This window comes from Phormidesmis sp. 146-20 (assembly GCF_052939475.1).
In genome coordinates, this window is record NZ_JBJPHT010000052.1 from 1 (window position 1) to 50,542 (window position 50,542).

Annotated in this window: 52 protein-coding genes; 31 read left to right on the forward strand and 21 right to left on the reverse strand. The window is 48.2% G+C overall.

The genetic code is table 11. The features are described from left to right. A partial coding sequence (locus tag ACKFKH_RS27395; RefSeq protein ID WP_446861523.1) for a hypothetical protein occupies positions 1-225 on the forward strand: 225 nt, incomplete at its 5' end. Here ACKFKH_RS27395 and ACKFKH_RS27400 read toward each other — a convergent pair. Then, positions 220-573, reverse strand: coding sequence for a hypothetical protein (locus ACKFKH_RS27400; RefSeq protein ID WP_446861524.1), 354 nt, complete (start codon positions 571-573; stop codon positions 220-222). The two genes, ACKFKH_RS27395 and ACKFKH_RS27400, sit on opposite strands and share 6 nt — an antisense overlap. A 436-nt stretch (positions 574-1,009) precedes the next feature. On the opposite strand from ACKFKH_RS27400, the gene ACKFKH_RS27405 reads away from it, so the two are divergent. From ACKFKH_RS27405 to ACKFKH_RS27420, 4 genes are all read left to right on the forward strand, one after another. After that, entirely contained in the window at positions 1,010-2,632 is a 1,623-nt protein-coding gene (locus ACKFKH_RS27405; RefSeq protein ID WP_446861525.1) for a cyclic peptide export ABC transporter, read from the forward strand. An 83-nt stretch (positions 2,633-2,715) separates the two neighbouring features. Further along, on the forward strand, positions 2,716-2,922 hold the full coding sequence (locus ACKFKH_RS27410) for a hypothetical protein (protein ID WP_446861526.1): 207 nt from the start codon (positions 2,716-2,718) through the stop codon (positions 2,920-2,922). A gap of 13 nt (positions 2,923-2,935) precedes the next feature. Continuing rightward, on the forward strand, positions 2,936-3,196 hold the full coding sequence (locus tag ACKFKH_RS27415) for a hypothetical protein (RefSeq protein WP_446861527.1): 261 nt from the start codon (positions 2,936-2,938) through the stop codon (positions 3,194-3,196). A gap of 475 nt (positions 3,197-3,671) precedes the next feature. Beyond that, complete coding sequence (locus ACKFKH_RS27420; RefSeq protein WP_446861528.1) at positions 3,672-4,097, forward strand: hypothetical protein; 426 nt, start codon at positions 3,672-3,674, stop codon at positions 4,095-4,097. 113 nt (positions 4,098-4,210) lie between these two features. Here the strand turns inward: ACKFKH_RS27420 and ACKFKH_RS27425 are convergent, their stop codons facing one another. Further along, complete coding sequence (locus ACKFKH_RS27425; protein ID WP_446861529.1) at positions 4,211-4,384, reverse strand: hypothetical protein; 174 nt, start codon at positions 4,382-4,384, stop codon at positions 4,211-4,213. 329 nt (positions 4,385-4,713) lie between these two features. On the opposite strand from ACKFKH_RS27425, the gene bchL reads away from it, so the two are divergent. The 5 genes from bchL to ACKFKH_RS27450 all read left to right on the forward strand — a co-directional run bounded on the left by bchL (position 4,714) and on the right by ACKFKH_RS27450 (position 10,035). Next, the gene (gene bchL, locus ACKFKH_RS27430; RefSeq protein ID WP_446861530.1) at positions 4,714-5,574 is read left to right on the forward strand and encodes a ferredoxin:protochlorophyllide reductase (ATP-dependent) iron-sulfur ATP-binding protein; all 861 of its coding nucleotides are present in this window, start codon (positions 4,714-4,716) and stop codon (positions 5,572-5,574) included. Positions 5,575-5,659: 85 nt separating this feature from the next. Then, entirely contained in the window at positions 5,660-6,058 is a 399-nt protein-coding gene (locus tag ACKFKH_RS27435; RefSeq protein ID WP_446861531.1) for a DUF5331 domain-containing protein, read from the forward strand. A 218-nt stretch (positions 6,059-6,276) separates the two neighbouring features. Further along, on the forward strand, positions 6,277-7,683 hold the full coding sequence (locus ACKFKH_RS27440) for a ferredoxin:protochlorophyllide reductase (ATP-dependent) subunit N (RefSeq protein WP_446861532.1): 1,407 nt from the start codon (positions 6,277-6,279) through the stop codon (positions 7,681-7,683). A gap of 113 nt (positions 7,684-7,796) precedes the next feature. Beyond that, positions 7,797-9,674 carry a WD40 domain-containing protein gene (locus tag ACKFKH_RS27445; RefSeq protein ID WP_446861533.1) on the forward strand — a complete coding sequence of 626 codons (1,878 nt, stop codon included), beginning with the start codon at positions 7,797-7,799 and terminating at the stop codon, positions 9,672-9,674. Positions 9,675-9,831: 157 nt separating this feature from the next. Then, entirely contained in the window at positions 9,832-10,035 is a 204-nt protein-coding gene (locus ACKFKH_RS27450; protein ID WP_446861534.1) for a hypothetical protein, read from the forward strand. A gap of 35 nt (positions 10,036-10,070) precedes the next feature. Here ACKFKH_RS27450 and ACKFKH_RS27455 read toward each other — a convergent pair whose 3' ends face one another. After that, positions 10,071-10,313, reverse strand: a complete 243-nt coding sequence (locus ACKFKH_RS27455; RefSeq protein ID WP_446861535.1) for a hypothetical protein — start codon at positions 10,311-10,313, stop codon at positions 10,071-10,073. Positions 10,314-10,416: 103 nt separating this feature from the next. Then, positions 10,417-11,505, reverse strand: coding sequence for a hypothetical protein (locus tag ACKFKH_RS27460; RefSeq protein ID WP_446861536.1), 1,089 nt, complete (start codon positions 11,503-11,505; stop codon positions 10,417-10,419). 330 nt (positions 11,506-11,835) lie between these two features. Here ACKFKH_RS27460 and ACKFKH_RS27465 point away from each other — a divergent pair, with 330 nt between their 5' ends. Next, positions 11,836-12,876, forward strand: a complete 1,041-nt coding sequence (locus ACKFKH_RS27465) for an RRXRR domain-containing protein (protein WP_446861537.1) — start codon at positions 11,836-11,838, stop codon at positions 12,874-12,876. Between the two features lie 112 nt (positions 12,877-12,988). Then, a complete protein-coding gene (locus ACKFKH_RS27470; protein WP_446861538.1) occupies positions 12,989-13,918 on the forward strand; it encodes a metallophosphoesterase family protein in 930 nt (309 codons plus the stop codon). Positions 13,919-13,922: 4 nt separating this feature from the next. On the opposite strand, the gene ACKFKH_RS27475 is transcribed toward ACKFKH_RS27470, so the two are convergent. Beyond that, the gene (locus ACKFKH_RS27475) at positions 13,923-14,774 is read right to left on the reverse strand and encodes a DNA adenine methylase (protein ID WP_446861539.1); all 852 of its coding nucleotides are present in this window, start codon (positions 14,772-14,774) and stop codon (positions 13,923-13,925) included. Positions 14,775-14,823: 49 nt separating this feature from the next. Between ACKFKH_RS27475 and ACKFKH_RS27480 the strand changes: the two genes are divergently transcribed. The 3 genes from ACKFKH_RS27480 (at position 14,824) to ACKFKH_RS27490 (ending at position 17,395) form a co-directional block, all read left to right on the forward strand. Then, positions 14,824-15,021 carry a DUF751 domain-containing protein gene (locus ACKFKH_RS27480; RefSeq protein ID WP_446861540.1) on the forward strand — a complete coding sequence of 66 codons (198 nt, stop codon included), beginning with the start codon at positions 14,824-14,826 and terminating at the stop codon, positions 15,019-15,021. 131 nt (positions 15,022-15,152) lie between these two features. After that, complete coding sequence (gene rbfA / locus ACKFKH_RS27485) at positions 15,153-15,563, forward strand: 30S ribosome-binding factor RbfA (protein ID WP_446861541.1); 411 nt, start codon at positions 15,153-15,155, stop codon at positions 15,561-15,563. Between the two features lie 200 nt (positions 15,564-15,763). Beyond that, positions 15,764-17,395 (forward strand): glycoside hydrolase family 3 protein, encoded by a 1,632-nt coding sequence (locus ACKFKH_RS27490; RefSeq protein ID WP_446861542.1) that lies wholly within the window; start codon positions 15,764-15,766, stop codon positions 17,393-17,395. Positions 17,396-17,521: 126 nt separating this feature from the next. Here ACKFKH_RS27490 and ACKFKH_RS27495 read toward each other — a convergent pair whose 3' ends face one another. Continuing rightward, a complete protein-coding gene (locus tag ACKFKH_RS27495) occupies positions 17,522-17,836 on the reverse strand; it encodes a hypothetical protein (protein ID WP_446861543.1) in 315 nt (104 codons plus the stop codon). A 32-nt stretch (positions 17,837-17,868) separates the two neighbouring features. Beyond that, on the reverse strand, positions 17,869-18,096 hold the full coding sequence (locus tag ACKFKH_RS27500; protein WP_446861544.1) for a hypothetical protein: 228 nt from the start codon (positions 18,094-18,096) through the stop codon (positions 17,869-17,871). An 85-nt stretch (positions 18,097-18,181) separates the two neighbouring features. Between ACKFKH_RS27500 and ACKFKH_RS27505 the strand changes: the two genes are divergently transcribed. Next, the gene (locus ACKFKH_RS27505; protein ID WP_446861545.1) at positions 18,182-18,544 is read left to right on the forward strand and encodes a DUF4864 domain-containing protein; all 363 of its coding nucleotides are present in this window, start codon (positions 18,182-18,184) and stop codon (positions 18,542-18,544) included. A gap of 294 nt (positions 18,545-18,838) precedes the next feature. Here ACKFKH_RS27505 and ACKFKH_RS27510 read toward each other — a convergent pair whose 3' ends face one another. The 5 genes from ACKFKH_RS27510 to ACKFKH_RS27530 form a co-directional block, all read right to left on the reverse strand. Then, complete coding sequence (locus ACKFKH_RS27510) at positions 18,839-18,976, reverse strand: photosystem II reaction center protein K (protein WP_036531950.1); 138 nt, start codon at positions 18,974-18,976, stop codon at positions 18,839-18,841. A 58-nt stretch (positions 18,977-19,034) separates the two neighbouring features. Further along, positions 19,035-20,144, reverse strand: a complete 1,110-nt coding sequence (tgt, locus tag ACKFKH_RS27515; RefSeq protein ID WP_446861546.1) for a tRNA guanosine(34) transglycosylase Tgt — start codon at positions 20,142-20,144, stop codon at positions 19,035-19,037. A gap of 171 nt (positions 20,145-20,315) precedes the next feature. Then, entirely contained in the window at positions 20,316-20,933 is a 618-nt protein-coding gene (locus ACKFKH_RS27520; RefSeq protein WP_446861547.1) for a hypothetical protein, read from the reverse strand. 23 nt (positions 20,934-20,956) lie between these two features. Continuing rightward, positions 20,957-21,256: a hypothetical protein gene (locus tag ACKFKH_RS27525; RefSeq protein ID WP_446861548.1), complete on the reverse strand. Its 300-nt coding sequence runs from the start codon at positions 21,254-21,256 to the stop codon at positions 20,957-20,959. Positions 21,257-21,268: 12 nt separating this feature from the next. Further along, on the reverse strand, positions 21,269-21,445 hold the full coding sequence (locus tag ACKFKH_RS27530; RefSeq protein WP_446861549.1) for a hypothetical protein: 177 nt from the start codon (positions 21,443-21,445) through the stop codon (positions 21,269-21,271). A 1,062-nt stretch (positions 21,446-22,507) separates the two neighbouring features. On the opposite strand from ACKFKH_RS27530, the gene ACKFKH_RS27535 reads away from it, so the two are divergent. After that, positions 22,508-22,879: a hypothetical protein gene (locus tag ACKFKH_RS27535; protein WP_446861550.1), complete on the forward strand. Its 372-nt coding sequence runs from the start codon at positions 22,508-22,510 to the stop codon at positions 22,877-22,879. Positions 22,880-23,145: 266 nt separating this feature from the next. Here the strand turns inward: ACKFKH_RS27535 and ACKFKH_RS27540 are convergent, their stop codons facing one another. Together ACKFKH_RS27540 and ACKFKH_RS27545 are read right to left on the reverse strand one after the other, a co-directional pair. After that, complete coding sequence (locus ACKFKH_RS27540; RefSeq protein WP_446861551.1) at positions 23,146-23,508, reverse strand: hypothetical protein; 363 nt, start codon at positions 23,506-23,508, stop codon at positions 23,146-23,148. A gap of 310 nt (positions 23,509-23,818) precedes the next feature. Further along, a complete protein-coding gene (locus tag ACKFKH_RS27545; protein WP_446861552.1) occupies positions 23,819-24,271 on the reverse strand; it encodes a hypothetical protein in 453 nt (150 codons plus the stop codon). A gap of 131 nt (positions 24,272-24,402) precedes the next feature. Between ACKFKH_RS27545 and cobS the strand changes: the two genes are divergently transcribed. Further along, on the forward strand, positions 24,403-25,176 hold the full coding sequence (gene cobS, locus ACKFKH_RS27550) for an adenosylcobinamide-GDP ribazoletransferase (RefSeq protein ID WP_446861553.1): 774 nt from the start codon (positions 24,403-24,405) through the stop codon (positions 25,174-25,176). On the opposite strand, the gene ACKFKH_RS27555 is transcribed toward cobS, so the two are convergent. Further along, entirely contained in the window at positions 25,150-25,968 is an 819-nt protein-coding gene (locus ACKFKH_RS27555) for an ion transporter (protein WP_446861554.1), read from the reverse strand. The two genes, cobS and ACKFKH_RS27555, sit on opposite strands and share 27 nt — an antisense overlap. Before the next feature lie 134 nt (positions 25,969-26,102). Between ACKFKH_RS27555 and ACKFKH_RS27560 the strand changes: the two genes are divergently transcribed. From ACKFKH_RS27560 to ACKFKH_RS27580, 5 genes are all read left to right on the forward strand, one after another. After that, positions 26,103-27,389, forward strand: coding sequence for an FAD-dependent hydroxylase (locus ACKFKH_RS27560; RefSeq protein ID WP_446861555.1), 1,287 nt, complete (start codon positions 26,103-26,105; stop codon positions 27,387-27,389). A gap of 541 nt (positions 27,390-27,930) precedes the next feature. Continuing rightward, positions 27,931-28,326 carry a response regulator gene (locus ACKFKH_RS27565; protein ID WP_446861556.1) on the forward strand — a complete coding sequence of 132 codons (396 nt, stop codon included), beginning with the start codon at positions 27,931-27,933 and terminating at the stop codon, positions 28,324-28,326. Between the two features lie 58 nt (positions 28,327-28,384). Continuing rightward, entirely contained in the window at positions 28,385-29,062 is a 678-nt protein-coding gene (locus ACKFKH_RS27570; RefSeq protein ID WP_446861557.1) for a polysaccharide deacetylase family protein, read from the forward strand. Between the two features lie 1,127 nt (positions 29,063-30,189). Then, the gene (gene rpoD / locus ACKFKH_RS27575; protein ID WP_446861558.1) at positions 30,190-31,323 is read left to right on the forward strand and encodes an RNA polymerase sigma factor RpoD; all 1,134 of its coding nucleotides are present in this window, start codon (positions 30,190-30,192) and stop codon (positions 31,321-31,323) included. 110 nt (positions 31,324-31,433) lie between these two features. Then, a complete protein-coding gene (locus ACKFKH_RS27580) occupies positions 31,434-31,907 on the forward strand; it encodes an ester cyclase (RefSeq protein ID WP_446861559.1) in 474 nt (157 codons plus the stop codon). Between the two features lie 140 nt (positions 31,908-32,047). Here the strand turns inward: ACKFKH_RS27580 and ACKFKH_RS27585 are convergent, their stop codons facing one another. Next, positions 32,048-32,224, reverse strand: a complete 177-nt coding sequence (locus tag ACKFKH_RS27585) for a chlorophyll a/b-binding protein (protein ID WP_446861560.1) — start codon at positions 32,222-32,224, stop codon at positions 32,048-32,050. Positions 32,225-32,418: 194 nt separating this feature from the next. Between ACKFKH_RS27585 and ACKFKH_RS27590 the strand changes: the two genes are divergently transcribed. The 3 genes from ACKFKH_RS27590 (at position 32,419) to ACKFKH_RS27600 (ending at position 36,575) form a co-directional block, all read left to right on the forward strand. After that, positions 32,419-33,882, forward strand: a complete 1,464-nt coding sequence (locus ACKFKH_RS27590) for a folate/biopterin family MFS transporter (protein WP_446861561.1) — start codon at positions 32,419-32,421, stop codon at positions 33,880-33,882. A gap of 54 nt (positions 33,883-33,936) precedes the next feature. Next, entirely contained in the window at positions 33,937-35,466 is a 1,530-nt protein-coding gene (locus ACKFKH_RS27595) for a carotenoid oxygenase family protein (RefSeq protein WP_446861562.1), read from the forward strand. A gap of 191 nt (positions 35,467-35,657) precedes the next feature. After that, positions 35,658-36,575 (forward strand): TIR domain-containing protein, encoded by a 918-nt coding sequence (locus ACKFKH_RS27600; protein ID WP_446861563.1) that lies wholly within the window; start codon positions 35,658-35,660, stop codon positions 36,573-36,575. A 690-nt stretch (positions 36,576-37,265) separates the two neighbouring features. Here the strand turns inward: ACKFKH_RS27600 and ACKFKH_RS27605 are convergent. From ACKFKH_RS27605 to ACKFKH_RS27615, 3 genes are all read right to left on the reverse strand, one after another. Beyond that, the gene (locus ACKFKH_RS27605; RefSeq protein ID WP_446861564.1) at positions 37,266-38,000 is read right to left on the reverse strand and encodes a DUF4340 domain-containing protein; all 735 of its coding nucleotides are present in this window, start codon (positions 37,998-38,000) and stop codon (positions 37,266-37,268) included. A gap of 7 nt (positions 38,001-38,007) precedes the next feature. Beyond that, the gene (locus tag ACKFKH_RS27610) at positions 38,008-38,403 is read right to left on the reverse strand and encodes a response regulator (protein WP_446861565.1); all 396 of its coding nucleotides are present in this window, start codon (positions 38,401-38,403) and stop codon (positions 38,008-38,010) included. A gap of 123 nt (positions 38,404-38,526) precedes the next feature. Continuing rightward, positions 38,527-38,925 (reverse strand): response regulator, encoded by a 399-nt coding sequence (locus tag ACKFKH_RS27615; protein WP_446861566.1) that lies wholly within the window; start codon positions 38,923-38,925, stop codon positions 38,527-38,529. A 158-nt stretch (positions 38,926-39,083) separates the two neighbouring features. Between ACKFKH_RS27615 and gyrA the strand changes: the two genes are divergently transcribed. Next, complete coding sequence (gyrA, locus tag ACKFKH_RS27620) at positions 39,084-41,660, forward strand: DNA gyrase subunit A (RefSeq protein ID WP_446861567.1); 2,577 nt, start codon at positions 39,084-39,086, stop codon at positions 41,658-41,660. 29 nt (positions 41,661-41,689) lie between these two features. Here gyrA and ACKFKH_RS27625 read toward each other — a convergent pair whose 3' ends face one another. Then, positions 41,690-41,941, reverse strand: coding sequence for a hypothetical protein (locus tag ACKFKH_RS27625; protein ID WP_446861568.1), 252 nt, complete (start codon positions 41,939-41,941; stop codon positions 41,690-41,692). Positions 41,942-42,054: 113 nt separating this feature from the next. Here ACKFKH_RS27625 and ACKFKH_RS27630 point away from each other — a divergent pair, with 113 nt between their 5' ends. Further along, complete coding sequence (locus ACKFKH_RS27630) at positions 42,055-43,305, forward strand: MFS transporter (protein WP_446861569.1); 1,251 nt, start codon at positions 42,055-42,057, stop codon at positions 43,303-43,305. Between the two features lie 105 nt (positions 43,306-43,410). Then, positions 43,411-44,622: a tellurite resistance TerB C-terminal domain-containing protein gene (locus tag ACKFKH_RS27635; RefSeq protein WP_446861570.1), complete on the forward strand. Its 1,212-nt coding sequence runs from the start codon at positions 43,411-43,413 to the stop codon at positions 44,620-44,622. A 5-nt stretch (positions 44,623-44,627) separates the two neighbouring features. Here the strand turns inward: ACKFKH_RS27635 and ACKFKH_RS27640 are convergent, their stop codons facing one another. After that, the gene (locus tag ACKFKH_RS27640; RefSeq protein ID WP_446861571.1) at positions 44,628-45,407 is read right to left on the reverse strand and encodes a hypothetical protein; all 780 of its coding nucleotides are present in this window, start codon (positions 45,405-45,407) and stop codon (positions 44,628-44,630) included. 961 nt (positions 45,408-46,368) lie between these two features. On the opposite strand from ACKFKH_RS27640, the gene ACKFKH_RS27645 reads away from it, so the two are divergent. Together ACKFKH_RS27645 and ACKFKH_RS27650 are read left to right on the forward strand one after the other, a co-directional pair. Beyond that, complete coding sequence (locus ACKFKH_RS27645) at positions 46,369-47,694, forward strand: ATP-binding protein (RefSeq protein WP_446861572.1); 1,326 nt, start codon at positions 46,369-46,371, stop codon at positions 47,692-47,694. 83 nt (positions 47,695-47,777) lie between these two features. Beyond that, complete coding sequence (locus ACKFKH_RS27650) at positions 47,778-50,426, forward strand: chloride channel protein (RefSeq protein WP_446861573.1); 2,649 nt, start codon at positions 47,778-47,780, stop codon at positions 50,424-50,426. Positions 50,427-50,542: the final 116 nt, after the last annotated feature.

Consider the following 50,542-nt stretch of genomic DNA (forward strand, 5'->3'; position numbering starts at 1 on the left):
CGGTCTGCCACACTCTTAAGATACAAGGGGGCTGAAGCTAAATTAAACGAAGCGACAAGGACTTGTGTGTACACGGCAGACAGTCTGGAGGCGGGACAGCAACGAAGCAAAGCAGCTTCTGATACGTTTCAAACGTCCTCTCAAAATTGGGGAGAACTTGAAATCAACGAAGCTAGAGAAGATCCCTTGCGGGTAACTCAAACAAGTCGCCTCAAAAACTTATGATTTGTCTAACTTTCGGCGCTGTCGGGTGAGAATGCTCATCACTTCGCCAAACGAGGGCGCAGGCAGCAAAGGACTCCAGTCTGTCGCATTCGCAAATCGTCGAACGTGGAGGTTTTGAATCGTCTCGGTCACACCGTCTGAGGAACCGATAATTAACACGCGCAATACTTCAAACTCATCAGAATGAGGAATCGCAACGTCAGGTAAAAGATCCTGAAGCGGAATGCGAAGCGAAGTAATTGTGAAACGAGGAATGGTATCGGGAAGGAAACGGCGTTGAATCAGTTCTAGAAATGCATAGGCGAAATCGCACAGCCAAAAGCCAGCGTTCAATAAGCGATCTGCCATTGTCATTACTCCAAATTTAGGTCTCCAAAGAAACCCAAAAAACTAGCCGCCCCGATAAACATCACAAGTCAGAGCGGCCAAAGGAGTGATAAAATCCTCCATTAGCCCTCGAACTGGCTACAGCAGTCTCCTGGGTTAGCTGCCCTTCGTTGGTTCCAAGCAACTTTGGGCGGCGACAGACTAGATTTTTTGGGCGACCAGACAACCTCCCGGTAAAGGAAAGGTGTCCTTGATTTGAGAGAATATCTGGAATTTTGGTTCTCGTCAAGTAGTTAATTCAGCACTTTTTAATTAAGATTTTCGACAAAATGACGGCTACTCCAGAAATCAAAAATCACAAAATTCTGCAAAAAAATAGAGATTTGAGCAGTCATTTTTGCTGAAATTTGCACCATTCAACTATAAACTTTAAGGCTTAAATCCATTTTTCACCCGCATGAAACTGCTTTCTTTTTTGTTGCGTTCTGCTCGTGGCATGATGGCGATCGCCATTCTCACAGGCTTTCTCAGTGGTGTGAGTAGTGCTGGTCTGATTGCGCTGATCAGTCGAGTCATTGGGGCGGCGGGAACGGTAGCTCCAATCGTTTTCTGGGCTTTTATTGGGCTGTCGGCAGTGGCGCTGGTGAGCAGTATTTTGTCTCAGATTTTGCTGGTGCGAATTGCTCAAAATGCCGTGTTTGAGTTGCGGGTGCGGCTGAGTCGGCAGATTCTCGCGTCAGAGTTGAGTCAGTTAGAACAGTTGGGCAATGCTCGAATTACAGCAGCCTTGACGGAGGATGTGAACGCGATCGCTCAAGCGGTTTCTTTGTTTCCTTATATTTGTATTGATCTGGCGACGATCGTCGGTTCGTTTGCTTATATTTACTGGCTCTCGTGGCAAGTGTTTCTAATGGTAATGGCGTTGTTTGTTGCCGCCACTGCAACTACTCAATACTTACTGAGCCGAGGGTACAAACTGTTACGATTTGCCCGCGAAGATCAAGATCAATTATTCAAACATTTTCGAGCAATTACTGACGGTGTTAAAGAGTTAAAGCTACACTATCATCGTCGGCAAACATTTTTATCAAATGATTTAGAAGCCTCTTCAGCAAGTTATCGACGGCACAATATTAAAGCATTCATTTTGTTTGCGATGGCGAGTAGCTGGGGTAAATTAATTTTCTTTTTTGCGATGGGCTTCGTTTTATTTGCCCTTCCTAAAATTTTTGCTATCCCCCTACAAACGATGTCTGGCTATGTTTTAATCTTCACCTATTTGATGATGCCGCTCGAAAAGATTGTGGCGAAACTACCGACATTGGGACAAGCTGATGTATCTCTACAAAAAATCGAATCACTAGGCTTATCGCTGACGACCCACTCAGAAACAAACGTCCCGCCCGCAAACATCAATCCTGATTGGCATCGATTAGAATTTCGAGGAATCACACACGAATACTTGAGGGCAGGCGAAGATAGTAACTTTACGTTGGGCCCGATCGACCTGACTTTTTACCCTGGCGAACTTGTCTTTATCGTCGGTGGCAACGGTAGCGGAAAATCAACTTTAGCAAAATTGTTGACTGGACTTTATATTCCAGATGCAGGCGAAATCTGTTTGGATAATCAACTCATTACCTCAACCAATCGAGAATGGTATCGACAACATTTATCCGCAATTTTTGCAGATTTCTATCTCTTCGATCGCCTGTTGGGTATTGATGCCGTCGATCGCGATCTTCAAGCGCAATCTTATCTAAAACAGCTTCAACTCGATCACAAAGTCCAAATCAATAACGGCAAACTTTCTACAACAGAGCTTTCTCAAGGACAACGCAAACGTCTCGCGCTCCTCACCGCTTATTTAGAAGACCGACCCATCTATTTGTTTGATGAATGGGCATCCGATCAAGATCCCGTTTTTCGAGAAGTTTTCTACACAGAATTTTTGCCCAAACTCAAGCACCAAGGTAAAACAATTTGGGTAATTAGTCACGATGATCACTACTTTCGAGTCGCCGATCGCATCATCAAACTCGACTACGGCAAAATTGAGTACGATCGCCTGAATTCATAGTCGGGTTACGAGAGAGAGATAGGTAGGGGTGTAATTCTGACTTCACCACCCGATTTTCCCTCCATTTCTAATTTAATGAGTTGATGCTGTCAATAGCGGAGTTGGCAGCGACGATTCCTCACGGACAAGTTGGTGTCACAACCGTTGGGGCAGTTCGAGAAGCAGGCGGAGATGTTATTCGTACCTCTGGAAGAAGTCCAAATCATGCCACGCTCACGGGTCTGACCCCAGAGAAGATAAGCCGCCTCTTAACCCCGACAATTGCTAATCCGTCCCAGCAAGAGTCCTAATTAGAACATTTCTATGAGCTATCCCAAAATCTTTGCAGATTTCCATAATGCCGACGCAGAAGGGCGACTACGCCTGAACTGTATTGGAACGATTGAGGACTTAGCTCGGCACAACATTGAATTGCAGCAGGGTCAGTTGTTGACGCTCTACAGTGAAGAGTTGGAAGTTGATGGAACTGTGCAATATTCTGAAGCAGAAAAGGTATGGGTCGCAGCAATTGATTGGAATCAAATCAGACCTTTTGAAGAGTGCGTCGCTCAAGCGAGGTCGTGATTGCATTGACGTATCCTTGCCCAATTCGGACAAACAAATTTGAGCATCGGGATGATAAGCCAGCAGCAGATCGGATGCAATGATGCTGTTTTTACCGACTTCAAAGGCTCCGGTTTCGATGTCGTTGCCTTCGGCTCACGCTTTGCGTGTCCGCCACAATCTTGCCGTGATTGCCTTCTTCGACCTGGAGACGCACCTGAGTTTAATAGATCTCATCGCCACGTCGAGCAAACTCTTCTTTGCTGTAGCAGGGTTGCCGAACGGTCATAGGTTCGTCGTGTCGATTGGACGCTCTCATTTTAACTCGGACTGCAATTAGCTCACTTAGAAAACTAAGTTGAACCTTTCTTGTAAAGCGACTGTCTAAGCTTGCGAAGCGACTCAAATGGGAACTGATGAATGGTGAGAAAGCGCAAATTCTGCCTTCGTCCCTGCCACTGAGTTCGTTGACTCAACTAGATAGGACACATATTCAATGAAGAAACTACTCTTTTTACTACCTGGAGCTATTGCTCTGATCCTGGCTGCAACGCCGATCGTCGCCGTTCATGCCCAAAATTCTGCGCCTGCGCCCACAGGTGAGCGAATGCAGAACAAAAACCGACTCAATCTATCGGCTGATCAAAAAGCCAAGATGAAAGCGATTCGCGAAACTACTCGCACTCAAATTGATGGCGTTCTCACTGACGCGCAGCGAACCCAACTCCAGTCTGAGCAAGGGCAAGGCATGAAGCGAGGCAGAGGGCTACGATCGCTCAATCTCTCCGCCGACCAAAAAGCCAGAATCAAAACCATCATGGAAGCAGCCCGCCGCGATCGCGAAGCCATCTTAACTCCCGCACAACTTGAGCAAATGCGCCAATTTCAGTCTCAGCGTCGCGCTAACAGACCCGCTCGCTAAATTTCTGTCATTCAAATCAGTTCGTTGAGGTATCAGCAGGGCACTCTCCGGGGTGCCTTTTTTGCGAATCAGCGGATTACTTTTAGAGAACGACTAAAGTTTCATCATTCTTATTAATTGCAGAAGATTGGAGTTGAGCGATCGCTCCATTCTTCACAAAGATTTTCGGCAGTCATCTTGATTTGGGTTACGCAAAGAGCAATTGAGGCTGAATTACCTACATTTGGGACTTCGCCAGCGAGTTGAGCGTGATTTTTGCCCGTGGAAAGCGGCGATCGCAAATTCATTTAGCAATCTTCAAGGTTTGTTTTTTGTCCCTGATTCTATAAATTAGTGACCCTAAATTTTGCTTTGACTCTATATTTAACCCTATCGTCTCTTCTGAACAGTTCATTTGACCTGGGATGATTTTCTCTCACCCTGACGCGCTCTAGATATCTTACTTATTGTTATGACGGCTTCCAATTGGCTGAAACATCATCAATAATGCTTCTACAGACCAAACGAAATTTAGACACCTGGGCTTTAAGCTCCCAGTCACCTCGCTTCACAAGAGACAGTTCACAAGAGACAGTTCACAAGAGACAGTTCACAAGAGACTAGGAGAGAAACGATCGTGAAACTCGCAGTTTACGGAAAAGGTGGAATCGGCAAATCAACGACAAGCTGCAATATCTCAGTTGCACTGGCTCGACGCGGCAAAAAAGTCCTCCAAATCGGCTGTGACCCCAAACACGACAGCACCTTCACCCTGACAGGCTTTTTGATCCCCACGATCATCGACACACTTCAAGAAAAGGACTATCACTACGAAGATGTCTGGCCCGAAGATGTGATCTATAAGGGATACGGCGGCGTGGATTGCGTAGAAGCGGGCGGCCCTCCGGCTGGGGCTGGCTGTGGCGGCTATGTGGTTGGCGAAACGGTGAAGCTGCTCAAAGAACTCAATGCTTTCGATGAATATGATGTCATCCTGTTCGATGTGTTGGGCGATGTCGTCTGTGGTGGGTTTGCGGCTCCGTTGAACTATGCCGACTACTGCATGATCGTCACCGACAATGGCTTCGACGCACTGTTTGCCGCCAATCGGATCGCCGCCTCGGTGCGCGAAAAAGCCCGGACTCATCCCCTTCGTCTAGCTGGCTTGATCGGCAACCGCACCTCCAAGCGTGATCTGATCGACAAATACATCAGCACCGTCCCCATGCCCGTGCTGGAAGTGTTGCCCCTGATCGAAGATATTCGGGTCTCGCGGGTCAAAGGCAAAACTTTGTTTGAAATGGCCGAAACTGAGCCTTCACTCAACTACGTCTGTGACTACTATCTGAACATTGCCGATCAGATTCTCGCCAATCCTGAAGGCGTGGTGCCCAACGACTCGCCCGATCGCGAACTCTTTAGCCTACTCTCTGACTTCTACCTCAATCCTGCTCCCGCTCGCTCCGAAGAAGAAAAGCTCGATCTGATGATGGTCTAAAGAGAGTTTTGAGTTTTGAGTTTTCCGTTTTGAGTTGTTAGACAATAATTCAGGACGCAAAACTCAGACTCTACTCAGGTGATTTGTGAATATCGAGCATCTCCGTCAATCTTTGCGAGAAAAGTGGCTTGGCTACTATCAAGAAAATCGATCGTGGCTGACCCGACTGGGCGTTTGGGTGAACTGTGAAGGCCAAAGACGACCGTCTTCCAGCTTTATTCTCTCTGCCCTGTCGATTTTAGAACCTGACCTGACAACACTTCTCCCACTTGTCGTAGACCTCAACAGCAACCCCGATCGCATCGTGATCGCTCTCGGACTCAACTTTAACCCCGATGAAACCTTAGACCCAACCGCCAAAGTAGAAGCCGCGATCGAGGATGTCAAACTACTTCCCGCGGGAAATAAGTCCCACCCGATCGCAACGCGCATTACGACCCGACGCGACGAAGAATGTCAAGGATCAGGACGCGATCGCAAATAGGTGAGGATGAAATGTTTGGCTGCGTTGTTGGTCACTTCTGCCCCCTAAATCCCCCATTCTGGGGGACTTCATGCCGAGATTTCCACTTCAAAGTCCCACATTGATGAGGGATTTGAGGGGCAACCCGGATTCGCAATCGTAGTGAAAAAGTTCATCAAATTCCCAATAAACCGCGTTCAACCATTAGCAAAATCCTTACTAGAGAGAACCTTCGACCCATGACTCTTGCTGACACAAAACCTCAAGCCCTAAACTTTGAGTGCGAAACAGGGAACTATCACACCTTTTGCCCGATTAGCTGCGTCGCCTGGCTCTACCAAAAAATCGAAGACAGCTTCTTTTTGGTGATCGGGACGAAAACCTGCGGCTACTTTTTGCAAAACGCAATGGGCGTAATGATCTTCGCCGAACCGCGCTACGCCATGGCCGAACTCGAAGAAGGCGACATCTCCGCCCAACTCAATGACTACGAAGAACTCAAACGGCTTTGCACACAAATTAAGCGCGATCGCAACCCCAGCGTCATTGTCTGGATCGGAACCTGCACCACGGAGATCATCAAAATGGATCTCGAAGGTCTTGCACCCAAGCTAGAAGCAGAATTGGGGATTCCGATCGTCACGGCTCGCGCCAATGGTCTCGATTACGCCTTTACTCAGGGAGAAGATACCGTTTTGGCGGCGATGGCTCAACGCTGTCCCGAAAAAGCGCCTGCGACGGAAACTGAGAAAGAAGAGCGCAACGCCATTTCTAAACTGCTCAACTTTGGCCGCAAAAAAGAAGAGGTCGCGATTACTGAATCTGAATACGTTCAACACACTCCGCTGGTGCTGTTTGGCTCTCTGCCTGATCCCGTCGTCACTCAGCTAACCCTGGAACTTAAAAAACAAGGTATCAAAGTTTCTGGTTGGCTGCCGTCTAAACGCTATACCGAACTTCCGGTGATTGAAGAAGGCTACTTTGTATCGGGGGTGAATCCGTTTTTGTCGCGCACCGCTACCACATTGATGCGTCGGCGGAAGTGTAAATTGATTGGGTCACCGTTTCCGATCGGCCCCGATGGCACCCGCGCCTGGATTGAGAAAATTTGTTCTGTGTTGGGGATCGAGCCACAGGGATTGGCTGAACGGGAAGCGCAAATCTGGGCCAGCGTCGAAGACTATCTGGAGATTGTGCGCGGCAAGTCGGTCTTTTTTATGGGCGACAATTTGCTAGAAGTCTCGCTGGCTCGTTTTTTGATTCGCTGCGGCATGACCTGCCCCGAAATTGGCATTCCTTACATGGACAAGCGCTATCAAGCTGCCGAGTTGGAACTGTTGGAAAAAACCTGTAAAGAGATGGGCGTTCCGCTGCCAACGATCGTCGAAAAGCCCGACAACTACAACCAGATTCAGCGCATCAAAGACCAGAATATTGACCTGGTGATCACAGGCATGGCCCACGCCAATCCCTTAGAGGCTCGCGGCATCAATACCAAATGGTCAGTTGAGTTCACCTTTGCTCAGATTCACGGCTTCACCAACGCCCGCGACATTTTAGAACTGGTGACTCGTCCGCTGCGTCGCAACACGTCTCTCAAAGATCTGGGCTGGGACAAGCTAGTCAAAGAAGACGCAAAAGTTTAATCAAGCTTGAGACTCTTCTTCTGGGGCGCGGCAACGTGCCCTTTTTTAGTTGATTCAAGATTAACATTAAGGAGAAATACAGCTAGGTATGATTCAGCACTGCTTCAAATAACATGAGTAAAGATAGTTGGTCGGAGATTCATGGATCGATGTCTGTGTTTAGGGCAGAACTCAAAGCACAACTAGATAACCTAATTAGTGAACTTCTCACATCATCGGATCTGCTGAAGTCTACAGAGTTAAGAGCTAAAATTTTGGAGTTTTCTTCCCAATTTGAAGACATCCTCCAAAGGCAGTTGGAAAGTTTTTCTCGAAAGACACGGCTATCTACCTTACCTGAATATGAACTAGTTTTTGATAGAGAAGGCAGTCGAAAAACTCTTGGAGAGGCGTTGTCAGAATCTAAGAAACGGCTAATTATCGTGTGTCCTTGGCTCACTCTGTGGGGAATCACAGACCAGGAGATTCAAAAATTTGAGGAGCTACTCGAAAACGGAGTTTCCATCAGTATTGGGTGGGGTCGATCAAAGGAGCTGAAAAATCCTAGAAAACAGAACTTATTCTGGTATGCTGCCTTACCAAAGCTGCTTGAACTAGAAAAAAGACATCCTCATAAATTTAAACTAAAGGCTATAGGTACACATGAAAAGTTTCTAGTTTGTGATGAGAAATTTGCTTTTCTAGGCAGTCATAATATACTCACCTCGAGTGAAAAAAGCATGACAAAAGCGGATCGCGAAGTAGGAATTTTTACTACCAGTGATCAGATTATTCAGAGTTTAGTTGAGAGATTTGATGATGCACCTAGTTTAGAAATAGCATCCATGACACAGATTGCTGTTACTAAAGAAGATCGAGATCAATTACTTCTTGAGGTTAGTAGTGAATGCGAAATTAGTGAAGAAGAATTTGATGCCTTCTTTGATAAAGTTCTAGAAATGGATGAGGAAGAAATCGATAAGCTTTTCGAGAGTAAGACTGGTCAAGCCATACTCGACAGATTGATCGAAGAAGCTGAAAATCTGCCGGACGAGGAGGCTGAAGAACTAGATGATGTTAGTGATATAGCGCCTGAATCCGAGATTCTTGAGGACGGATTTTTTTGTACAACTTTCAGTCCCAATGGTAAAGCTATAGCTAGTTGTAGCAGTAATCAAACTATCAAGGTCTGGAATACTGCTAATAAGGCTTTACTTCATACCCTGAATGGCAACTCTAAAGGTATTAACTCTATTGTATTTAGTCCTGACCATAAAATTATTGCTAGTGGCGGCGATGATAATGTGATCAGAGCTTGGGATCTGGGCACAGGACAATTACTATATACCGCTAATGCACGACTAAGAGGTGTAACATCACTTGCCTTTAGCCCTAATAGTCAGGTTCTAGCTAGTGCAGGTCATAGGAGTATTCGGTTGTGGAATTCTAACACTGGAGAATTAATAAAGTCTTTCCAAGCTGATTCTAGCTGGATCTCCTCTATCTCGTTCAGCCCAGATGGGCGAACACTGTTGAGCAGTAGCACTAATGGTTTCAATAGAGTGGTTAAACTTTGGAACTGGACTGTTGGTGAGTTAATCCACGTGGTCACATTGACCCATTTAGATGCGGCTTTTGGAAAAGCTTTCAGCACAGATTGGCAGACTCTTGCTAGCGGTGCTGACGACAGCACGGTAAAACTGTGGGACTTACAGACAGGAGAACTGCTACATACTTTTTTCTCTTCTCAAAGGGGAATTGTGTCACTTGCTTTCAGTCCTGATGGTCAAACATTAGCAAGTGGAGGCAAGCTTGGAACAATCAAGCTTTGGAATTTAAACAGAAAAGAACTAACTCATACACTCTCTGGGCATTTTGCCCTTGATGCTTATTTTCCTAACTGGGTGAACTCTATCGCATTTAGTCCTGATGGAACGAAACTAGTTAGCAGTGGCTGTGATAAAACGATCAAAATATGGAACATTTTGGATTTGTATGACTGCGGTAGTTAAGCTAATTGATGTTGCTCTGACACCACAACATTCAGCAGCTAGAAATCAGGAAAGTGTTTGAAGGATCCCCAAAATTTTGGTTTGTTAAAAGAGGAGAGCGTCAGGATAAGGATGTTTATACTGCCGCCGGAAGAACAAGATTAAGTTTGCAATTTGTGTGGAGAACGATCGCTGTGAAGACCTAGAGCGACTCAAACTATATCGAGTTATTCCAGATGATGTTGCTGCTCAGAAGAACTTCATTCGGGTTATTGATGAGTCTGGAGAAGACTACCTTTATCCTTCAAGCCTGTTTGTGTTGGTTGAATTTCCACAAGCTGTAGAAGAAAAGTTAATGGCAGTTGCACTACAGGTTTCTTGACATAGTTCTCTAGAATTTGTCTATTCTGCTGAATGTTAGTGCCCTGAAATGTTAGTGACAATGTTCTGACGATGGGCTAACTCATTGGCATCGACTGACGACTCAAACGGATCAGTCCCTTCCAAATTAGGATCAGACTCCGCTTCGCCCAGTTGCGCTTTGGCGGCTTCGAGCTTTTCTTTAGCAGATTCGCCACCCGCGTTGGGATTTAACTCTTTTGGATTGGGTGTTTGAAAAACAGGTTCTTTAGCGTTGGTCTCAGCGTTGTTAGAAGTCATTTTTTTGATGATTGCAGTATTGACACTTCTGATTTTTGAATAGTTGCTGAAGTGTTGCATCACTCGATCGACAGACTTCTCGCTCGTTTAGTTTAAGCTTGGATTAAGCTATCTCTTCAGTTTGTAGTTTGCGTTTCAAAATCACCATCGACGAACCGACTACAGGGCTTCTCGCTAACACAGTTCCGTCTGAATCCGTGATCTTTAACTGACTGAAATCCAGCGCTTGAGAACGATTCAGCAGTTTGTCGGCCAATTCATTTTGCTGAGAAGCACTGAGCGTATACCAATTAGGATTAACCTGCACGGTTAGGCGACTGCTGCGAAAATTGGGCTGCACCGATCGAATCAACTCACTCACGTAAGGATCAGCCACTTCCACCACGCCGTTTTGAATGGAAGCAATCAGCTTTTCTTCGGGAGTCAGCTCAGGTAAGGGGGCGACGGGTTCCGGTGTGGGTTCCGGTGTGGGTTTTTCGGCGGCGATCGCTTCAGCAGGCTCTTCGGCAACAGGAACTTCAGCAGGCTCTTCAGAAATAACAGCTTCGGGAGTCGATTCAGGCACTGCTTCGGTAATCGGCTCTTCAGTCGGAACTTCAGGAATCGGCTCTTCAATCGGAACTTCGGCAATCGGAACTTCAGCAACAGGAACTTCGGCAACCGTGGTGGGAGCGGGAAATTCTTCAACAGGGGCGCTGAGTTCGGTGGGGAATGATGTGGGATCGGGAATCACGCGATCGGGCGTAATCGTCTCGACTGGAGGATTTTTAGGAGGAGTCGCTTTAACCAGTGCAACTTCGGCAGGCTTTGAAGAAAACAAGCTGGATGTCACCCAAAACAGCACGATCGCCACACTCACCACAATTCCACTTAACGCCCGATCGCCCAATTTCTGACTGACATCTCCGGGAAGACGAGTGCGAATTTGCCCCAAAAGCTTATTCCAGACGGGGAGAAAACGCTGCCAGAGCGATCGCGCCTGATTCTGAAGTTTGGGCGACACAAAGGGGAGGGAATCGTCCGGAGTCGCTTCGACTTTTGTAGCCATCGTTTCTAGAGCGCGACTGGTCGATCGCAGCACTTTGATACTGGTCGATCGCACCCATTGCAGGCTGGTTTGCTTTGAAGATGGGGGCTGTGTCACACTGGGTTGGGATTTGGAATCTGGTGGGTTGGGGTTGTCTTGAGACATGAATGGCTCCTCTCAGGCAGCACCCAAATCACAATTTACAAGCGCTGCTTACCGAGGATCAATCTACCATTTCTTGATTCAACGTCTTTGTCAACACTACAGAATTTATTGTCGTCACGTACCCCACTCTGAAGAGACGGGGCTTGAATAAGTTCTAGCCAAAGAGCCGCTTCAAGACTAAACACGCGACTAGACTACGCAACTAAGCAAACTGAACGATTTAGCGCGTGGCAGCGCACCTAACGTGAGAGACGCTTCTCTAATCCCTCACCTCTAGAATCGTCAGCGTCGAAGAGAAGTACAAATTCGGCTTATCGCCAAACTCAAATCATGCAATCGGTTCCTGTTCTCGACTCCAATCAGCGCCCACTGATGCCAACTACCTCAGCCCGTGCAGATCGTTGGATTAAATCCGGTAAGGCTACCCCGTTCTGGAAGCGTGGCGTATTCTGCGTTCGATTGAATGTAGAGCCGTCAAACTGTTTCACTCAGCCGATCGCGGTTGGGATTGATCCAGGTTCCAAGCGAGAAGCCTTCACCGTCAAGTCTGCAACTCGTACCTATCTCAATGTGCAAACTCATGCCGTTGATTGGGTAAAGGATGCTGAGGAAGCGAGTACCAATATGCGACGTGCTAGACGGTTTCGGAAGACTCCATGCCGTAAGCCGCGATTTAATCGTAAGCGTAGCGGTATTCTCCCTAGCACCAAAGCGCGGTGGCAGTGGAAGTTACGAATCTGCAATTGGCTCACGAAATTGTTCCCGGTTACAGCTTTCGTGGTCGAAGACATCAAGGCTAAAACCTTCAACAATGGGCGCAAGTGGAACGTGGCATTTTCACCCCTCGAAGTCGGTAAGAGGTGGTTCTACTCAGAGCTAGAGCGAATTGCAGTCCTCCATACGCTGCAAGGTCACGAAACGGCAGAACTTCGCAGCCAGCTAGGACTCAAGAAGTCAAAGCAGAAGCTATCAGACAAGTTTGAAGCACACTGTGTTGATAGCTGGGTTCTTGCCAACTGGTACACCGAAGGACATGACAAACCAGACAACACAAAACTAATCGTGATTGTGCCGCTCCGGTTCCATCGTCGTCAGTTGCACCGATTCCAACCATCAAAGGGCGGCGTTCGCTCTCCATATGGTGGAACGATGTCTGAGGGTCTCAAGCGGGGCGGAATTGCCAAGCATCCAAAATATGGGGTTGTCTATATCGGCGGTGCATCGAAAGGCAAAGTTAGCTTGCATTCCCTGACCACGGGTAAGCGCCTGACTCAAGGCGCAAAAGCAAGCGACATCAAATTCCTCTCGTACAGTTCGTGGCGACTGGCAGCGCTCAATCCGGTAGGAGGGTCACCCTCCGTAAGGAATTGAGTAAGAAGAGGTAGGCGGTTAAACCCGCTCGACCCTTGCGGTATCTGCGAAGCAGCGCGTTTTTCCTCTCAGGTCTGAAGATGCTGAGTTTCCAAACGTATCAGGAGTTTTTATGAGCTTGAAACGCCGTCGATTTCTCATTCTGGGTGGGCTGAGTGGATTGGGGTTGACCGTTGCGGGAAAGACGCTCTTTGATCGAGCAACCGCCTCTTCTCAACGAGTGATTTCTCAACCAAAACCTGTTATCAGCGAAGTGTCACAATCTGCCAAAGATTTGGTGTTGCGATTTGTGGCAGTGGCGGATACGGGGGCAGGCGATCGCAATCAGTATGCAGTCGCCGAAGCAATGAATCGTCATTACGATCGCGCGCCCTATCCGATCGTGCTTTTGGCAGGCGACAACATCTATACCAATGGCGAATTTGAGAAGATCAAGGACGTATTCGAGCACCCCTATAGCAAGTTACTCAAGCAGGGCACTCAGTTCTACGCGGCACTGGGAAATCACGATATTCGCTACCAAAATGGAGATTTACAGGTCAAGTATCCCGGCTTTCGCATGAAGGGTCGTCGCTATACGTTTCGAGAAAAGTCGGTGCAGTTTTTTGTGTTAGAAACGAATCCGAGCGCCGATTGGAAAGGACAAGTTACCTGGCTCGATAAAGAGTTGATGCGAAGCGATGCACCCTGGAAAGTTGTGGTTGGGCATCATCCCATCTATTCGTCAGGTGTTTATGGCACAGATCAAGGATTAGTCTCGCTGTTAACACCGCTATTCAAAAAACATGGCGTTCAACTTTATATCAACGGCCATGAACATAGCTACGAGCGAACCCAATCGATCGACGGCACCACCTATCTAATCACTGGAATTGGCGGGGCCCATCTGCGTCCGGTGGGTCGATCGCCCTGGACAGAATATTCAACTTCTCAGTTTGGTTTCTCGTCAGTTGCAGTGTACAAAGATCGTCTGGAAATCTCCGGCATTGGCACCGATAGTCAAATCTTTGACCAAGGAATCGTGCCCCTCAAGTCTGCTTAGAACATTAATAAGAAGTCACCAAAACTTCAGTAATTTTGCCCCGCTTTTCAGCATTGCAGTTAATGTTTCGAGTAGCCTGAATGGTGCGAATGTTGAAGTTTTGGTATAGATCTCGGACAAATGGACAGTCTGAATTAGAGAGCATCACTTTCACCCCGCGATCACTCAACTCCACCATCACATCTCGCAGCCTGATCTGATCCGCTTCACTAAACGAATAGCGATTGTACGCTGTAAACTTACTCGTCGGACTAATCGGATAGTAAGGCGGATCAAAATAAACAAAGTCGTCAGCAGACTTAGCAAACTCTAAAACGACATCAAAATATCCATCCTTAATTTGAGCCGACTTGAGCACCACAGCATCCGATCGCAAGGTGACAGGATCATAAATTAAAGGCTTTTTATAACTGCCGATCGGCACATTGAAATGCCCTTTAGAATTTTCTCGATACAGGCCATTAAAACAAGTTTTATTTAAATAAATCAGTCGCGCCGCTCGGTCTAAATGATTGCCCTGATGAAACCAATCATCTGAAGTCGTCAACTGAGACCTCACCTGATAAAAATGGTCAGGACAATGCTGATCTTGATGCGCTTCTAATAACTCAATCAACTCCTCAACCTGGTCACGCACACACCGATAGACATTTACCAACTCAATGTTGATATCGACTAATAGGGATTGTTTAGGCTGAAGGTGAAAAAAGATAGCTCCACCGCCCACAAATGGCTCATGGTAATGTTGAAAACTCTCCGGAAAGTGAGGGAGATACTGTTGAATCAGTTGATTCTTTCCACCCGCCCATTTGAGGAAAGGACGAGGACAAATTGCGTCTCGAATTTCTGTGATCATTCAGATATCATAAAAGAGAATTTGTAGTTTGAAGCTGTAAATTAAAGCAATGCAAGAGTTCTGGAATACGATTTCTAAATACCCCATTTTTTTGGTTGGCATCATCGGCGGCGTGATTCTCAATGCCTTTAGGCCGCTCGTGCCTCTGTTTAAGAAGCCTGTAACGGCGATCGCGCTTATCGGTTTTTTCGTGGCAGCCTTTGCCTGTCTGAGTTTTACCCTACAAGCCATGTTGGGATTGACCTAAAGCGGTAAGGTGAGAGGCGTGAGGCGTGAGGAGGGTTTTTAACCTTGAGTCTTCTTCCTCTTTCTAGATGCTCGACTAAATCACAGTGTTAAGATCGAACATCTTGACCATATAAAAAGGGACAGATTGATATGGCGACCGATCGGCGCATGGCACGAGTTGCCGAGCAGATTAAACGCGAAGTGAGCCTGATGCTGATGAACGGCATTAAGGACGATCGCGTAGGCACAGGGATGGTTAGCGTCACAGATGTCGATGTGTCTGGCGACTTGCAACATGCCAAAATTTTTGTCAGCATCTATGGCACTGATGAAGCCAAAGCCGAAACAATGGCAGGCTTAAAATCCGCAACAGGCTTTGTCCGCAGTGAGTTGGGGCACCGAGTCCGATTGCGTCGCACCCCCGAAGTGATTTTTGTCGAAGACCGCTCGATCGAACGTGGCGATAAAGTTCTCAATCTGATCAGTCAACTGAGCGCCGATCGCAAACCCGACATCGAAGCCGAAACCACAGAAACTGAGAACGTAGAAACGAAGGAATAGCCAAAAATCGGCGGTGCTGATTGAAAGGACAAAGCCGTAGAAAGCCGACGCTGTTGGGTTTCGCAGAGCTTCTACCCAACCTACAAAAGTCCAGTTTTCAAAAACCCAGTTGCCAGAAGCGCCAGAGAGACAGACGATAGGGAAGAACGATCGCCGTTTTGTTCAGACGTTTTGTTCATCCCTCATCCCTCATCCCTCCCATGCTCCCCTCTCTCACACTTGCCCAAAAAGTCGCTCAAATGTTGGTGGTGCGGGCTTCTGGCTATTTATTTGACCATCAGATTCGCTATCCAGCTTGGGAGCCACCTGCGGCAACGTTGCAACATTGGCTAGAAGATTTGGGCGTGGGCGGCGTGATTTTGTTGGGTGGAAGTGCTGGAGAATTGGCTCTGCGAACTCAACAGCTTCAAGATTGGGCAACGATTCCTCTATTAGTCTGTGCCGACGTAGAAGAAGGCGTAGGGCAACGATTCTCAGGGGCAACCTGGTTTCCGCCGCCGATGGCTCTGGCTGCGATCGCTCACTCTGATCTCCCAACCGCCTGTCACTATGCCGAGCAAATGGGATCTGTCACCGCTCAAGAATCCTTGGCGATCGGTCTCAATTGGCTCCTGTCTCCCACGGTTGATGTCAATAACAATCCAGATAATCCGGTGATCAACGTTCGGGCCTTTGGAGAAACGACGCAAATTGTCAGCGAGTTGGCGATCGCTTTTATTCGAGGGGCCCATTCTCACTCTATTCTGACGACCGCGAAGCACTTTCCGGGTCACGGCGATACGGCGATCGATTCTCATTTAGAGCTACCAATTTTGGGACACGATCGCCCTCGTCTGGAGCAAGTTGAGTTTCCCCCGTTTCAAGCCGCGATTCAAGCTGGAGTGGATGCGGTGATGAGTGCCCATCTGAAAATTCCGGCCCTCGACGCTCAGTATCCAGCAACCCTTTCGTCCAGAGTCCTGACTCAAGAACTGCGCCAGCGAATGGGATTTGAGGGTTTGATTGTCACGGATGCGTTGGTCATGGGCGCGATCGCCAACCGCTATGGCACCGAAGAAGCTGCCGTGTTGGCCGTCGAAGCGGGGGTCGACATTCTCTTGATGCCGCTCCACCCAGAAAAAGCAATCGCTGCCGTTTGTGCCGCAGTTGAATCGGGACGCATTGCCCTAGAGAAAATTGAAGCTGCGATCGAGCGCATTTGGTGGGCTAAACAGAAAGTTTGCGCTCCCAATCTCCAATCTGATACGCCTCACGCCTGGGAGATGCAGCCTGTTCAGCCGATCGATTTATCTTCACTCGGTCAGTCAGAGGCGCTTTGCACCGAAATTCTCAAAAAGTCCCAGAAAGTCCATCGTCCAACGCCTTCTCGCCTCGATCGTTTGCCTAATGCGGGACGAAATCTAATCTTGGTAGATGACCTGATCGACTGTGACTTTTTGACCCGAACGGCTCCCGCGATCGCCTTCCCCACAAAATTTGGATTTACGCAAGTGGAAGTGGTCGATCGACATACGCCTCACCTTCAACTGGTTAATCAAGACTCCCCAACGCTACTGCAACTGTTTATTCGCGGAAATCCCTTTCGAGGCAGTGCAGGCTTGACTCAAACGGCGCGCGATTGGTTCGATTTTCTGCTGAAATCCGGACAGCTACAGGGTTTGATGATTTACGGCAGTCCTTATATGCTGGAGCAGTTCGTTTTGGCGTTGCCCTCGGATGTACCTTATGGATTTAGCTACGGACAAATGCCACTAGCGCAAGCGATCGGGCTAAAAGCTTTGTTTAAGGTCACGAATCAAATAAAATCGTTATCTCGCGCATGGACAATCTGAGATTTAGCTTGAAATTTAACGTCAAAAAAAGAGACGCGAATAATTCAACGTCTCTTGACAGGAGCATTTGCACGATACAAAACAAAGAGAATTGCTGGTATTCCAGAAACTTAGTATTTCAGAAACCTAATATTCCAGGAATAACGTATTGAATGAAGCCACATCGGGAACTGCTTGTTTAGCGATCGGATAATTTACTCTAGGCGCTTGAGTTCCCAATCTCTCAGCACTTTTTTCGAGTTCTGCAACTTGACTATCTAGAAATGCCAATCGCTTTTCAATGCGCTGACGACGCTGCTCGATCGTTTCTAGCTCATATTGGAGCCGTTTTTTCTCAACCGAAAGCTTATATAAATTTAAGTACGCTGCCGCTTCAGTTTGTTGGCGGGGCATCGTGCTGATTCTAGGACGGGTTTCTGTTTGAGAAGCATAAGGACGCATGTGAGTAACCTGTGAACTGGGTAGTTTGAATCTCACGCAGACGTTGCTACAAGTAATCCGCCACACATTTCACATCGGACGGCGGGCGGGCAGACCTGAGTAAAAATCTTTGGCAGACATTTTGCAGTCTCAAACTGAGTCCAAAAGGGCGATCGGAGTGGTGAGGTGCATCCCCCGACCAGATGGCAATTCTGTCCGGCGGTGTGATGAACGCTCCAATGGCGCTTAAAATCTGAACAAGCTTGAGGGCGTTGCGTCAATCCTAGTTTGAGAATGCCCAGCTTTTTAAAGGAGTAACACTTAAAGCTTCATTCTGTCTTAACAATCGAACCCTTCGCTAGTTCCATGAATCTCAGTGATCTCGATCGCGCTACAATCCGTTCTGTAATTGAGTTTCAGCTTCAAGCCTTTCAGCGAGACGATGCCGATGCTGCGTTTGAGTTTGCCAGTCCCGGCATTCAATCGATGTTTGGCACGGCAGGAAACTTTATAGAAATGGTGAGACTGTCCTATCCGCCTGTCTATCGTCCTCGCTCGGTTTTATTTGAGCAGCTTACCCAACTTCAGGGAATGCCGGCCCAGCCTGTTTTGTTGTTGAGCGAGAGCGGCGTTCCGGTGAGAGCTTTATATCTGATGGAGCAGCAAGCCGATCGCCAATGGAAAATCAACGGTTGCTATCTCGTTCCGGTCGAAGAAAGACGAGTATGAGGTCGATTTCTTCGAGTTACCTACAAGGAATCGGTTTTTTCGCTTCGGTTTTGAGCGCTTCTGCCCCCCAACCCCCCAATTCTGGGGGACTTTCAGACAAGAGTTCTAGTTCAAAATTCTCTATTTATGGGAGATTTAGAGAACGTTCCCAGATTTGTAACCGCAGCGAAGAAGCTTGTCGAACTCGCGCTAACGTTCATCCTTCATCCCTCATCCCTCATCCCTCATCCCCACAAAAAAGGGGCAGTCTCAACCACCCCTCTCACATCATTAAGATTCGTGTGATATTGAGAATTATCTAAAACCGACCGCTGCCTGCCAAACGAAAGCCAGCAACAAGAAAAAGACGGGAATCACAGGTAAAACGTCAACCAGGGGATCAAAAATCGCGTAAGCTTCGGGCAGTTTTGCCAAGAGCAGGGCTGCTTCCATACTTGTTTGCCTCTCCAACACAGAACTCATAATTGAAACGTATTTTAACACGATCGCTTCACTCAATTGGCGCTAACCACTCAGCAAATTCTTGCTTAAAGGTGCCTTTAAAGATCGCTGCTCGAATTTTCTGCGTAAAGCGTACCAGTTCCGTGATGTTATGAATCGAAAGTAAGGTGTAGGCCAAAAGCTCTTGCGATCGCAGCAGGTGGCTCAGATAAGCGCGAGAAAAATTTTGACAGGTATAACAGGGGCAAGACTCATCGAGCGAAGTGAAATCTTCTCTAAATCGAGCATTTTTGAGATTCCAGCGATCGCCCCTTACCAAAGCCGATCCATGTCGCGCCAGCCGAGTCGGAATCACGCAGTCAAACAGATCCATGCCAGCGGCGATCGCTCTGACCATTTCTCGATAAGTGCCTACGCCCATCAGATAACGCGGCTTATTTTCGGGTAAAAGGGGCGTAGTGGCTTGTACGACCTGATCAATCACTTCGGGCGCTTCTCCGACACTGACACCGCCGATCGCATATCCCGGCAAATCCAGATCCGCCAACATCCGAACGGCTTCTGCTCTAAGATCCAAATATTCGCCACCCTGGACAATGCCAAAAAGGGCTTGATCTGATCGTCCATGTGCTTGAATGCACCGTTTTAGCCATTCATACGTGCGATCAGTGGACTTTTCAACCGCATCGCGTCCCACTCCCGGCGGCGGACATTCATCAAACGCCATGATCACATCCGCACCCAGCGCATTTTGAATCTGAATTGATCGCTCTGGCGTTAAGTGAATCATCTGCCCATCTCGCGGCGATCGAAACGTCACTCCCTCATCGGAAATCGATCGCATTTCGCTCAAGCTAAAAACCTGAAACCCGCCCGAATCCGTTAGCATCGGCTGTGACCAATTCATAAATCGATGCACGCCACCCGCCCGTTCTACGATGTCTTCTCCCGGTTGCAGATGCAGATGATAGGTATTTGCCAGCACCATCTGCGCCCCCGTTTCGTTTAGCTGTGCAGGCGTGACAGTTTTGACGTTTGCCAGAGTGCCCACGGGCATAAAGCGCGGCGTTTCGACAATCCCATGAGGGGTAGAAAAGATCCCCGATCGCGCATGAGTATCACAACACTGAGCCTGGCACTGAAAAGAAAAATTACTCAAGGTCAATTTGGGAGTCAATTTGGAACAATTCGACAAGATCCCATTCTACTCCTTCCTCAACTCCTAACGTTCCGGCTGAGCGGCTGCTAGTAACCTTTGCCACACCAACCGACTCTTCTAGTCCGCTCCAACCGGGCTGTTATGCGGCTGTCTCTACCTCAGATAAGAGGCTTAAGCTGAAGGACAAGACTCAGAATCATAAACAGAGAACGCACGATCACTGCCATCAGGATAAATAAGCACTGGCTTACAAGGGTCAACTGAATTCCCAGCCTTCGCCTGTGTCTCTCTGTAAGTGTTGTAAGACTCATACAGTTGTCTTGCCAGATCAACCGAAACCCCCATAGCTAGAAGATTTTTACCGTGGTGCATAGCATCATTAAGAGCAGCAGAGCTGACTTTAACCCGACCAACTCCAAAAGCTATACCACCTACATGCTTTTCTATTATTTTCCCTTCAACCTCTAGCCCTTTCTCTGCCGCTACAGTTCCCTCTCCCTTCATAATGGCTCTTTCAGTTGCGACAGCCCTCTCTCCCTTAACGATGGCTTTCTCACCTTTTATCACCGCTCTTTCTCCTGCGGTGAAAAGCCTCAATTCTTTCAGTTTTCTCAAAACTGAACTCACTCGAATGAAAGCCAGATTAGGAGGTTGAATTAACACTGTAGAAACCACAGATCTGGGTTTGATTAACTGTATATGACCAGCAGCGGCAGGGCTGGCTACTTGCGTCATGGCAAGAAGAGATACCAAGAAAAAACACAAAGCTACTCTCAGATAAGACTTCATACAAATCACCTCACCTTAATGTATTACTCTTGTTCAGCTTTCTCTACAACAAGTTCAGGCTGTTCTTTTTGGACAAACTTGCTTATCGAAATAAACAAAAGAGGGATAGCCATATTCAAAAAGCCAAACGCAAGAATACCCTTAGCTACCAACGTGAGAAGTGATGTCATTTGGTTCAGGCTCAAACCTTGAAGGAGGTTGTAAGTTGGCTCTGCCAGCGTTCTAATAGCAACTAAAACAGAAATACCGATCACTATATTGAGCAATCCTTCACCAAGCATCACTTCTTTCCACGGAAATTTGGACAAGTTGGGAATCTGCACAAGCACTCCTATTCACCACTGAGATACAACGTCTAAGATATCTACGATCATCCAGATGGCAGTCAAAACCGACATCAATCCAGCCAATAATCCAACAAAAGGGTTAGCGCCAGCACCTTGAACAGCCGTCGATCCAAATACTGCCGCCGCAACCGGACGAGCAAGCCATTTCCATAACCAATTCATCATTACAATTCACTCCTTTCTACTTCTATTCAAAGATGTCCTGATACACCGTAAGTGTTCTTTTAGAGCAAAACTAGCATAAACATTTTCCAAGCGTCAGCGTTTGTCATAGCTTCATCACTTCTAGGCCATCTCTACTGAACTTTGAGCGCTAATAGATGAACCTTATGAACCGCCTCGACCCGTAACCGAAGCCGCATAACTTATGTTTAGACTGATCTCCTCTATATAACCTCCCTGATTCGAGTGACTAGGCCGAAAATTGTCTGGCTGACCCTCCAAATTAGGGGGTTAAGCTGAACATTCTCTGCCTAACGCTTCAAAGTCGGGATTAGTCCAGACCAAGTTCTGTTTAACATCCTCAAATTGGAGAGTTAGACAGAATTACGCTTGCACTGACACAATATCTCTAAACTAGAAGAATAATTCCGTTGCTTCAAAAAATCTTCACAAATGGTACTGAGCACTGCTTTGTAGTATTTGGTGCATTGATACTATCCAACCTATTCGTATCTTGCTCATGGAATCGCGTCCAAAAAAACTGCTTGACCCAGTTCGCGATGCCATTTGGCTAAAACTAGAGCGGAAATATCCTCATGCCGATCGCCCCTAAGTCTTCGCATCATTCAGGAATTGTTGGAACACAAAGATGTAAAAACAACAATGGCTGACACTCATGGCTTGAATCGCGGTGGGCACGGAGTTTGCAGTTCATTGAATGAGTCACGAACGATTCGATCGACAAAAGTCAAAGTCAACGCTCAAAAAATTCAGTCTTCCAAAAAATCAAAAATCTGTGTAAGATGTCCGCAGGTGGAGATCACGCCCCGGAAATCTGATCGCCAAATCAGACTCCGAGGACTTCCACCTAAGTTAATTGTCCTAACTTCGGAGGCGTTCATGATTGTACTACGTCTGCTTTGCGATGGGATCTTGAAAGGTTGGAGTCGAGATCCCGCATACTCTTTTCACAACGGGGGAACGTTCGAGCCATTGCTTTTTAGTTCTCCAACTGGGGAAACAACGTTCCCGTCCTCTTTGAATTAAATCGAGAGGATAAACAATATGGCCGTTAGGAGACAACTTCCTGACTCGGTTTCGTTTAGCTTTGAGTTGCAATGCTCATTCGTCAGACGTTATCAAGTCACGGTGACTTTGGATTTGCAAGAGCGGTTGATTTTTATGCACTCTGGCGTTCTCTCGGATGTGAAAGATTCTATTGACGAATTCGTTGACCAACTGGGTGAAATTGCTGCTCATCAGCTTGCGCTTCTCAAATGGGATGGCACCAGCGATCTGACCACTGAATATCAAGTGATTCGGGTGTTAGCGGGCTATCAAGTGCAACGTTCTTTAATGAAGTTCAATATCGTTATGGGCGCTGGTTCATTAATTCATTTGGAGGAATTGCACGACAAAAAGACAATTCAACTGTAAGCGATCGCAAGCTGGTAGCAGTCGATCGTCACAACCCTATCAGCTTTCATTCCTGAAGTGAGAAATACACCCTACCTACGGCTTTTGTAGAGCTAATTCGGTCTAGCATCTACTGCTGGGCTTCGGTGAGGGGCAGACGGCATCAGAGCAATTTGAGTGACGGTAAGTTCAATTTAGCAGTTTGAAGAGGGGCGATCGTTTCTGATTGGATTCACAACGAATTCTCAGCGATCGTCACCACCTGAAACGTAAACAGCATCATGACCTTACGATCGCATTTCCCCATCGACTCCCAACTCAACCCATCCTGCCCAACGCTGAACGAGCGAGTCACGCATGATTTCAGATGCGCTTAAAGTTTTCATTAGGAGACTTGTCGCTGCATCGACTTGAGTTGAAGGTTTCGAGAGGAAGCGGATGGTTCCATAGACTTGAGCTTGAGGGCTTCTGAGGAGACGGGTCATCCCATAGACTTGAGCTTGAACTATCTTGAGGAAGCTTGTGATTCCACAGACTTGAGTTGCAGCGCTTCTGAGGAAGCTTGTGATTCCATAGACTTGGGCTTGAGTTCTTTTTAGGAATGCTTTCGTGCAGCGGCTAGAGGGACGATCGCGAACCCATGAGTTCACCGTGAATACTGAGAGAAGTTCGGCGATCGCTAGCGTTCCTAATCAGCGACGACGTGAGAGCTAGAAACGGAGCGCAAAAACTTTCCTCATCCGCTGCATTGGGGCTGTCAGCCTGCGTTTTCACAAACGCGAAAAACTACAACTCATCGATCGTTACCTTCCCAAAATTTATGCCTTCAAATTTATGCTTTCAATCGTACTTCCATCATCAGACTATTCTACAGAGCGCAAAGAGTCTGCATGGATTAGTCTAACTAACGAAGATTACTGGGTGAGCTTTCCCCTCATCCCTCATCCCTTTCTCTATCCCTCAAAACGCCTCGTCGTCGTCAAGATGTACATCCCAACTCGCCGAGAGAACTTCGGCCACCATTGCTTCCAAAGCAGCCGCATTTAACGTTCTGCCTGACTGGTCTTGGAGCGGATTGGAAAGGGGAATCAATCGAAGCTGACGAGTCTCTTGAATCAAATCAAAAAACGCCTCATGCTCCTCAGACTGGCTTAATTCTAGATAATCAAAGCTGTGGACGTTGAGATAAAGCGCATGGTTGACAATCAGCGTCGCTCTACAGGGGTCAGCAAAAACCTCTAAAATGCAGCCTTCACCCTCACTCGTGGGTTTGCCATCTTGAGAGTGAATGTAGCGAACCCGATTGAGGTCAGCCAGCAGACGATGCATGTCGCGCTTATCGATGATCGTGCCTGTATCGATGATGCAAGGTGCTGGCAAACCAGCGTTTCGGGAGGGTTGTTCGTGACTCATAGCAAGAAAAGCCTTCTGTTTCGCAGACCCTGGTGATAACTTTCTACCGTCATTATGGCTGGAAAATCAGATCTCCAGCTTTAAACAGAATATGAAGAGTTCAAATTCTATAAAAGGGGGGATGTGGAAAAATGTGGACAGCTTGCAGCAGATTTCTTCAACAAACGGCCGCTGGAATTGCCTTCTACACTTGTTTACCTGTACCAATTTCTTGGACACTCGAATTTGACGGTATCGCCAGAATTGCACCCTTGATTGGTCTCCTAATCGGCGCACTGCTGGGACTTTTGGACTGGGGACTGAGTTGGGTTGGGATGCCATTGTTAACTCGAAGCGCGATCGTCGTCGCAAGCTGGATCGCCCTCACGGGAGGGTTCCATCTAGATGGGGCAATGGATACCGCAGATGGGCTGGCTGTGACGAATCCAGAACGTCGGCTCGAAGTGATGGTAGACAGTGCGACGGGAGCGTTTGGGGCAATGGCGGCCTGTGTGCTGGTGGTGCTAAAAACGGTTGCGTTGAGCGATCTAGCGGGCGACTTGGGCTATCGCACTTTTATTTTGATGGGTGTGGCAGGGTGGGGACGTTGGGGGCAGTTGGTCGCGATCGCTCGATTCCCCTATCTCAAACCTACCGGAAAAGGTGCCTTTCATAAAGCCTCGATTCGATCAATTTGGGCGGCTGTTCCGACGCTCGTCATCCTGTTGGGATTGAGTGGGATAGAACTCTTTTTGCATCCTGATCGCCTTCTGCTGTCTGTAGGAATGGCGCTGGGTGGAGGAACGATCGCGCTGTTAACAGGAGCCTGGTTTAACCACAAACTAGGGGGACAAACGGGGGATACTTATGGGGCGATCGTCGAGTGGACGGAGGCATTTCTACTCAGTTTGCTGACGGTGTTCTAGCGGTTTGTCTGCGATCATAGAAGTCGAGATAGCAGTGCCGCAGACTTTGCAATACTGAGCATCTGAATCGTGAAAGGATAGCCCGCAGTTTGAGCAAGTGATCTCCGTTTGGGCGGCTGTTTTGACCAGGCGTTTCACCAGATCACCCAACTGCCAGGGGATCAAGACAATTCCAGTTACCATCATCAAAACTGTTAAAAAGCGCCCGATTTGAGAAGTAGGGGTGATGTCTCCCAGTCCGGCAGTCGTAATCGTAGAAACTGAAAAATAAACTGCATCCAAAAAAGTGCTGAATTTGAGATTGACAGAATGTTCGACCTGATAAATTAAGCCTGAATAGACAAATACGATCGAGAACAACGTAAACAAAATTCTTGTAAAAATGGCACTATCTTCGCTGCTGACGTAGCCAAAAATAGTCCTGCCACCAATAAATCGAATCAGCCTGAGAATCCGAAACCACCTGAAGATTCTTAGAAAGCCAACGTTTGCAGCCCCCAGGAGAAAAGGCAGGATTGCAACCAGGTCAATGATTGAATATAAGCTGAAAAAATATTTAATTTTGTTTTGAGCTACCCAAAAGCGCAGCAGATATTCCACCACAAAGATGAGCAGGATTCCAGCTTCTAGACTGTTTAATTGTTCTCTTAGATTAGGAGAAATTTGATAAGTATCTACTACAAAGATTGCAGAAGACGTGAGAACCAGTCCAGTGATAAAAAGATTAATGCCTCGACCGATCGGGGTTTCAATATCTTCTAAATAAAAGGCAATTTTTTCGGGTATTGACATAAAGAATGAACAATAAATTGCTCAAGATTTTGAACAGCAAAGGTTAAATTAATCCAGATTTCGCTCCACGATCGCTTGATCCCCCCGATGCTTCGCGTAACAATGGATGTAAAGTTTCGCATCTGCTTTTAACCATGACGCTGAAGCCAATCAACAGAGGCGCAACGCTCAAAGCCGCTTCCCATCAAAAGAGCGAGAATTCTGACCCCTATGATTATGACCTGGCGATCGTTGGGGGCGGTGTGGTTGGCGCTACGTTAGCCTGTGCGCTGAGAAACTCTGGCTTGAGTGTTGTTTTGATTGAGGCTGAGGCGCGATCGCTGGCTACCGCTAGAGGGCAGGCCTACAACATTTCGCCGCTTTCCAGTCGCATTTTAGACGGCATCGGCGTTTGGGATCAGATTCGTTCTCAGCTCGGCACCTATCACAAAATTCGTTTATCTGATGCAGATCATCCCAATGTGGTGCAGTTTGTGCCACAAGACTTGGGCGCTGAAAACCTTGGATATGTTGCAGAACACCGCGTTTTACTGACAGCCTTACAAAAAGCTCTGCACCAGAGTCACATCACCTGGTTGTGTCCTGCCAAAGTTTTCAAAACTGACTTTCAGCCCAATGGCGCAAGGCTAGAAGTTTTGGTAGAGGGCGAAGTTCGGCAGATTTGGACTCGATTAGTGGTGGGAGCCGATGGGGCCCGATCGCCCCTCCGCCAACAAGCTGGAATTCGTACCCACGGATGGCAATATTGGCAGTCTTGTGTCGTCGCCACGATCAAACCAGAAAAACCTCACAACAACGTTGCCTATGAGCGGTTTTGGTCAAGCGGGCCGTTCGCGATTTTGCCATTGCCCAATAATCTATGCCGAATTGTTTGGACGGCTCCTCGACGTGAAGCAGAAGCGATCGCTCAACTTGACGACTCTCAATTTATCGAGCAGCTAACTCGCCGCTTTGGAGATCAGATGGGCAAATTGTCTATCCAGGGAGAGCGCTACGTGTTTCCGGTGCAGCTAATGCACAGCAGTCATTATGTGTTACCTGGGTTGGCGTTGATTGGAGATGCGGCCCATTGTTGTCATCCCGTTGGCGGACAGGGGATCAACATGGGAATTCGCGATGCGGCGGCTCTAGCGCAAATTCTGCAAATCGCTCACCAACAGGGAGAAGATATCGCCAGTCTCAAAGTTTTGAAGCGCTACGAACGCTGGCGTAAGTGGGAAAATTTGGTGATTTTGGGCTTTACTGACCTGCTCGATCGCGTCTTCTCAAATAATATTTTGCCGATTGTACTGGTTCGTCGTCTCGGTCTAATGGCGCTACAGCATATTTTTCCGCTCAAAGCCTTTGCCCTGAGATTGATGACGGGCCTTACTGGGAAAACCCCACAACTGGCACAAGCCCAAAAACTGGTGGTGGATTAAAAGTCAAAGATAAAGACGGATTAAATCAAATTTGAAATTAGCGCGATCGCTGACCCTTTCGTTAACAAAACGCAAAACAAATCTAAAGCAAATCGATAGTCTTCTACTGTTTCATCAAAGTGGAAAAATGAAACCGAAATAAATCTGTAGATTGATCTCCAAATCACTATTCTTTAGCAGATAGTTTCAGTCTATTTTCCCTTCGTCCAGTTGCTTCTAAAGTTTTTTCAAAAATGACGAAATGCTTAACTCTAAAATGTTTTCTTGATGACAAAATGACTTGAAATGCCTGCTGCACAAAGTTTTTATAGGCAATCAATAACTTTTTTATCTTAGTAATTGATGGAAACGATCACAGATTATCTCCTTAAAGAGTCAAATGATATAAGTAACTAAAATACAAACCCTAAGAAATATGGAAGCAAAGAATGAGCAGCCAGATCTTACAAATGCAAGGTGAGAGAGCTGTTGATGAATTTAGCATCCAAAAAATGCAGTTTTTACAACCGCTATATTAGCGAGTGACTTGGTATTTTACGCCATGAAATTCGCGTCGAGTTATATTCTGCTTTTAGTTGATCAGACCGAAGATTTTCACGGGCTGGAGTCTCTCTTAGGACGGTTGAGATGCCCAGTTGAAATTGTTAGCTCACCTGATCGAGCGGTCGATCGCGTCCGCCAAAACCCGCCCTGCCTGGTGATTGTTCAAGGAAACCACAGCAATTGGTCGCAGAGCTTTGTTCGTCAATTGAGAACGATCGCCGACGCGGACAACATTATGCTGGTTGCTCTGAGTGATTCCCACGCTCCAAGCTGGCTCCATCAAGAAGAAAATCCAGGGTTTGACGGCTTCCTGGTGAAACCGCTCAGCTTTGACGTGTTATTTTCTCTGATTCAGTCAGCTTCTGCTCGTCAACTGTGTCGATCGATTGTCTGAACTAGACTTGGAGACTGAGACCCCAAATTTAAGAGCGCTCAATCCCCAAAAACTAGATATGCAATTCGCTCCTCTTTATCCCCTGATTCATCGAGTTTTAAAGCCCAGATTTCCCGACTGTCTCTGGGCCGGATGTCAAGAAACACCTAAAATTGCCCTGACATTTGACGATGGCCCCTACCCCCAGCACACGTCTGCTCTGCTAGAGGTTTTACAGCGACATCAAATCTCGGCGAGTTTTTTTTGCCTGGGGGTGTGCGTCGATCGCGCTCCTCACCTCGCTCAGGCGATCTATGAAGAGGGGCACTGGCTCGGACTGCACGGCTACGATCATCGGTCTTTTGCAGCAATGCAGCCCTCCGAACTCAAACAAGAATTAGAGAAAACCCAGAGAGCCATCACACAAGCCTGTCAAATTTCTTCTGGCAAGCTGATTGATGTTCGCCCGCCCAATGGCTTGTTTACGCCCAAAACCATTCGTCTGTTGACTGAGTGGGGCTATCGACCCGTCATGTGGAGCGTGGTGCCAGAAGACTGGGTGCATCCTGGCGTTTTGACCGTGGTGCAACGGGTGCTGACTCAGGTGCAAAATGGCTCGGTGATTGTACTTCATGATGGATACTTTGGCGGACGAGACGTGGCGAAGACGGTCGATCGCTTGATTCCAGCATTGAGAGAGCAGGGCTATCAGTTTGCGACTATTAACGATTTGTGGTGCGCTGCATCGCCTCGATAATTCTTTGCCCCACGTTGTTTGCAGCGTCCTCGATCGCAGCTTGAAATCTTGGAAGATCTCCCCTAACTCCCCCTAAAAGAAGGAAAAAGTCAGTTGATCGCTTTATCTCAAGTCAATACTTCAGGGGGTGACACTCTATCAATTCCCTGCCTTTTGAAGCGGGATAGGCGCTAACGGCCGACTAAAAATGTTGATTTGCGATCGACTGAACCTGTGATTTTAGTTAGCGGCTTAAACCCCGGCTAGAAGAGTCTGCCTTTACAAAGCCTTTACAAAGTAGAGGAGCACCTTAATCTGTAAAGGTCAGTTTTGTTCTCATAGGCACAAATCGATTCGTCAGGCTTATCTAATTCATGACCCTAGGACATATTTTTTGATGAATTGAAATCTGGTTCATCAAAACTTCTAATCGCATATCGCCCACTCGGTTACAGCTTGTATACTTCCAAGAATGGAGACCTGACGGCATTGAATAGGATGAAATGATTAAGGCGGATCATTTTTCCACCACAGAAGTTCAAAAAGATCATCTAACTTAATGAATAGGCTGGATCAAACTTATGAAACTGGGCTAACGTTACATTAAGAGCCGTAAATTCACAGTTTCGCGATCGTTAAGTTGATGTGGGGGTGGTACTTGAGCGAGACTTAATACACAGGCAGAACTTCCTGCTGAAGCACTTGGAAACAGCGATTATGCCCATTAATCTTTGTCTCCTTGCAGGAATCTTAGTCCCATTGGCACCTGCCTTCTTATCACTGCAATAGCGTGGAGCAAGTAAGATTTGAATCCGTTATTCTCTCAACTTTGCAGATGAAGCAACAGAAAAAGGGTGCAACTTTTGTGAGAAAAGCTACAATCGGGGAGACATTTAAAACACTTGACAATAGCGAACTGTGCATCGGTGCCTCTACCCAGCAACAGATATTTGGTTGGGGAAGCAGTGTACCTCCACTTTCTCATGGTCAACAAAACGGGTTGCTCAAAGCTACGTCCCCGCGTACCTTGCAACCAGTCAAAGCAGGGAACAACTGACAGCCTTACCGCAGTTAGAATTGAACGACTATCGTTCTCCAATGCTTAATTTTTTCCACTTTCACTATCTAAGGAGCATGAGGAACGCGGCATGACCCAGGCCAACGACGTACTCGAAGCACTCGGCATCACTAGTCCTTCTGATGAAGCCCTCGACACCGAGGTTGAGCTTTATGACCTAGAAGACGACTCTGACGACTCTGACGCGCAAGCTGATGATGACGGTAAGTCAGGCAAGGCCCAGACAGCCCGCCGACGAGCGCAAGCCAAGAAAAAGCACTACACCGAAGACTCAATTCGACTGTATTTGCAAGAAATTGGTCGGATTCGCCTCCTTCGGGCTGACGAAGAAATTGAACTCGCGCGCAAAATCGCAGATCTGCTAGAACTCGAAAGAATTAGAGTTCGGCTGGCTGAAAAGTTGAACCGTGATCCTCAAGACAAAGAATGGGCTGTGGAGGTGAATATGCCTCTGACTGCCTTCAGACATCGCTTGCATCTGGGTCGTCGGGCCAAAGATAAGATGGTGCAGTCTAACCTGCGATTGGTGGTGTCGATCGCCAAGAAGTATATGAACCGGGGTCTGTCCTTCCAGGATTTGATTCAAGAAGGCAGTCTGGGGCTGATTCGGGCGGCTGAAAAGTTTGACCACGAAAAGGGCTACAAGTTCTCAACCTACGCCACCTGGTGGATTCGTCAGGCGATTACAAGAGCGATCGCAGACCAGTCTCGGACGATTCGCCTTCCGGTTCACCTTTACGAAACCATTTCTCGCATCAAGAAGACGACCAAGCTGCTGTCTCAAGAAATGGGTCGCAAGCCGACAGAAGAAGAGATTGCAACTCGCATGGAGATGACGATCGAGAAGCTGCGGTTCATCGCCAAGTCTGCTCAGTTGCCGATTTCGTTGGAAACGCCGATCGGGAAGGAAGAAGATTCTCGTTTGGGTGATTTCATCGAGTCAGACGGCGAAACTCCTGAAGATCAAGTGTCCAAAAATCTGCTGCGCGAAGATTTGGAAGGCGTTTTGGCAACCCTCAGCCCTCGCGAGAAAGATGTGCTGAGATTGCGCTACGGTCTGGATGACGGTCGCATGAAGACGCTAGAAGAAATCGGACAAATCTTCAATGTGACTCGTGAGCGGATTCGCCAAATAGAGGCCAAAGCCCTCCGTAAGTTGCGTCACCCCAACCGCAACAGCGTTTTGAAGGAATACATCCGATAACCCTGAGTTCACAAATTTGAGAGATCCAGTAGCGACAAACCTGCTGGATCTTTTATTTTGAGAAAAATGTTCTGGACGGTATTTCCAAAAGGGTGAAAATTAAGCGGCTTATGACGATCGAGCAACCCAAAGATATTGTTCTTCAGTTTTATCGAGCGTTTGACGATCGCAAGCTTGACCATACGATGACACTGCTTGCCCCCAACTTTGTGGCTCACCTGGCTGGCACACATGAGCCGCTCGACAGTGAAGGGTTTAAGCAGTTTGGACTGTCGTTTTACCTGGCGTTTCTAGAAGGTCAACATGTTTTTGACCAGGTAATTGTCGAAGGCGATAAGGTTGTGACTTGTGGAACGTTTGCTGCAACTCATTTAGGAGAGTTTCAAGGTCTTCCTGCATCAGGTAAGAGAATCAAGCTATCAGTCATGCACCTCGATCGTGTTGCAGACGGCAAAATCGTAGAACATTGGGGTCAGGGCGATGCGTTGGGCTTGATGCAGCAGTTGGGAATTATCTTTCTACCTGGCCCTGCTCTCATTCCAGGAATTTTAAAGAATAGAGTTGTGAAAGCTTTTAGAAAGTAGTTCTTGACCATTGTGTGATTTAGCTAAAACTATTGAAGGTGCTGGATGGATTTTGAGTCGCCATAAAAAGACGGGCCCTTCGTGAGAAGAACCCGATCGACTAGCTTTTAAGGTTGACCAAAACTTAACTAAAAGGAAACCTACATCAGACCTAGGAAGCGAAGCACACCTTCGTGAGAGAAATATTCAGTGATGAGAGCAGCGACGAAACCGATCATGGCAAACCGACCATTCCAAAGCTCTGCTTGGGGAGTGAAACCAAATTTCCAAGCATTGCGGTCTTCGACAACGGGAGCAGTTACTTTGTTTGTAGTCATGACTGTTACTCTTGAACGCATTAGCTTTCTCTAATGTAAAGCAATATTACAGAAAGTGTCAAAGTATTAACTCCAAATCTCTGAAGTCTGTGATAAGTTTCTCTTATCTATGACGAGATGTACGGGGTTTTCAGCTTCTCTGGCATATGCCGCTATCATGGGAACTATTGATTGATATTTGTAACAAATCATCAATGATTGTATCCTCCTCCAGTTTAACCAAGCTCAAAGACTCGCTAATAGAGAAACTCTTCTTTGGTCACGAACCCTCAACCGAGCTGATCGCAATCCTGCTGGTCTACTTTGTACAAGGAATCGTTGGATTGTCGCGTCTGGCAGTCAGCTTTTTCTTGAAAGACGAGTTGGGGCTGAGTCCAGCGGATGTATCTGCCCTGTTGGGGATTGTCGCCCTGCCCTGGATGATCAAGCCGCTGTTTGGCTTTGTCTCGGATGGGTTGCCCATTTTTGGCTATAGACGGCGGCCTTATCTGGTGCTATCGGGCTTTTTGGGCGCAGCTTCCTGGGTTGCATTGGCGACGATCGTTCACTCCCCCTTAGCGGCCACCTTGACGATCGCGCTTGGCTCCATGTCGATCGCCATTAGTGATGTAATTGTCGATTCTTTGGTGGTCGAACGGGCGCGAACTGAATCGGTCAGTGGGGCAGGATCGCTGCAAGCCCTTTGTTGGGGGTCGTCTGCGGTGGGGGGCTTGATGACTGCGTACTTTAGTGGTGCGTTGTTACAACAGTTCGACACGCGGACGGTGTTTGCGATTACGGCGACCTTTCCGCTGATTGTATCGGCGGTAGCCTGGCTAATTGCCGAAGATCCCGTCAGTGAGAAGCCAGATTGGGCGATCGTTCGGAATCAATTGGGGCAACTCAAACAGGCCGTCACTCAAAAAGCGATCTGGATGCCAACGGTTTTTCTCTTTCTCTGGCAGGCGACTCCCACAGCAGAATCAGCCTTTTTCTACTTCTCGACGAATGAGTTGGGATTTGAGCCTGAGTTTTTGGGACGAGTTCGGTTAGTGACGAGTGTGGCAGCCTTGATGGGGATTTGGCTCTATCAGCGCTTCTTGAAAGCCGTTCCATTTAGAAAGATTTTTGGCTGGTCGATCGTCCTTTCTTCTGTACTGGGAATGACGATGTTGCTGCTGGTGACCCACGCCAATCGAACGCTCGGAATCGACGATCGCTGGTTTAGTTTGGGTGACAGTTTGGTGTTGACGGCTCTGGGACAGATTGCCTACATGCCTGTGCTGGTTTTGGCAGCGAGACTCTGCCCTCTGGGAGTAGAAGCGACGCTGTTTGCTTTGTTAATGTCAGTCGTGAATCTAGCGGGGTTGGTTTCCTACGAGTTTGGTGCAGTGTTGACTCACTGGCTGGGCGTGAATGAGTCAAACTTTGACAAGCTCTGGGTGTTGGTGGTGATCACCAATCTAACGACGCTGTTGCCGCTGCCGTTTTTGGGGTGGTTGCCTGCGGCGAACGACGAACTGAACGAATCGACTCAAGCTACTCTCGCGATCGACTCCGATCCGTCGGCCTCTAAGCATTTGGCACAGCCATTTCTGCCGGATTTGGTTTCAGAGTTGTCGCGCCCCTTGGCGGGTAACTCGAAGAGACCAACGGCTGTTGAGGAAACGATAGAATAGATTGTAGATTGCTTGTTTGATACGTCGGTAAAAAGAATTTAAACGCGAAGGGTTATGCAAGGGTTTCAACTTTACGAACACGCTTCTACTATTCCAATTACGTCCTACAACACAGAAGAGTGGCAAAAGGGCTATCGCTCTCTAGAACAGGAATATGATTACTGGATTGATGACATAGAAGGCGAAATTCCACCTGAGTTAGAAGGAACGCTGTATCGCAATGGCCCCGGCTTATTGGATGTCAATGGAGAGCGAATTCAGCATCCGTTTGATGGAGATGGAATGATTTGTGCGATCGCTTTCAAAAACGGTCGGGCACACTTTCGCAATCGCTTTGTTCGCACTGAGGGATACGTTGCTGAACAGAAAGCCGGAAAAATTTTGCACAGAGGTGTGTTTGGCACCCAAAAGCCTGGAGGCTGGCTGGCAAACATTTTTGATACCAAGATTAAAAACATCGCGAATACTCAAATCCTTTACTGGGGCGGCAAACTACTCGCCCTGTGGGAAGCCGCAGAACCGCATCGACTCGACCCGCGATCGCTCGAAACCCTGGGGCTAGAGTTCTTTGACGGTGCCATTCAACCCGGTGGATCGTTCGCAGCACATCCCTGGATTGATCCGTCTTCACAGTTTGACAACGGCGCACCCTGTTTGGTGAATTTCTCGATCAAAGCGGGACTGTCTTTCACCATTAATATTTACGAATTGGATGTCGAAGGTAACGTGGTGCGTCATCATGACCACCCGGTGCCGGGATTTGCCTTCATTCATGACTTTGCAATCACGCCCAACTACTGCATCTTTTTCCAAAATCCGGTTAAGTTCAATCCGCTGCCGTTTTTGATGGGGACGCGATCGGCGGGGGAATGTATTCAATTTCAACCTGACCAGCCGACTAAGGTGATTTTGATTCCTCGCGATACGACATCTCGCCCCAAACCGATCGTTCTCGAAACGCAGTCTGGATTCGTCTTTCACCACGCCAACGCTTACGAGCAGGACGACGAAATCATCATCGATTCTGTTTGCTACGACAATTTGCCCTCTGTTGAACCGGGTGCTGACTATCGGGAAACCAAGTTTGAAGCGCTTGCCCCTGGTCAGTTGTGGCGGTTTCGCATGAATCCAGAGACGAAGGAAGTTCAGCGTCAGCTATTAGAATCTCGCTGCTGTGAATTTCCGTTTGTGCATCCGGCAAAAGCAGGACGTAAACATCGGTATGCCTATCTGGGAGCGGCTCACGCATCAGAAGGCAATGCGCCCCTTCAAGCCATTCTTAAAGTAGATGTCGAATCGAACAATCGCCAACTCTGGAGCGCTGCGCCCAATGGCTATGTGGGAGAACCTGTCTTTGTACCGCGTGGAACTGCCAACTCGTCAGGACTTTACACCGAGCTTCAAGGTAATGAAGATGACGGCTGGTTATTCACAATGGTTTATGACAGCGAACACGATCGTACCGATGTTGTCATTCTCGATGCCAAAGACCTAGAAAAAGGCGCGATCGCTCGTCTCCATCTCAAACACCACGTTCCCTACGGACTACACGGCAGCTTCACACCCCACTATTTTGAGTCTTAGAGAATGGATGTCTGAAAACTGTCAGTTCTCTAGCTCAAACACTGACATGGTGAAAATACCAGAAGTCCGGCTCGGCAATCGGTCTGACCGACTCTGCCATGCGGTTTAACTTGGATGAAGTCAAGAGATTGTGAACTAAAGCACATGAATGTATAATTTGCTCAAAGGAAAGTATCTACTCAAAAGCTAAAATGGCAGGAGAGTCCATCCAGGTTTTTTTCTCCTACGCTCATCGAGATGAGGGTTTAAGGGATGAACTGGCGAGTCATCTTGCAGGTTTGAAGAGGCAAGGTGTAATTTCAGCTTGGCACGATCGTCAGATTAGAGCAGGAACAGAGTGGGCGAATCAAATTGATGAAAACCTGAACACATCAGACGTTATCTTGCTGCTAATCAGCAATGCTTTTATCGACTCCGATTACTGTTGGGGCATTGAACTTCAACAAGCGATGCAGCGTCATGAAGCAAAAGAGGCTTGTGTCATTCCAATTATTCTGCGGCCCGTTGATTGGCAGAATGCCCCATTTAGCAAGCTTCAAGCTCTTCCAAAAAATGCAAAGCCAATTACAACTTGGGACAACTTAGATGAAGCTTTTTATAATGTTGCTCAAGGAATTCGAGCAACTGTTGAAAGACTCCTTGAGGAACGTAGTAAGAATCAACAACAAAACAGAAATCAAGCTCAGGTCAACGATGGACGGATGAAAATAAAGCGACTTGAACAAGACATTTCTGACATTGAACATCAGATAGAGGGTGATCTGTCCCCTGACTATAAGAAGGTTTTGGATTGGCTTACAAATGGAAGATTGTTAGCTCAAAAAATAGGACAGCAAGTTATCGCTCGATCAACTGAACTGAGCGACTTGGAAATGCCTGTGATTGAGCAGTTTTACTGGGAAATTGAAAAATATTTAGAGTTGCTTTACTACAGTTTCTATTCTGAAAGTCGCACCTTACTTAATGAACCTCTTCCTCCATCGCTACCAATTAACACTTACGCTCTAGCATTCACCTTGATCAAGGACAGAATTCCTGAAGATATCTCTGAAGAGACTGCCACAGAGTTTAGAGAACGCTGCGATTATTTAATCCGCCGGCTTTCTTAGCAAATTCCTCTATGCTAAAGTTGTCTCTTGATTTGAGCAATTTCATTCTTCAACTCCCTAAGGCGCTGCTCTAATTGTTGCTTCTCCCATACAAGCGTATTCAGTAACTCAATCAATTCAGCTCTTGACATCTGAAGAACCTTAACTGGCGATTTTCATTCACCTATACTGGTTAGGTTCAAAACATCCGGAGCTAGTGATAGAAGTGGCGTAGAAAAATCAGCCTTTGTCCTTACTTTGCTCTGACTGCACCTTATTCTGAGCTTGTCGAAGCTGTAGTTCTTCCTGTTGCTTTTCAACAACAAGTTGATTCAGCTTCTCGCATAGTTCTGCTTTTGAGGATGACTTTGATTCTTCAGACTTAGACATGATGGATAGCTAACAATTCGTTTTAGAGTTAACTATCTACATTTCATAGTGCAATTAGACAACCCGGAAATTTCCGGAGAACGCCTGAAAAAATACTGTTTAATTGAAGGGAAAATCTTAGCAATTGGAGACTAAAGATATCTCAAGCTCGCTCCCCTCCATTCAAAGGCTAGAAAGCCAAAGTGAAGGCAGTTCTCGTGGCTCAAATCCACTTTTGACTTTTTGCAATCTTGGTTTTTAAGCTGAAGCTATAAAAAGTTGAGCGATCGGCTCTCCAAACAGGCTTTAGAATCCTTTTCGTCTCAAATGGATAAAGTCAAGTTAATTGCTCGGACTGGGTGAGGTTTTGGGAGTCGGTGAAACGATCGGGGTGGGCGATGCAGTGGGGCTAGGCGTTAGCGAACCCGTCGGACTTGCGGTGGGCGTTGGGGAAGCGGTCGAATCTGAAGTCGGGGAAGCAGTTGAAGTCGGAGAGGGACTGGCTTTGGGCTTCTCTTTGAGTTGCTTCCATTCAGCCAAAGGTCGATCAACCGCATTTCTGAAGTCGATCGGCACCAACAGCACAGCGAGATCTTGAGTCGGCTTCGCAGGTGGATCGACCAAGGCATACAGAAAACTGCGGTTAAAATTGGGCTTGCCGAGTAGTAAGCGGTGGGTTTGCTGATTAGCTTTGACTTCGACGGTAGCTAGAGGTTGGTCGAGTCCAAATTCTGATTTGCGGTTGGCGGGTGTGGGCAGGGTACGATCGCTCCGACTCGTCGCCATCAAATTCAGCAAAAAGGCAACCGATCCAGCATCCGCAAGGGTCTTCTCTGGTGCGGTCATTTGCCAAGATGTCCCCTTCTGACTGACAGGAATTTTCTCAAAACTGAACGTCTGCTTTGACGTTTGAAGGGTGAAAGTCTGAACGTCTTCTTCTTTGAAGGCAAAAATAGGGCTGGATTCAGATTGAGCTTCGGTTGTCGGAGGCTGTTTTTTGAGTTCGGAAAAGTAGACAAAACCACCCAATACCATCGCGCTAAACAGCAGAATTAAAGGCGTTTTTTGAAATTTCATACCCAATTTATGAAGGCAATAGCGCCATGATCTCATCTACAAAGACTTGATGATCGAGGACAGGCTTTGAAATGTAGCCGTCTGCGCCGCTTTGCTGGAGAAATTTTTCGCGATCGCCATCCATCGCATGAGCCGTCAGCAAAATCACAGGTAGGTCAGAGGTTTGCGGATCGTTCTTCAACATTTGAGTGATTTGAATGCCGTCCACCATTCTGCCCTGATAGAGACTGCGCGACAGTGACACATCCATCAAAATCAAATCCGCCGATCGCGCCTGGGCAATCTGCAACACTTCCTCAACATTCTCAGTAAATTTGACCGCCAACCCGCCCCTTCTTTTAAGAACGGCAGAAAAAACCCGTACATTTCCTGGATCATCGTCCACAATCAAAACTGTTGCCATTTGGCTGTTCTCCGTACTTTTGGCGACTCACCCAACCAAACTATATAAAGTCGGACTTGCTAAAATGAAAATAAAGTAGTACGAGTGTATCTACATAGCCCTGCGTTTGCACCCCTCATGAACTCACCCACCCGGCAACAGTGCCACAATCTGATCGACAAACGCCTGATGATCGACCACTGGCTTCGAGATATAGCCATCTGCGCCACTTTGCTGAAGGAAGGTTTCGCGATCGCCCTCCATCGCGTGGGCCGTGACCAAAATGATCGGCAGCGTCGAAGTTTGGCGATCGGCCTTCAGCAGTTGGGTGAGTTGAATGCCATTCATCGATTTGCCCTGGTAAACACTGCGCGACAGCGACACATCCATCAAAATAATATCCGCTTCTCCCGCCTGGGCAATCTGAATCACTTCTTCCACATCTTCGGTATGCTTGACCGCCAACCCGCCCCGCTTCGTCAAAATTTTGGAGAAAACACGAGCATTGATCAAATCATCCTCCACAATTAAAACGGTTTTCATACGCGAATTCCTCTTTGGGAGTCAGACGAAAAAATTACTCGATAGGTTGCGTTGTCGCTCAACAGGGATAAGACCTTAAAGGGTGCAAGCATGGTAAGTGTGATTACACTGAAGTTAGAACAAAGATTTGTAACGTTCGGAACGAAGGGACAAGGCTCATGGCGCGACGGATAGACACGACTCAGTTAAACATTCTCCCAACAGGACAGGTTATCACGACTGCCCTACATACGGAGATGCAACAATCGTATCTGGAATACGCCATGAGCGTGATTGTGGGTCGAGCGTTGCCCGATGTGCGGGATGGTCTCAAGCCAGTTCATCGTCGGATTTTATACGCAATGCATGAGTTGGGGCTAGTCCCCGATCGCCCTTACCGTAAATGTGCGCGGGTAGTGGGGGATGTGTTGGGTAAGTACCATCCTCACGGGGATCAATCTGTTTATGATGCCCTGGTGCGTCTGGTGCAGGACTTTTCGAGTCGTTATCCTTTACTGGGAGGTCACGGAAATTTTGGCTCGGTCGATAATGATCCTCCGGCGGCGATGCGGTATACCGAGACGAGACTGGCCCCGATCGGCAACGAAGCTTTGCTCAGCGAAATCGGAGAAGCCACGGTTGAATTTATCGGCAACTTTGACAATTCACAACAAGAACCGACCGTTCTCCCCGCACAGTTACCCATTCTCCTGCTCAACGGCAGTTCCGGAATTGCGGTGGGAATGGCCACGAATATTCCGCCTCACAATCTGGGCGAAGTGGTGGACGGGCTGATCGCGCTGATCGATAATCCTGACCTCTCGGATGAAAAATTATTTGCGCTGATTCCGGCTCCCGACTTTCCAACGGGGGGCGAAATTATCAGTACCGAAGGGGTACGAGATGCCTACACCACTGGTCGAGGCAGCATTCCGGTGCGAGGCGTGACCAGCATCGAAGAAGTGAATGTGGGTCGCGGCAAGCAAAAACGCACGGCGATTATTATTAGCGAACTGCCCTTTCAAGTGAATAAGGCCGCGCTGATCGAGAAGATTGCTGAACTGGTCAACCAGGGAAAAATCGACGGGATTGGGGATCTGCGGGATGAAAGCGATCGCGATGGTATCCGAGTCGTAATCGAGTTGCGGCGAGATGCAACTCCTCAAAAAGTTCTGAATGCGCTGCATCGACAAACTGCCCTGCAAAGCAATTTTGGCGTGATTTTGCTGGCTTTGAGCAACGGTCAGCCCAAACAACTGACCCTGAGAGAACTGCTCCAAGAATTTCTCAGCTTTAGAGAATCGACGCTGACTCGCCGTTATCGACACGAGTTAGACCAGGCAGAAAATCAAAGTCACGTCGTCGAAGGTCGGCTGAAAGCCTTGTCTAATTTGGACGTGGTGATCGACATTCTTCGCAATGCGCCCGATGGCAGTACCGCAAAACTTCAGCTTCAAGAACGGTTGGATCTGAGCGATCGTCAGTCTGATGCGATTCTCTCGATGCCGTTGCGCCGATTGACTGCGATGGAGCGCCAAAGTCTGCAAACCGAATTTGATGAACTGACCGTCCAGATGAAGGAGTTGCGGAAATTATTGGGCGATCGCCGCGAACTGCTCAAAGCGTTGAAGAAAGATCTGCGCGCTCTGCGAAAAAAATATGCCGACGATCGCCGCACCAAAATTCTCACCGGAGAACAGCCCGTCAGCCTAGAAGAGTCAACACCGGATGCTCAACGCTCAAAACCCAAAGCTCAAAATGATTTTTCGTTAGCGATCGAACTCGAAGAAGCCCAAGAAACAGTCGTCGAAATTACACAGCGGGGATACGTGCGGCGATACTCTCCCAAAGCCTACGACAAACAGAGCCGAGGTCGAAACGATCATAGTGCGACGAATGGGTTAGAAGACGGTGAAGACTTTGGTGTGCAAACGCAATATACAACAACCAATGAAACGCTAGTTGTGATGACGCGCAACGGAAAAGCGTATCCGGTGAAAGTGTCTGAGATTCCTCAAGCGTCGGGTAGATCGCGCGGCACTCCTTTAGTTACGTTGCTTCCAAACTCTGCTCAAGGGGAACCGGACTCAATCGCAGGCAGCTTTATTTTGCCCGAAAGTTTAGACGATCAGTTTCTCTTATTGCTGACGCAACAGGGACGAATCAAACGATTGGCGCTGACCGAATTTGCAGACCTGACAGGTCGCGGTTTAACAGCGCTCAAACTCAAAGATGATGACCAACTACAACTGGCAAGCTTAACGCAGATTGGTGAACAGGTAATTTTGGCCACGTCGAGCGGTCGAGTGCTGCGCTTTGAAGTGAATGATCTACAGCTTCCGATCGCCACTCGCACGTCCCAGGGCAGTTCTGGAATGCGGGTCAGCAAAAAAGAAACGATTGTTGGCTGGGCGATCGCGCTGTTAGAAGATACATTCCTGATGGTGTCTGAGCAGGGGTATGTCAAGCAAATGCCTGTTCGTGCGCTGCGTCGAGCCAATCCTGGCGAACTCGGTACACAGGTCTTCTCGTTTACCAATCGCACAGATGCACTCGCAGGAATCGTAGCAGCGTTGCCCGAAGCGTTGGTGTTTCTATTAACGAATGAGAATCATCTGGCGCGCATTGATGTTGATGAGATTGAAGTGAAGGGCAAAGACGAGAAGGGCGATCGCTTGGTCAAACTTGACAAAACAGAGCGAATTATCAGCGTCAGTTTGCCAATTCTACTGAGCGATCAGATGGAGGATGAGTGACCTGAATTCGCGATTATGGTAGCCAAAGCCTATCTTTGTGCAACTGGTAAAATTGGTTGAGTGTGCAAAGGCAGGCTGATAGCTGCGAAGTTATTCACCAGGTTGAGGCGGGCGTTGCTGATTGAAGGGATGAATGTGTGGGAGTTGTTAATCTTTTCGCCCCCTAAATCCCCCAAAATTGGAGGACTTTGAACATTTAGTTCCCCTTTGCATTTGGGCAATTCATCCCATGGTTCAGCAACGCCTTGAGGAGTTGTGCAGGAAGTCGGTTCATCGTTCATGAATTTTTTCCTGTCGTAGGCAAGATGTGTGAGGAAACGATCGCACGATAGGTATGAGGAGCAACATTTCAGTAGAAACTGGAACCTTGCACAAGTCCCCTCTTTGTTAGTTCATGAAACTTTCTCTGCCTGCTTTTCTGCCTCGTCTCCCAGCTCAGGTCTGGATTTTGGCCCTCGGTCGTCTGCTGTCTCAAGTTGGAACAGGATTTACGCTGTTCTACGCGCCCATTTTTTTCGTCAATCAGGTCGGATTGTCTGCCACACAGGTCGGACTGGGCATCGGGAGTGCTTCGATTTCTGGCGTGATCGGACGGGCGCTGGGTGGCTCATTCGCGGATTCTGCTTTCTGGGGAAGAAGACGAACGCTGTTGTTGTCGGCGGTGATTTCGGCGATCGCCTCCTTTAATCTGGCGTTTGCCAACAGTTTCCCCGCTTTCGTGATCGGCAATCTGCTCATGGGGATGGGCATGGGACTATATTGGCCCGCTACCGAAGCCGTTGTTGCTGACTTGACCACGCCGGATCAACGCAACGAAGCCTACTCAATTACGCGCTTGTCAGATGCGCTGGGCTTAGGACTGGGCGTAGTTTTTGGCGGTCTGGTGATCAGTACGACCGGAGTCTATCGATCGCTCTTTATCGTGGATGGCATTTCATTTTTAGTCTTCTTTGCCGTCATCTACCGCTCAATTGCCGAAACCAATCCGTCTCACGAAAAACAATCTACTCAATCGGGTTGGAAAACTGCTCTAAGCGATCGTCGCCTGCTGATCTACGCGATCGTCAACATCATGTTTACCAGCTATATTGTGCAAGTTGACAGCACGGCTCCACTTTACTTCACCAATTTTTTGCGGATGGGTGATGCTCAGAAAGGATTTGCCCCCGCCACCATCAGCGCGTTGTTTGCCTGGTATCTGGTTTTTTCTGTGGTGTGCCAACTTCCGATCGCCCGCTTTCTTAATCGGTTGCGTCGTCCCCAAGTGTTAATGCTGTCTGCCTTGATCTGGGGGTTAGGATTTTTTCTTATTAGCGTTACAGGCAGCGCTTCTAGCTTTCACCTCATTTGGGCGGTTTTGGCGTTGAGCGTGTTGGCGATCGCAACTGTTACGTACACCCCAGTCGCGTCTGCCCTCGTCGTCGAACTCGCTCCCGAATCGCTGCGCGGCGTTTATCTAGGTGTCAATTCTCAATGTTGGGCGATCGGCTACTTTATCGGGCCGCCTCTAGGGGGTTGGGCATTGGATCAGTCTCCTACCGTGGCCAATCATTTTTGGCTGTTCCTGTCCCTAAGTGTTATCCTCGCTATCTGGATCTTGCAGGTCTTCGATCGCTTACTCAAAAAGACAAATCAACCCGGCTAATTTCAGCAGCCAACTTCCACCCAAAAAATCAGAAAGATCGCCCCTCACCCACCCATCAAGCAATTCTTTCCTCCCTCCTCCCTCCTCCCTCCGAAGCCGATCGCCATGTTCAAAAGCCGCCTTCTCGTCAGTTTCATCGCCCTGGTGGTCAGCTTTTGTCTCAGTTTGCTGACCGGGAGGGACTTTGGTCGAGCCGTTTCCACGGGACTGATTACCCTGGTTGCCAGTCTGGTTGGGGCGGCGGTGTCAGAACGTCGTTACCAGCGTCTCTTTCAGCAGCGGGCCGAGGAATTGATGATGCACATCCGCAGTTTGCAGCGGCGACGAGCAGAGACTTATGACGAACTGACGGTTTTGATGGAGGAACGCGATCGTCTTGCCACCCTTCCTCCTCCCCAAGCGGCAAATTCAGCGTTACCATCCTGGCAGCCCCCGCGCGTCAGTTGGAATCTTGCCGCCCCTCAAACTCAGACAAAATCGCCGCAAAATCCAGCTTTTGGACTGCAAACCAAAATTCAGCAGCTTGAAACTCAGGAGGCAGCGTTAAATCGTTCTCTCGCGGCCACACTAACCGCCAAACAGCGCGCCGAACTCAGCCTCACCACCACTCAAGCAGAACTCAACCAGACCCAGGCACAAATTCTAGAGCAAAGAAATCTCAAAGAACAGATTCTGCAAGACATCCAGCACTTAACGACCCAAAAGCAGCAGCTTGAAGCAGATTTATCAAAACTCCGCCCCCAACTACAAGAACTAGAGCGCTATCGATCGGAGCTTAACCAATTTCTCAGCGCCGCCGAACCCAAACGTCAACAGGTCGAAACCGGATCAAAATCGTTGCAGACGGCGATCGAGCAGCTACAGCTACAAATTTCTTCGCTCCACGTTGAGTTAAGCCAGCTAGAAACCCAAATTCTCGATCGCCGCACCGAAAAAGACTCGCTTGACCAGGCGATCGCCCTTCTGCAAAACGAACTCAACGCAAAATCCTCGCCGCTCAAGCCATCCTCTTCTCGCCTGCGGTCTGCTGCACCGCCTGACGAATGGACACAGCTGATTACCGGGCTTCCAGAGTTTGAGTTTCAAGCATTGAGAGCGATCGCCGAGCAAACCAATCCCAATCCTGCTTTAAAGAAAATTGCCGAAGCCAATCTGACCATGCCCGAACTACTGATCGACTCGATTAACGAACGCGCTTTGGATACGATCGGCGACATGATTCTCGAACCTGGATCAGGCTCAACCCTGCCGACGATCACCCAGGAATATCTCAAAACTGTTCAGACGCTCATCATCGCCCGCATCGCCAAGCGATAGAAACTTTAGTTATTCTTTCGCAATTTGCGCCTGAGTACGGCTCCTGTTCCTAATGCACCGATCGCCAACAGACCGATCGCCGGATTCGACTCCGGGACTGATTGAACGGGAGGATTTGGATTTTTAGTGCTGTTGGCCCGTAGCAGCCAGTTTCCCTCAAATTTACTAATCGTGTTTAGGGGAAACGAACCGTCAAAGGTGGGTTGAGGAGTACCCGGAAGAGCAAAACGGCTATTAAAACCAAGCCACGATTGACCCTTTAGAGCACCTGTATCAAACGCTGCTGGAAACTGCCCCGCAACCTGATTGGGAAGCAGTGCGCCGATAAAGAAACGCCCTTTCACCTGCGTGGGTCGGTCAAAGTCGATCGTGTCAAAGACATCTGTCCCCAATGCTTTCGCGGTTGTCTCGACTTGAGTCAGCAGATCCAGCGTTTCTGTCGCCTCATCAAATTGATATAGAGACAACTTGGCGGGTTGGGCATCAATGCTGACGAGTGGCTGATCGAGACAAGGATTTACAGCAGGCATCCCCCAAGAGATCGAGACTGATTTAATCCAATCTCCGTTTGGCTCAGTATTAAACTCATTGAGCCAGGTTAGGTCGCCTAACACTTGGCCCGATGTTACTGAGCCACAATCGTTTAACCCAATGGTGCCATCAGTGGTGCCGTCATCGACTTGATAAACAGGATTCACAATGACTGCGTTGGCGGTAGCAGCCGTAACGATCGTAATGACAGCAGCCCCAATGGTTGCCAGCGCAGGTTTAAATTGCTTGAGCATGAGGCTTCCCTCGGCGAAAGTGCGATATAAATTCAGGAACTAATCGGTATGGAAAAAGACTCCGATGGTGAAGTCAAACGGTCTGGAGAAGCTTCATAAAACTTTCACCCGTATTACTTAGTCATTACTACTCAGACTTTGACGACATCCCCGGATAAAATGCTCCCTGTTTGCGGGTTTTAACTGAGATGTTTTACCCAGCGAGTTGAAAAAGTAAGAATGATTGAATGATCGAGTCTCCAATCCTCTGAGTTGATTCCAAACACCCTGAAGTGTGGGCGCACAAGATTGCTTCTTCTGTCTGCTACAAGATAGTTTTAATTTATTGAAAGTGTAAGTGGTACACGAAAAAGTTTATGAGGAAATCGTAAATCTATGGATTTTTAATGAATTTCTCTAAAGTTTTTGTGAAACTCCTGATAAGTCAGTAATGCCGCTATTGTTAGTTTTTTGGAATAGTGCTGTAGCAAAAATTAGCAGCATAGACAGACAATTCATTTAGTTTTTTCCGCCTTTCATTGATTGCTTTTTTATCTATTTAACGCTTAACCACCTACCGCGATCGTTCCGCTTTTCCGCATTGATCAGGCTCCGTCGATCGCAAGTCAATATTTTTGGTGAGTTACTGGCTGTCGGCTCCCCCTAGCTTCTCTTAAAAAGGGCGAAAACCAGGATTCAAAGCTAATCTTGGAGATTGAGAGACATTAAGATGCGGTGTTTCCAGAACATAAAGCCACTTAGCAATTTACTGACTTTTCTCTCTTTTTAAGAGAGGTTAAAGAAGGATCTCCAAATTTCTCAGGGTGTGATCGACGACACTTCAAACGATCGAGATGCGACGATCCCTTAAATAGCGTCACTTTGCGATCGGGTTAGTCTGTTGCAACGCGACTAAAATAACAGGCGAGTGATACGCTAGTGGCGATTCAGCTTCACGTTCTGATCTTTTTCTAAACATCCTATGGCACCGCTCAAATCCAAACGAGTCTCGACTGCTCTGATGAACGCATTGGGCGCAGGCGTTGTGCCACGATTGGGACTCGACCAAATTGCCGTAGGGCGAGAAAAAGAACTGGCAACCCTTCAGCAGGATCTAGACAACATTGCCGCTGGAGGAGCCGCCTTTCGGTTTGTGATCGGTCGCTATGGGGCAGGAAAAAGCTTTACGCTGCAATTGTTGAGAAGTAGCGCGATCGAGCAGGGGTTTGTCGTAGCAGACGCAGATATTACGCCCGATCGTCGCCTCTCTGGAGGAAATGGAGCCAGCATCGCCACCTATCGAGAGTTGATGCACAATTTAGCAACCAAGAGCCGTCCGGATGGTGGGGCGCTGTCCACAATTTTAGAACGCTGGATTGCCGCCATTCAAACTCAGGTGGCTCAGAAGACAGGGTTGAAGCCAAACGACCAGGGCTTTGATGCTCACGTAGAAGCCAAAATTCGAGAAGTGACGCAGGATGTCGCCGACCTGGTAAATGGATTTGAATTTGCCAACGTGATCATCGCTTACTGGTCAGGCTATCGCAACGATGACGACACCCGAAAGGAATCGGCCCTACGCTGGCTTCGAGGAGAATTTTCAACCAAAACAGAATCTAAGGCGGCGCTGGGAGTGCGGGTGATCATTGATGATGAAACCTGGTACGACTACATCAAGCTGCTGGCGCGATTTGTAGCCGACATTGGCTACAAGGGATTGATCATCGTTTTAGATGAGGTGATTCACTTATTTAAGATTACGACGACGGTTTCGCGGCAAAATAACTATGACAAGCTGTTGGCGATGTTTAACGACACCATGCAGGGGCGCGTCGGACATCTGGGAATCTTGATCGGCGGCACTCCTCAGTTTCTAGAAGACCCGCGACGAGGACTATACAGCGACCCGGCTTGGCAACGACGCACCGCAGAAAGTCGGCTAACTCACCAATCTGGTCTGGTCGATACGATCGCTCCGGTAATTCGTCTAGAACCGCTGACACGATCGCAAATATTACAACTGCTCCAGCGACTCGCCGAGCTTCATAAAACTCACTACAACTACGCTAAAGGACTGTCCACCCAGGATTTACAGGAATTCTTAAAAGTGATGGGCGATCGCATCGGAGCCGATAAACTGGTCACACCAGGCGAGATTGTCCGCGACTTTATGACTGTCTTGAATCTGCTGTATCAAAATCCTCACCTGTCGATCGCTCAACTCCTCCAAAGCACCCAGTTTCAATCGGTCAAGCCCAAACTGCCCCAAGCCGACCCCCAAGGAGAATTTGCCGAGTTCACTGTTTAGCGCGCCGCAAAAACCAACTATCGTAATAGCAACAGACTGACGGAACGCTTCATTTTCCCATCGTCCCTCTTTCTCTTTGCGCTATGCGGCCTCTTCTCTCTTCCTCGTTCGTGCGGCTTCTTCAGCCCAAGCAGCTTGCGATCTTTGAGGCCTGTCTGATTGGATTGATTTCGGGTCTGGCGGCAGTTTCGCTCAAACAAGGAGTCGCCTGGATTAGCGGCTGGCGGTTACAAATTGCCCATGAGTATCCGGTCTGGGTGGTGCTGCCTGCGATCGGGCTTTTGGGCAGTTTGTTCGCAGGCTTGCTGATCGAACGGGCAGCCCCCGAAGCGTCAGGAAGTGGCATTCCTCAAGTCAAAGCGGCCCTAGGTTACGCTCCGGTTGCGCTCAATGCACGGGTGGCGCTGGTCAAACTTCTCAGCACGCTTTTGTCACTAGGATCAGGACTCACGCTGGGACGACAAGGGCCCACAGTGCAAATCGGAGCGGCGATCGCTGCCCAACTCAGCATTTGGGTGCCCACGTCTCCCGACCATCGACGACAACTCATGGCCGCAGGCGCAGCCGCCGGATTAGCCGCCGGATTTAATGCACCGATCGCAGGCGTTCTCTTTGTTGTCGAAGAACTGCTGCAAGACGTATCTGGGCTGACTCTGGGAACGGCAATCTTAGCCTCATTTATCGGGGCTGTGGTGTCTCGATTGCTCGGCGGACAAGGGCTGAATGTCAATGCAAGTGGGCTGATTGAGTACACCAATTTTGCGGTGGCAGAAATTCCCATTTTCATGGTGTTGGGCGTTTTGGCGGGGCTGCTGGGGGCACTATTTAGTCGAGGAATTTTGTTGAGTTTGGCGCTCAATCGGCAACTGATGCCCGTCGGACTGCCTTTGAGAGTCGCCTGTGCGGGGTTGATTTCTGGGACGGTTGTGGCTTTGTTGCCTGCTGCGATGCGAGACAACGCTAGTCTGCAAGAAGTGTGGCTGACCAGCGAACTGGGCTGGAAGATGACCGCCGTGATTTTTGTGATGAAGTTTATTCTGACGCTGGTGGCGTTTGGGTCGGGTGCGCCAGGGGGACTGTTTGCTCCATCACTGATTCTCGGATCGGCGCTCGGCTATCTAGTCAGTACGGCGGCTCAAACTTTGCAAGCGGTGTCAGGACTTCCTTTGGGACTGGGGGTGGGAGATGGATTGGTGACAACCTGCGCGCTGGCGGGCATGGGAGCCTTTTTTAGTGCGGTGACGAGAGGGCCAATTACGGCGATCGTGATCGTCTTTGAGATGACCACCGATTTCAATCTTGTTTTGCCTCTGATGATCGGGTCTGTCACTGCTTATCTGGTGGCCGAAAGCATTTATGGTGGCTCGATCTACAAACATCTGCTCGATTGGAATGGGATCAGCTTGCAAAAAAGTGAAGCGATCGACCATCGATTATCCGGACTGACGGCAGCCGATATTATGCAGCGTCGGGTCGAGACGTTATCCAGTCAAATCAGTTTAGACGAAGCGATTCAGGCATTCTCACGATCGCATCATCGAGGCTTTCCGGTTGTGGATGACGGCAAACTCGTCGGCATTGTCACCCAAACCGATCTCGCCAACATTCACGAACGGCAAGCCGGCGATCAGCTTCTCGAAACGGTGATGACTCCGCAGCCTGTAACGGTGACTCCAATTGACCCTTTAACGCAGGTTCTCTATCTGCTGAATCGCTATAAAATTAGCCGCTTGCCCGTGGTCGATCGCCGCAAACTAATCGGGATCATCACCCGCGCCGACATCATTCGAGCCGAATCCGACAAACTCAGCGGCACGGCCCAACAGACTGGCCCACAACCAGAACCCTCCTACGTGGTGTATCAAACCCGTTCTCCGGCGATTGGTCGGGGTCGATTGTTGGTGCCGATCGCCAATCCTCAGACCGCAGAATCTTTATTACAAATGGCGGCGGCGATTGCTCACGATCGTCACTACGAGTTGGAATGTCTGCAAGTAATTCTCGTGCCCCGCTATCAAGCCCCTGCGGAAACTTCTGTTTCTACAACCATCAGTCGTCGCTTGCTCAAACACGCTTCTCGGCTGGGCGAAAAGTGGCAAATTCCCGTTCACACTCAGGTTCGGGTGACGCATGACATTGCCCACACGATTTTAGAAGTGATCAAGGAGCGCCATATTGATCTGATCATCATGGGCTGGAAAGGGCTTACGACAACTCCCGGTCGTGTCTTTGGTAACGTCGTCGATACGATGATTCGGCAAGCTAGTTGTGATGTCATCTTGATCAAATTTGGCAGTGGAGAATACAGAGGGAGTCATCAAAAACTGAAGAACTTCCCGTGCGATCGCTGGCTTGTTCCCACAGCGGGCGGCCCCAATTCTCGTCAAGCGATTCGTCTGTTGCCTGCGTTGACTCAGTTAGCTCACCGTCCCGAAATTTGTCTGTGTCAGGTGCATTACCCCGATCGCAATCTGCCCGATGCGGCGGCGCTCGATGATGCGATGACTTACTTAGGCACTCGCTTAAATTGTCCGGTTGCGCTGACTGCGGTTTGTGCCAATTCGGTGTCTGAAGCGGTGATCGATCTGGCCCAAAAAGATCAGTGCGATGTGATCGTCTTGGGTGCCACTCGCGAAGGACTGCTGCAACAAGCGATTAACGGCAACATTCCCGAAGAGATTGCTCGACGCTGTGACTGTACGGTGATTTTGGTGAGAGGAGCGATCGGGTGAAGGGTTGTCTTCGACACGCTTTGCGAGAGGGGTGAGATTCTCGTTGGGTCAAGCCAGAAATCTGTCGGTTCGGTGATTTTGTGGAGGGGATGAGCATATTTTTGGGGTGGCGAGAG

Excerpts from the sequence above, each read along its gene's own strand:
- ACKFKH_RS27545 (WP_446861552.1), bottom strand. The coding sequence starts at position 24,271 with ATGAGTCACGAACAACCCTCCCGAAACGCTGGTTTGCCAGCACCTTGC.
- ACKFKH_RS27415 (WP_446861527.1), top strand. The coding sequence starts at position 2,936 with ATGAGCTATCCCAAAATCTTTGCAGATTTCCATAATGCCGACGCAGAA.
- cobS (WP_446861553.1), top strand. The coding sequence starts at position 24,403 with ATGTGGACAGCTTGCAGCAGATTTCTTCAACAAACGGCCGCTGGAATT.
- ACKFKH_RS27530 (WP_446861549.1), bottom strand. The coding sequence starts at position 21,445 with ATGATGAATTGGTTATGGAAATGGCTTGCTCGTCCGGTTGCGGCGGCA.
- ACKFKH_RS27470 (WP_446861538.1), top strand. The coding sequence starts at position 12,989 with ATGAGCTTGAAACGCCGTCGATTTCTCATTCTGGGTGGGCTGAGTGGA.
- ACKFKH_RS27610 (WP_446861565.1), bottom strand. The coding sequence starts at position 38,403 with ATGGCAACAGTTTTGATTGTGGACGATGATCCAGGAAATGTACGGGTT.
- ACKFKH_RS27605 (WP_446861564.1), bottom strand. The coding sequence starts at position 38,000 with ATGAAATTTCAAAAAACGCCTTTAATTCTGCTGTTTAGCGCGATGGTA.
- ACKFKH_RS27600 (WP_446861563.1), top strand. The coding sequence starts at position 35,658 with ATGGCAGGAGAGTCCATCCAGGTTTTTTTCTCCTACGCTCATCGAGAT.
- ACKFKH_RS27475 (WP_446861539.1), bottom strand. The coding sequence starts at position 14,774 with ATGATCACAGAAATTCGAGACGCAATTTGTCCTCGTCCTTTCCTCAAA.
- ACKFKH_RS27460 (WP_446861536.1), bottom strand. The coding sequence starts at position 11,505 with ATGTCTCAAGACAACCCCAACCCACCAGATTCCAAATCCCAACCCAGT.
- ACKFKH_RS27635 (WP_446861570.1), top strand. The coding sequence starts at position 43,411 with ATGTTCAAAAGCCGCCTTCTCGTCAGTTTCATCGCCCTGGTGGTCAGC.
- ACKFKH_RS27410 (WP_446861526.1), top strand. The coding sequence starts at position 2,716 with ATGCTGTCAATAGCGGAGTTGGCAGCGACGATTCCTCACGGACAAGTT.
- ACKFKH_RS27590 (WP_446861561.1), top strand. The coding sequence starts at position 32,419 with ATGATTGTATCCTCCTCCAGTTTAACCAAGCTCAAAGACTCGCTAATA.
- ACKFKH_RS27440 (WP_446861532.1), top strand. The coding sequence starts at position 6,277 with ATGACTCTTGCTGACACAAAACCTCAAGCCCTAAACTTTGAGTGCGAA.
- ACKFKH_RS27555 (WP_446861554.1), bottom strand. The coding sequence starts at position 25,968 with ATGTCAATACCCGAAAAAATTGCCTTTTATTTAGAAGATATTGAAACC.
- ACKFKH_RS27505 (WP_446861545.1), top strand. The coding sequence starts at position 18,182 with ATGAATCTCAGTGATCTCGATCGCGCTACAATCCGTTCTGTAATTGAG.
- ACKFKH_RS27580 (WP_446861559.1), top strand. The coding sequence starts at position 31,434 with ATGACGATCGAGCAACCCAAAGATATTGTTCTTCAGTTTTATCGAGCG.
- ACKFKH_RS27625 (WP_446861568.1), bottom strand. The coding sequence starts at position 41,941 with ATGAACGATGAACCGACTTCCTGCACAACTCCTCAAGGCGTTGCTGAA.
- ACKFKH_RS27630 (WP_446861569.1), top strand. The coding sequence starts at position 42,055 with ATGAAACTTTCTCTGCCTGCTTTTCTGCCTCGTCTCCCAGCTCAGGTC.
- ACKFKH_RS27420 (WP_446861528.1), top strand. The coding sequence starts at position 3,672 with ATGAAGAAACTACTCTTTTTACTACCTGGAGCTATTGCTCTGATCCTG.
- ACKFKH_RS27595 (WP_446861562.1), top strand. The coding sequence starts at position 33,937 with ATGCAAGGGTTTCAACTTTACGAACACGCTTCTACTATTCCAATTACG.
- ACKFKH_RS27560 (WP_446861555.1), top strand. The coding sequence starts at position 26,103 with ATGACGCTGAAGCCAATCAACAGAGGCGCAACGCTCAAAGCCGCTTCC.
- ACKFKH_RS27445 (WP_446861533.1), top strand. The coding sequence starts at position 7,797 with ATGAGTAAAGATAGTTGGTCGGAGATTCATGGATCGATGTCTGTGTTT.
- ACKFKH_RS27650 (WP_446861573.1), top strand. The coding sequence starts at position 47,778 with ATGCGGCCTCTTCTCTCTTCCTCGTTCGTGCGGCTTCTTCAGCCCAAG.
- rpoD (WP_446861558.1), top strand. The coding sequence starts at position 30,190 with ATGACCCAGGCCAACGACGTACTCGAAGCACTCGGCATCACTAGTCCT.
- ACKFKH_RS27535 (WP_446861550.1), top strand. The coding sequence starts at position 22,508 with ATGGCCGTTAGGAGACAACTTCCTGACTCGGTTTCGTTTAGCTTTGAG.
- ACKFKH_RS27615 (WP_446861566.1), bottom strand. The coding sequence starts at position 38,925 with ATGAAAACCGTTTTAATTGTGGAGGATGATTTGATCAATGCTCGTGTT.
- ACKFKH_RS27510 (WP_036531950.1), bottom strand. The coding sequence starts at position 18,976 with ATGGAAGCAGCCCTGCTCTTGGCAAAACTGCCCGAAGCTTACGCGATT.
- ACKFKH_RS27400 (WP_446861524.1), bottom strand. The coding sequence starts at position 573 with ATGGCAGATCGCTTATTGAACGCTGGCTTTTGGCTGTGCGATTTCGCC.
- rbfA (WP_446861541.1), top strand. The coding sequence starts at position 15,153 with ATGGCGACCGATCGGCGCATGGCACGAGTTGCCGAGCAGATTAAACGC.
- ACKFKH_RS27520 (WP_446861547.1), bottom strand. The coding sequence starts at position 20,933 with ATGAAGTCTTATCTGAGAGTAGCTTTGTGTTTTTTCTTGGTATCTCTT.
- ACKFKH_RS27465 (WP_446861537.1), top strand. The coding sequence starts at position 11,836 with ATGCAATCGGTTCCTGTTCTCGACTCCAATCAGCGCCCACTGATGCCA.
- gyrA (WP_446861567.1), top strand. The coding sequence starts at position 39,084 with ATGGCGCGACGGATAGACACGACTCAGTTAAACATTCTCCCAACAGGA.
- ACKFKH_RS27495 (WP_446861543.1), bottom strand. The coding sequence starts at position 17,836 with ATGCGTCCTTATGCTTCTCAAACAGAAACCCGTCCTAGAATCAGCACG.
- ACKFKH_RS27565 (WP_446861556.1), top strand. The coding sequence starts at position 27,931 with ATGAAATTCGCGTCGAGTTATATTCTGCTTTTAGTTGATCAGACCGAA.
- ACKFKH_RS27455 (WP_446861535.1), bottom strand. The coding sequence starts at position 10,313 with ATGACTTCTAACAACGCTGAGACCAACGCTAAAGAACCTGTTTTTCAA.
- ACKFKH_RS27640 (WP_446861571.1), bottom strand. The coding sequence starts at position 45,407 with ATGCTCAAGCAATTTAAACCTGCGCTGGCAACCATTGGGGCTGCTGTC.
- ACKFKH_RS27570 (WP_446861557.1), top strand. The coding sequence starts at position 28,385 with ATGCAATTCGCTCCTCTTTATCCCCTGATTCATCGAGTTTTAAAGCCC.
- ACKFKH_RS27585 (WP_446861560.1), bottom strand. The coding sequence starts at position 32,224 with ATGACTACAAACAAAGTAACTGCTCCCGTTGTCGAAGACCGCAATGCT.
- ACKFKH_RS27480 (WP_446861540.1), top strand. The coding sequence starts at position 14,824 with ATGCAAGAGTTCTGGAATACGATTTCTAAATACCCCATTTTTTTGGTT.
- ACKFKH_RS27405 (WP_446861525.1), top strand. The coding sequence starts at position 1,010 with ATGAAACTGCTTTCTTTTTTGTTGCGTTCTGCTCGTGGCATGATGGCG.
- ACKFKH_RS27645 (WP_446861572.1), top strand. The coding sequence starts at position 46,369 with ATGGCACCGCTCAAATCCAAACGAGTCTCGACTGCTCTGATGAACGCA.
- ACKFKH_RS27425 (WP_446861529.1), bottom strand. The coding sequence starts at position 4,384 with ATGAATTTGCGATCGCCGCTTTCCACGGGCAAAAATCACGCTCAACTC.
- ACKFKH_RS27490 (WP_446861542.1), top strand. The coding sequence starts at position 15,764 with ATGCTCCCCTCTCTCACACTTGCCCAAAAAGTCGCTCAAATGTTGGTG.